This window comes from Nocardia sp. CA-135953, from assembly GCF_050955735.1.
Classification (GTDB): domain Bacteria; phylum Actinomycetota; class Actinomycetes; order Mycobacteriales; family Mycobacteriaceae; genus Nocardia.
The window spans coordinates 5,870,072-5,927,742 of sequence record NZ_CP192082.1; the positions used below are offsets into that span (position 1 = coordinate 5,870,072).

Consider the following 57,671-nt stretch of genomic DNA (forward strand, 5'->3'; position numbering starts at 1 on the left):
ACAACCGGTGGCACCAGCAACGGCGTCGCCTACACCTACGTCGCGGTACCCACCCTCACCACGATCATGCCCAATGCCGGATCGGTGACCGGCGGAACCACCGTCGTACTGACCGGAACGAACCTGACCGGCGCGACCGCGGTGAGTTTCGGTGGGACACCGGCGACTTCGTTCACCGTCGATTCCGCTACCCAGATCACGGCGGTCGCTCCGGCCGGGGCGGCAGGGACGGTGCAGGTCACCGTCACGACTGTGGGGGGAACCAGCAACGGTGTCTCGTACACCTATGTCGCGGTGCCCACACTCACCACGATCGTCCCGAACACGGGTCCGGTCGCTGGTGGGACCACGGTGGTACTGACCGGCACGGCCCTGACGGGCGCGTCTGCGGTGAGTTTCGGTGGCACACCAGCGATCTCGTTCACCGTCGACTCCGCTACCCAGATCACCGCCGTGGCTCCGGCCGGGGCGGCCGGGACCGTGCAGGTCACCGTCACCACTGTGGGGGGAACCAGCAACGGTGTCTCGTATACCTATGTTGCGGTGCCCACACTCACCACGATCGTCCCGAACACGGGTCCGGTCGCTGGTGGGACGACAGTCGTGCTGACCGGCACTGCTCTGACCGGCGCGACGGGAGTGAGTTTCGGTGGCACACCGGCGACTTCGTTCACCGTCGACTCCGCCACCCAGATCACCGCCGTCGCTCCGGCCGGGGCGGCAGGGACGGTGCAGGTCACCGTCACGACTGTGGGGGGAACCAGCAACGGTGTCTCGTACACCTATGTCGCGGTGCCCACACTCACCACGATCGTCCCGAACACGGGTCCGGTCGCCGGTGGGACCACGGTCGTGCTGACCGGCACGGCCCTGACGGGCGCGTCTGCGGTGAGTTTCGGTGGCACACCGGCGACTTCGTTCAGCGTCGACTCCGCCACCCAGATCACCGCCGTGGCTCCGGCCGGAACAGCCGGGACCGTGCAGGTCACCGTCACGACAGTGGGGGGAACCAGCAACGGTGTCTCGTACACCTATGTCGCGGTGCCCACACTCACCACGATCGTCCCGAACACGGGTCCGGTCGCTGGTGGGACGACAGTCGTGCTGACCGGCACGGCCCTGACAGGCGCGACCGGAGTGAGTTTCGGTGGGACACCGGCGACTTCGTTCACCGTCGACTCCGCTACCCAGATCACGGCGGTTACTCCGGCGGGGTCGGCTGGGACGGTGCAGGTGACCGTCACCACTGTGGGGGGAACCAGTAACGGTGTCTCGTTCACCTATGTCGCGGTGCCTACTTTGACCACGGTGGTGCCCAATGTCGGATCGGTGACCGGTGGAACCACCGTCGTACTCACCGGCACGGCCCTGACCGGTGCGTCTGCGGTGAGTTTCGGTGGCACACCGGCGACTTCGTTCACCGTCGACTCCGCCACCCAGATCACCGCCGTCGCTCCGGCCGGAACAGCCGGGACCGTGCAGGTCACCGTCACCACCGTTGGCGGCACCAGCAACGGCGTCGCGTACACCTACATCGCCGTGCCCACTTTGACCACGGTGGTGCCCAGCGCGGGTCCGGTGACCGGCGGAACCACCGTCGTGCTGACCGGCACTGCTCTGACCGGCGCGACGGGAGTGAGTTTCGGTGGCACACCGGCGGCCTCGTTCACCGTCGATTCCGCCACTCAGATCACGGCGGTTACTCCGGCCGGGGCGGCGGGGACGGTGCAGGTCACCGCCACCACCGTGGGGGGAACCAGCAACGGTGTCGCCTACACCTATGTCGCGGTGCCTACTTTGACCACGGTGGTGCCCAATGTCGGATCGGTGACCGGCGGAACCACCGTCGTACTTACCGGCACGAACCTGACGGGCGCGACGGGAGTGAGTTTCGGTGGCACACCGGCGACTTCGTTCACCGTCGACTCCGCCACCCAGATCACCGCCGTCGCTCCGGCCGGAACAGCCGGGACCGTGCAGGTCACCGTCACCACCGTTGGCGGCACCAGCAACGGCGTCGCGTACACCTACATCGCCGTGCCCACTTTGACCACGGTGGTGCCGAACGCGGGTCCGGTCGCCGGTGGGACGACAGTCGTGCTCACCGGAACGAACCTGACCGGCGCGTCGGCGGTGAGTTTCGGTGGCACACCAGCGACCTCGTTCACCGTCGACTCCGCTACCCAGATCACGGCAGTTACTCCGGCCGGGGCGGCGGGGACGGTGCAGGTCACCGCCACCACTGTGGGGGGAACCAGCAACGGTGTCGCCTACAGCTATGTCGCGGTACCCACCCTCACCACGATCGTGCCGAACGCGGGTACGGTCGCCGGTGGGACCACGGTCGTGCTGACCGGAACGAACCTGACGGCCGCCTCTGCGGTGAGTTTCGGTGGCACACCGGCGACTTCGTTCACCGTCGACTCCGCCACCCAGATCACGGCGGTCACTCCGGCGGGGTCGGCGGGGACGGTACAGGTCACCGCCACGACAGCAGGCGGAACCAGCAATGGTGTCTCCTATACCTACATCGCGGTACCGGCCCTGACTGCCATCGTTCCCAGTTCAGGACCGGTCGCCGGTGGGACGACAGTCGTGCTGACCGGCACGGCCCTGACCGGCGCGTCGGCGGTGAGTTTCGGTGGCACACCATCGGCCTCGTTCGTCGTCGATTCCGCCACCCAGATCACCGCCGTGGCTCCGGCCGGAACAGCCGGGACCGTGCAGGTCACCGTCACCACAGTGGGGGGAACCAGCAACGGCGTCGCCTACACCTACATCGCGGTACCGGCCCTGACTGCCATCGTTCCCAGTTCAGGACCGGTCGCCGGTGGGACGACAGTCGTGCTGACCGGCACGGCCCTGACCGGCGCGTCGGCGGTGAATTTCGGTGGCACACCGGCGACTTCGTTCACCGTCGACTCCGCCACCCAGATCACGGCAGTCACCCCTGCTGAGACGGCGGGGACGGTTTTGGTGACCGTCACTACCGCTGGAGGTACGGGTGATGGTGTTTCCTTCACCTTTGCCGCAGTGCCCACGCTCGCCACTGTTGTTCCCAGCTCGGGGCCGGTGACCGGCGGGACTACTGTCACCCTCACCGGAACGGCTCTCACCGGAGCCACCGGGGTCAGTTTCGGTGGTACACCGGCATCGTTCGCCGTCGACTCCGCGACCCAGATCACGGCGGTCGTCCCCGCCGGGACGGCGGGGGCCGTGCTGGTCACCGTCACGACAGCAGGTGGAACGAGCAACGGTGTCGCCTACACCTACGTCGCGGTTCCTACCCTGACCGCGGCGGCGCCGAGCACCGGCCCGGTCGCCGGTGGGACAACCGTCGTGCTGACCGGCACGAACCTGACGGGCGCGTCGGCGGTGAATTTCGGTGGCACACCGGCGACCTCGTTCAGCGTCGACTCCGCCACCCAGATCACCGCGGTGACCCCTGCGGGGTCGGCGGGGACCGTGCTGGTCACCGTCACCACCGGAGGTGGAACCGTCGATGGTGTCTCCTTCACCTACATCGCGGTTCCTACCCTGACCGCGGCGGCGCCGAACACCGGCCCGGTCGCCGGTGGGACAACCGTCGTGCTGACCGGCACGGACCTGACCGGTGCGTCGGCGGTGAATTTCGGTGGCACACCGGCGACCTCGTTCAGCGTCGACTCCGCCACCCAGATCACCGCCGTCGCCCCAGCGGAGGTTGCCGGGACGGTGCAGATCACTGCCACGACCGCAGGCGGCACCAGTAACGGTATCGCTTACATTTACGTCTGACAGCGAATGCGGCTGGGCCGTCGGCAGGCCATTGCCTGCCGGCGGCCCAGCCGCTTCGCGATCGAACCGCGGCCCGCCGCCATCATGGATGGCGTTGCGGGGCACGGGGTTCGGTGCTTTCACATGCCCCGTGCTCGAGATCGGTACGTCGGTTTCCCCCTCTCCGAGCCCACGCTGAGGCACCCCGGAGGGTGAACACCGGGTTGTGGATACAGCGACAAAGCCGGAGGCTGCGGAAGTGTTGCGAGCGTCGACATTCGCGTTGAGTGCGAGACATAATAAGCCGGGTTCCAGTACTATTAGATGAGTTCGGTGCAACGGTTTTCCATATATCGCAAGCACAGGATGTCCCTGCGTGTAGTTCCGGTGGGCGGACGTCTGAGCATCGCGTCTTTTGAAGGGGCAGGAGAATGTCTGAAGCGGCCGTCGACCGACCGGGACTGAACTTCGGGGTAGCGATTCCGAACAGAGGAATCAGCCACTTCCGCAAACTAGATCTCATTTCGATCCGGACATATCGTGCATAGCTGCGCGTGTCCGGCAAGGTCTCCATAGACTACTGTGAGCAGGGGTTTTCTATGCCTGCACGCCGACGGCCGCACACCTTGGTGTCGCCGATACGGCGAATTTTTGCACCGTTGCTCAGCAACGTCGGGGACAGGCCAATAGTGGAGTAATGCGCTACGGCCGGTGCATGACGACAGCAAGGGATGGACGCTGCCACGTTGATGAAATGCATATGTAATTGCATCGGTACGGAAAAGCGCCTACGGCAAATTCCGGGATCGAGCAGGTCGCTGCACCTGTGTCTCGGAATTTGAGGAGGGGTTAGACGATGAGTTCGAATTCAGCTACGCCTGCCGACCGAAATCCGGATCTGATCCCGCTTTCCAGGGCGCAATACGGAATGTGGCTCGCGGACAATCTGCCAGGAGGCCCGAACGTCAATATCGCGCACTACGTCGAGATCGAGGGGCCGATAGACTACGACACGTTCACCAAGGCGGTGAACGACGCCGGCCGCGAAACCGAGTCTCTTGTTGTCCGGGTGGTCGAATCCGGCGGTCAGCCGTACCAATTCGTCGACCGCAGCATCGTCTACGACGAGCCGTTGCTGGATCTCAGCGCTGAAGACGATCCGTACGCGGCGGCGATGGAGTGGATGCGCGGTGACTACAACACCAAAGCTGTCGACCTGGCCCGGGACCGGCTGGCCGCGACGCGGCTTATCCGGATCGGCGCAGAACGGTATCTGTGGTACGCGCGCGCTCATCATCTGGTGATCGATGGCTTTGGCGCGTTCAACACCGTCAACCGAGTGGCCGAGCACTACAACGCGTTGCTCGAGGGCAGGCCGCCGGCCCGGCTGGCGGCGGCCCGGCTGGCGGACATCATCGCGGCGGAGCGCGCATATCGCATAAGTCGCCGGTTCGACACCGATAAGGCGTACTGGCTCGACAAGGTCGCCGGTCTGCCACCGGCGGTGAGTCTGTCCGGTCGTACCGCCAAGTGGAGCGAAGACGACCGCTTCGCTGGTCGGCGGTTGCCGTCGCGGTTGACCGCCATGCTCGACCGTTTCGCCGACGACCTGCACGCATCGCCCGCGCAAGTGGTGGCGGCCGCGTTCGCCGCGTTTCTCGCCCGCATGACAGACACCGACGACGTCGTCTTGTCGCTGCCGGTGACCGGACGTGTGACGAGGCCCTTGCGGAACGCCGCCGCGATGTTGGCGAACATGGTGCCGATCCGATTCGCCGTCGACGCGACGACCACGGTGGAAGGGCTGGTTCGCGCATCGGTGTCCGAACTCGTCCTGGCGATGCGGCACCAGCTCTACCGGTTCGAGGATCTGCGCCGCGAGTCCAACGCGTTGGACGCGGCCGCGACCTCGTTCGGTCCGATCGTCAATATCTTGTTCTTCGACTCCCGATTTCGGCTCGGTTCGGCGGTCGGCCACTACCGCGCACTGACGTCAGGGGCCCTGGACGACCTGCAGCTCAATATGTACCGCTCCGGTGCCGACGCCCCGCTGCTCATCGAATTGCACGGCAACGCCAACCTCTACGGCCAGGACGAACTCGACGTGCACACCGGTCGATTCGTCGACTTTCTGAACCGCATGCTGGACTCGCCTGTCGACACCCGCCTGGTCGATATACCACTCGTCGATCCCGCCGAGGAGCGGCGCATGCTGGGCGTACTCGCCGGCCGCGACGGGATGGCGATCTCTGCGACGCTCGTCGATCTGCTGATGCGACAGGCCGCGTCCACCCCGTCGACGGTGGCCGTCACGTCGGGGACGACGGCCCTCACCTACCGTGAGCTCGACGAGCGCTCGAACCGGTTCGCCCGCAAGCTCATCGCCCTCGGTGCCGGGCCGGAATCGCTGGTGGCCATCGCCATGCCACGCGATGCCGATCTGATCATCGTCGCTCTCGCGGTGCTGAAGTCGGGCGCCGGATATCTGCCGCTGGATCTCACACACCCGCTCGATCGACTCGAGTACGTGCTGCACGACGCCGATCCGATCGCTGTGGTGACGAACAGGAGCATGCGCGATCGGATGCCCGGCTATGCCGGACCCGTGGTGTTGTTCGACGACGACTCGGGTGTGCAGACGGCTCGTCCGATCACCGATGCTGAACGCACCCGCCCGCTGCGTGGCGACAACGTCGCCTACGTCATCTACACCTCCGGATCGACGGGGCGGCCGAAGGGCGTGCCGATCACTCATCGCGCGGTCGCCACCTACCTGACGAATGCGTGTGCCGAAATCGGAGTCCGCGCCGCAGATGTGTGGACGTTGTTCCATTCGTTCGCATTCGACTATTCGGTGTGGGAGATCTTCGGTGCACTGGTTACCGGCGGCCGGGTGGTCGTGGTGGACGGTCCGGCTACGCGTTCGCCGGACGACGTCGTGCGCTTGGTGGCGCGCGAGCGTGTGAGCGTCTTCAGCCAAACCCCCTCGGCCTTCCATCAATTCGCGGCCGCGCGACAGCGATACGTGGAGGCCGGGGAGCCCGACGGCGAGGTTTCCTTGCGACTGGTCGTTCTCTCGGGCGAAGCTCTCGATCCGACGGGCCTGTCGCACTGGTACGAACACAATCCGACCCTGCCCGTGCTCGCCAACAGCTACGGCATCACCGAAACCACCGTCTTCGTCACCTATCTCCGGTTGTCGCCCGACATCGCCGTGCCCGGCGCACCTAGCACGATCGGTCCACCGCTGCCCGGCTTGCGCGTGTACATCCTCGACGAACGATTGCGCCCAGCACCGCTGGGCGCCTGGGGCCAGATCTATGTCGGGGGATCGCAACTCGCCCGTGGCTACCTCGGCCGTCCTGGATTGACCGCGGTACGGTTCGTCGCCGATCCGTTCGGCGAGCCGGGCGATCGGCTGTATCGCAGTGGCGACGTGGCTCGTCGAAATATCAAGGGCGAGTTGGAATATCGCGGTCGCGCCGATCAGCAGGTGCAGCTGCGCGGATTCCGGATCGAGCTGGACGAGATCCGCGGTGCGCTGGTGAGCCACAGTGCGGTCGCGGCGGCGGTGGTCATCGTGCACTTGCCGGGGACGGAAGCGGCCCGGCTGGTCGCGTATGCCGTGCCCGCCGACAACGCGGTGTGCGAGCCCGAGGTGCTGCGCGCGCACGTCGGGTCGATGCTGCCGGAGTACATGGTCCCGGCCCACATCGTCGTAATGCAGGAGTTGCCGCTGACCGTCAACGGCAAAGTCGACCTTCGGGCGTTGCCCGAGCCGACTGTCAATTCGGCCGCGGCATATGTGGCGCCGCGCACCGTGGTCGAGGAGACCATCACCGACGTCTTCGCCGAGGTCCTTGCCACTGCGAAGGTCGGCGTACTGGACAATTTCTTCGACCTGGGCGGCAATTCACTGACCGCCACCAGCGCTGCCGTGCGTATTGCCGAGCTGACCCGGCGTGAGGTGTCGGTGCGCGAACTGTTCGGCAAGCAGACCGCTGCCGAACTCGCCGCCTATATCGAAGCCGGTCGGCACTACAGCCGCCCCGCGCTGCGGGCACGGCCGCGTGTCGAGCCCATTCCGCTTGCACCGGCACAGAATCGGATCTGGTTGATCAATCAGGTCGACCCGGAGTCGGCGGCGTACAACGTTCCGCTGGTGCTGCGGCTGACCGGACGCCTCGACGCCGCGGCGTTGCGTTCGGCGCTGACCGACGTGCTCGAACGGCACGAATCCCTGCGAACCGTGTACCCGGCCGTGAATGGTCAAGGGACGCAGGTGATTCTGCCCGCCGAGCAGGTCGCCGCCGATCTCGATCCGACCCCGCAGGCCGTCGATCCCGACGAGCTGGAGCGACGAATCCGGGAGGTGGCCTCGACCGGCACCGATGTGCGCCGACGTCCGCCGATCCGGGTCGCGCTGTTCGCATCCGCGGACCGTCGACGACACACCTTGGTTGTCGTCCTGCATCACATCTGCTGCGACGGATCGTCGTTGCCACCGCTCGCGGCGGATTTCGCGGCCGCCTATCGAGCACGGTCGCAGGGACATGCGCAGGACTGGCAACCGCTGAGCGTGCAGTACGCCGACTACAGCGTCTGGCATCGCAACATGCTCGGCGACGAAAACAACCCCGACTCGCTTGCGGCATGCCAATTGCATTATTGGACAACACAATTGGCGGGATTGGCGGGACCGCTCGAACTACCCGCCGACCGTCGGCGCCCGGCTCGCCGATCCATGCTCGCCGACGTCGTCGACACCGTGATCCCGGCCGAGACACGCGCCGGGATCGAGCGGCTGGCGCGCGCGGCGAATGTCACCAGCTTCATGGTCGTGCACGCCGCGGTGGCCGCCCTGCTCGCCCGGCTGTCGGGCTCGGCGGACATTACTATCGGGACGCCGGTCGCGGGCCGCGGCGAGCGCGCGCTGGAACCGCTGATCGGCATGTTCGTCAACACGGTGCCGCTGCGCACCCAGGTGCGCGGCGCTGAATCGTTCGCCGAGTTTCTGGCCCGGGTCAAAGATATCGATATCGATGCCTTCGCCAACAGTGACCTGCCGTACGAACGCATCGTGGAGGTGGTCGATGCGATGCCGTCGGCGGCGCACGACCCGGTGTGCCCGGTGTACCTCGCCTTCGAGAACATGGAACGCCCGAGCCTGGAGCTGTCCGAGCTCACCGTAGAGGTCCTGCAGCCGGGACCACAACCGGCGAAGGTCGACCTCATCGTCACCGTCGCCGAGAATGCCAGCGCCGCAGGTGATCTCGGTCTGCGGATCAACTACACCACGGACCTGTTCGATCGGACGACGGTCGAGGAGTTCGCCGGGCGACTGAATCGGATCCTCGCATCGGTCGTATCGAATCCGCACGAGCGCGTCGGTGTGGTCGATCCGCTGTCGGCGCGTGAGCGAGCCGCGCTGGTGCCCGCGTCAGGCGGCGCTGCCGAGCAGCCACGGGTGCTGGCGAAGTTGCTGACGGTCGAGAATCCGGACGCCGTGGCGATCGTTTCCGCGGAACGCACGATGACGTATGGGGAGTTGGATGCCCGGTCGAATCAGCTCGCTCGTTTGTTGATCGAGTGGGAAATAGGTCCGGACGACCAGGTCGCGCTGGTGCTTGGGCGGTCGGTGGAACTCGTGGTCGGGATGTGGGCGACGGCGAAGGCGGGTGCGGCGTTCGTCCCCGTGGATCCGCGCAATCCCGCCGATCGAGTCGCGCTCATGGTCGCGCAGGCGCAGGTGGTGCTGACGACCGAAGCCGCCCAAGACCTGCTGCCGCCTTCGGTACCACGGTTGCTGCTGGACGATCCGGGTAGCGAGATCTGCATTGCCTCGCGATCCGCGACCGCGGTGACAGATACCGATCGGATCCGGCCCTGCCGGGTCTCGAACGCGGCCTACGTGGTGTACACGTCGGGGTCGACGGGTGAGCCGAAGGGCGTCACTGTGACGCATGCGGGTTTGGCGAATTTCGCCGCCGAACAACGGGAACGCTATCGGATCGACAGTTCCGCACGGGTATTGCAAGTGGCGGCTCCGGGCTTCGACGCACTGGTCCTCGAGCTGCTGATGGCACACCCCAACCGCGCCGCGCTGGTGGTGTCGCCGCCGGATGTCTTCGCTGGGGACCGGTTGGCGGAATTGATTCGTACGCAGCGGGTTTCGCATGCGTTCATCACGCCGAGCGTGCTCGCGACCATGTCGCCCGACGGTGCGGACTCCTTGCGGGATCTGGTGGCCGGCGGCGAGGCGGTACCGGCGGAGACGGCTGCGGTGTGGGGTCCGGGTCGTCGGTTGTTCAATGGTTACGGACCCACCGAGACCACGATCATGGTCGCGATCAGCGACCCGCTGTGCTCCGGTGCCCGTGTCACGATCGGTGGCCCGATTCGCGGTGTCGCGGCCCTGGTATTGGATGAGAATCTGCAGCCGGTGCCGGTCGGGGTGACGGGACAGCTGTACATCTGCGGCATTCACCTTGCTCGCGGCTACCTCGATCGGCCCGCGGAGACCGCTTCGGCGTTCGTGGCCGATCCGTTCGGTAAGCCGGGTGCCCGCATGTACCATAGCGGCGACCTCGCCCGCTGGACGCCAGAGCACACGCTGGAATACATCGGGCGAACCGACTTCCAGGTGAAGATCCGCGGCCAGCGCATCGAACTCGGCGAAATCGAAGCCGTTCTCGCCGGTCATCCGACCGTGGCGGCGGCGGTGGCAGTCAGTGTGACCACGGAAAGCGGCCCGAGGCTTGCCGCCTACGTCACGCCGGCGATCGATGCTGTCGACGCCGCGGAGCTGCGCGCCCACGCCGCGCAACGCCTGCCGTCGCATATGGTTCCCGACGCGCTGACGGTGCTCGACGCGCTGCCGTTGACCTCGGTCGGCAAGGTTGACCGCGCGGCATTGCCCGCGCCGGTGTTCACCGCCGAGACCGAATTCGTCGCGCCTCGAGACGCCGCCGAGCAGATCGTCGCCGATGTGTGCGCCGCTGTGCTCGGCATCGAACGCGTCGGCGTGCTCGACAACTTCTTCGACCTCGGCGGCAACTCGCTGTCGGCGACGCGGCTGGCGGCGCGGCTGAGCGCCGTATTCGGCGTCGATGTCGCGCTGCACACCGTCTTCGATGCGCCCACCCTCGCGGCATTCGCGCAGACTCTGAAGGCCATCGAGGCACCCGGGCGGGAACCGCTGGTCGCGCAGGAGCGGCCGACGCGGATTCCGCTCTCACCCGCCCAGGCCCGGATGTGGTTCCTCAATCAGTTCGACACGACCTCGGCGCTGTACAACATCGCGCTGGTCGTCGGCATGTCGGGATCACTCGACGTGGCCGCGTTGCGCGCGGCGATTGCCGATGTGCTCGACCGCCACGAAGCACTACGCACCGTCTATCCGGACAGTGACGATGGACCACACCAGCTGATCGTGCCGGTGTCGGCGGGGATGCCCACGCTGGAGCCGATCGAGGTGGCGGCCGGTGACGTAGAGGCGCGCATCGCTGCGACCGGCGCGGCCGGATTCGACGTCACCCGCGAGATACCGTTGCGAATCACATTGCTGCGCAGCGCCTGCGAGCAGCACACCCTGGTCCTCGTCGTCCATCACATCAGCTTCGACGGGTCATCGCTCGCACCGCTGGCCGCGGACCTGGTGACCGCCTACAACGCCCGCGTGCAGAAGCAAGCGCCGCAGTGGCCGCCGCTACCGGTGCAGTACGTCGATTACGCGCTGTGGCAACGGAAATGGCTCGGCACCGAGAAAGGGCCGAATTCTCCGGCCGCCACTCAGATCGAGTATTGGCGGACGGCACTGGCCGATCTGCCCGAAGTGCTCGATCTGCCCACCGATCGCCCGCGCCCGGCCCGGCAATCGTTCCGTGGTGCGACGGTGTCGGCAACGCTGCCAGCCGACCTCGGTCGCGAGATAGTCGCGCTGGCCCGCAGCCATGATGTGACGGTCTTCATGGTGCTGCACGCCGCGTATGCCGCACTGCTGGCCCGGCTCTGCGGGACCGGCGACATTGCGGTCGGCACGCCGATCGCCGGTCGCGGCGAACCGGGACTCGAGCGCCTGATCGGCATGTTCGTCAACACTTTGGTGCTGCGCACCCGCATCGAGCCCGGCGCATCCTTCGTGCAGATCCTGGAGCAGGTGCGGGCGAGGGATCTGGCCGCCTTCGACCACGCCGACATTCCGTTCGAGCGGATTGTCGAGGTGCTGAATCCGCCCCGCACGACGGCACATGCGCCGTTGACACAGGTCGGATTCTCGTTCCACAACCTCGAGATTCCCACCGTGGAATTCGAGGGACTGACGGTGTCGGCGCGGGCCGCCGATCCGAGCGTTGCCAAATACGATCTGCATCTCAATCTCATCGACACCGCGTGGCGCGATGGTGAACCAGGCGAGATGTCCGTCGAATTCGGTTATGCGACAGATCTTTTCGATGAACCAACGGTCACCCGCATGTTCGAGCGATTCGTGCTGCTGCTACGGGCGATGGTCGCCGATCCTGCCCGAGCGGTCGGTGATGTCGAGTTGCTGACCGCGCAGGAAGCACGCGAGCTGGTCGTGCGGGAGACCGGGGGGACGATCCCACTGCCGTCGACGACAGTCGCGGACCTGTTCGCCGTCCAGGCCGCGGCGACGCCGGATCGCACCGCCGTGCTCGACGCCGAAGACGGCGCGCGGCTCACCTACCACGAATTCGCGGCACGGGTGAACGCGCTGGCCCGCGCGTTGATCGGACGTGGTGTGGGCCCGGAAACCGTCGTGGCCGTGGCAATGCGGCGCTCGGTGGACCTGCTGATCACGCTGTATGCCATCCACGCGGCCGGCGCGGGGTATCTGCCCCTTGACCAAGACCATCCCCGCGATCGCGTGCGTGCCGTTCTCACCGCAGCGCGGCCGAGGGTGGTGCTCACCCGTCCCGGCGACGACGCGAATCTGCCGAGCCACGTTCCGGTATGGACGCTCGCGGACCTCGACGCCGAACACGAGGATCCATCGCCGGTGACCGACGCGGATCGGCTCGGGCCGCTGCAGCCGGAGAATCTGGCCTATGTCATCTATACCTCCGGTTCGACCGGGGTACCGAAGGGAGTGGCGATATCGCATGCCGCGGTGGTCAATCAGCTGCGCTGGCTGCGCGAGCACTACCGCCTCGGCGACGACGTCATGCTGTTGCGCACGCCGGTCACCTTCGACCTGTCGGTCTGGGAGTTGTTCTGCCCCTTGACATCTGGCTCGAAGTTGGTTGTCGCGGGTGCCAACGGGAGCGGCGATCCGGATGCGGTGGCCCGGCTGATCGCCGAACATCACATAACGACAGCGGATTTCGTGCCGTCGCTGCTTTCGGTGTTCCTGGAGACAGCCATCGGCCGCGAATTCCCGGATCTGCGGCGGGTGCTGTGTATCGGCGAAACACTGCCGACCGAAACCGTCAGGCGACTGCGGGATGTCAGCAACGCCGACATCGACAACCTGTACGGGCCGACCGAGGCCGCGGTCAGCGTCACCGTGTACCACGTCGACGGGGCGGGCGGGCTGGACGGCGCCGCCGTACCGATCGGCGTACCCGAGCCGAATGTGATTGTGCACGTGCTGGACTCGCGACTGCACCCGGTTCCGGCGGGGGTGACCGGCGAACTGTATCTGGGCGGCGTCCAGCTGGCCCGCGGGTACCACCATCGCCCGGGTCTGACCGCGGCGACCTTCGTCGCCGACCCGTTCGACCGTGCGCACGGAACCCGCCTCTACCGCACCGGCGATCTGGTGCACTGGGGCAAAGACGGCACCCTGCGCTACGTCGGCCGCGCCGACGATCAGGTGAAGATTCGCGGACTGCGAATCGAATTGGGCGATATCGAGGCCGCCCTGCTCGCGCACGACCAGGTGAGCGCGGCCGTCGCCCGGGTGCACCGCGACCGTGACGAACAACGCCTGATCGCCTATGTGGTCACCCTGCAAACCTTGGACACCAAGCAGCTGCGACGCTTTCTGCTGGAGCGACTGCCGGCTTACATGGTGCCGTCGGCGATTGTCCGGATCGACGCGGTGCCACTGACGGCCAACGGCAAGGTCGACTATCGGGCCCTGCCCGAACCGGAGCCGAGCGACCCCGAGGCCGACTACCGGGCACCGCGATCGCTGGTGGAGCAGGCCGTCGCCGGGATCTTCGCCGAACTGCTCGGCCTGCCCACGGTCGGCGCGGACGACGACTTCTTCGACCTGGGCGGGAATTCGCTGCTCGCCACGCGCGCGCTGAGCCGGATCGGGGCCGTCGTGGACGCGACCGTGCCGGTGCGGATGATCTTCGAGGCCCCCACCGTCGCCGAGCTGGCCGAACGCATCGCACAGCTGCGTGGGGTGCCTGCTCTGCCCACCCTGACGCCGAAGCCGAGACCGCAGCGCCTGCCCTTGTCGACGGCGCAGGCCAGGATGTGGTTCCTCAACCAGTTCGATCCGGACTCCCCCGGTTACGTGGTGCCGCTGGCGATTCGGCTCGACGGTCGGCTCGACGTCGATGCGCTCGCCGCGGCCGTCGGAGATGTCGTCGCCCGGCACGAGAGCTTGCGGACCATGTATCCGCCCGTCGATGGCACACCCACGCAGGTGGTGTTGGACGCGGCCGATGTCGTCGCGGGCTGGGATCTGACCCCGCTGCGGATCGAGGAGCGCGAGCTGGTCTGTCGACTGGCCGCGTTCGCTGGCACCGGGTTCGATGTGTCGAAGGGCGTGCCGCTGCGGGTAGCGCTGTATCAGCTGTCGGATACGGCCTGGGTGGTCGCGGTGGCCGTGCACCACATCAGTTGCGACGGCTATTCGGTGGCACCGCTTGCCGCCGATATCGTGACCGCCTACCGGGCCCGGACCAGTGCAAACCTTCCGGATTGGGCGCCACTCACCGTCCAATTCGCCGACTATGCTCTGTGGCAGCGTGATGTGCTCGGCTCGCCCGACACCCCGGACTCCCCCGTGTTTCGCGATATCGCCTACTGGCGAACCCGATTGGCAGGTATCCCCGAACTGCTCGAGCTGCCGACCGATCGCCCGCGTCCGGTCGAGCAGACCCACCACGGTGCGGTGCTGCGGGTCGAGATTTCGGCCGAGCTGCAGGGCCGGGTGGAGGCATTGGCCCAGCGAGCCAAAGCCACGACGTTCATGGTGGTGCACACCGCCCTCGCGGTACTGCTGTCGCGACTGTCCGGCAGTGACGACATCACGATCGGCGTGCCGCACGCTGGTCGCGGGCACCGGGCGCTCGACCATCTCGTCGGGATGTTCGTCAACACCTTGGTGCTGCGCACCCGTGTCGCGCTCGAGCAGACCTGCAACGAACTGCTGGATGCGGTGCGGCACAACGATATCGAGGCGTTCGACCACGCCACCGTGCCGTTCGAGCAACTGGTGGAGGCGCTGAATCCGGCACGGTCGACGGCACACGCGCCGTTGTTCCAGGTGATGCTCGCCTACCAGAACATGGTGCGCGCGCACGTGGAACTTCCTGGTCTCACCATCGAGACCATCGACGCGGGCGACAGCGCAGCGATCTGCGACCTGTTGCTCATGATGACCGAGGAGCATGGGCCCGGCAACGAGCCAACCGGCATGGCGCTGCGCCTGACCTACGCCACAGACCTGTTCGATGCCGACTCCGCGCAGCGTTTCGCCGATCGGTTCGTGCGTCTGCTGGACAGTCTCACGACCAACGCCGATATGCCGATCGGCGATATCGATCTGCTCGATGCCGGCGAGCGGCAGTTGGTGTTGGACCACTGGAACGATACCGGCGGTCCCGCCTCGGCGGGCAGGACTCTGGTCGACGCCTTCGCCGACCAGGTCGAACGCACCCCGGATGCCCCGGCGATTCGGCTTCCCGACGGCGAGGGGCTGACCTACCGGGAATTCGCCGCACGCGTCAACCGGTTGGCCAGGTGGCTCATCGCCCGCGGCGCGCGGCCGGAAACCATTGTGGCGGTCAGCGTTCGGCGCTCGATCGAGCTCGTTACCGCACTGTATGCGGTGGTCGAGGCGGGTGCTGCCTTCCTGCCGATCGACCCGGACCAACCGAGTACGCGCATCGCCGGTGTGCTCGGCGCGGCTCGTCCGCTGCTGGTGCTCACCACCTCGATGGACGACCACGGCCTGCCCGCGGGATTCGACTCCGTTCACATCGACCGACTGGAAATGGCCGAACTGTCCGGCGCCCCGATCACCGACGCGGAACGGCGTGCGCCGCTGCGACCGGAGAACGTGGCCTATGTGCTGTTCACTTCCGGCTCCACCGGCGTTCCCAAAGGCGTGTCCCTGACGCACGCCGCGACCATGAGTCAACTGGCGTGGGCGCAGCGGCGGTGGCCGCACACCGTCACCGATACGGTGCTGCACAAAACCCCGATTACCTTCGACATCGCCGTGTGGGAGTTGTTCTGGCCGTTGCAGGTCGGCGCGCAGATCGTGGTGGCCGAACCCGACGCGCACCGGGACCCTGCCTACCTCGCCGATCTGATCGCGAGCCGCGACATCAGCACGGCGCACTTCGTGCCGTCGATGCTCGACGTCCTACTCGAATCCGATGGCGACACCGAATTGCCGTCCATCCGAAGGCTTTTCGTCTCGGGTGAGGCGTTAGCGCAGCACACCGTCGATGCAGCTGTTCGCGTATTCCCCGAGGCCGAGGTGGTGAACTGGTACGGTCCGGCCGAGGCTGAGGTGGTCACGGCCGCCCGCTGCCTGCCCGGTGCGCAGACCCCGGCGACGGTCCCGATCGGCGCGCCCGTGGCGGGCATGCGGGTCTATGTGCTCGACAAGCGGCTGCAACCGGCACCTGTCGGTGTCGTCGGCGATCTGTACATCTCGGGTGTGCAGGTGGCGCGCGGATATCACGCTCGGGCCGACCTCACCTGCGCCGCCTTCCTCGCGCACCCGTTCGGGGTGCACGGGGAGCGGATGTATCGCACGGGTGACCTGGCGCGCTGGACGCGCGACGGGGAGCTGGAATTCCTGGGCCGCAGCGATTTCCAGGTCAAGGTGCGCGGTCAGCGAGTGGAGCCGGGCGATATCGAGGCGGCGGCATGCGCGCTGCCGGAGGTGGCTCGTGCGGTCGCCGTCGCGACCTCCGAACGCATCGTCGCCTATGTGACGCTGGTGCCCGAAGCGATGACCGACGGGCGCACGATCCGCGAGCAGCTTTCGCACGTGCTGCCGTCGTATCTGGTGCCGGCTCGCATCGAGGTGCTCGACGCCATGCCGCTCAGCTCGAACGGCAAACTCGACCGCGCCGCCTTACCGGCACCGACATTCGACGACGGCGAGGAATTCGTCCCCGCCGGCACCGAATGTGAAGCGGCACTGGCCGATATCGTCGCCGCGGTCACCGGGAGCGAGCGAGTGAGCGTGCGAGCGAACTTTTTCGAAATCGGTGTGGACTCCCTCTCGGCCGTTCGGATCGCCGCACGCGCCGAGACGGCGCTCGGTGTCGAAGTCGCCATCCGCGACATCTTCGAGGAACCGACCGTCGCCGGATTGGCGGCACGGCTGGCGCGGCGGACGCGGGCGGTGCTGATCCCGCTCGCGCCGCGCCCGCGCCCGGCGACGATCCCGCTGGCCATGGCGCAACGACGGTTGTGGTTCATCAATCAGTTCGACACCGCCTCAGCGGCCTACAACATCAGTTTCACGGCCCGGTTGACCGGCGCACTCGACGTCGACGCGCTGCGGGCGGCATTCGGCGACGTGGTGGCTCGGCACGAGCCGTTGCGGACGGTGTATCCAACAGTCGGCGACGAGCCGTGTCAGGTCGTGCGCGATGTGACGACCGTGGTCGACTCGGCTCTGGATCCGGAGCCGGTCGCCGACGACACCGTATTGGCCGAGCGGATACGGCAGACCGTCGAGACGGGCTTCGACGTCGCCCGCACCGTTCCCCTGCGAGCGCGGCTGTATCGCACCGGCCCCGACGTGCATGTTCTGGTGCTGGTCGTCCATCACATCGCCGCCGACGGCGCGTCGATGGCGCCGTTGGCGCGCGACATCTTCGCGGCCTACCGCGGGCGAGTGAAAGGCACAGCGCCGCAATGGAAACCACTACAGGTCCAGTACGCCGACTACGCGATGTGGCAGCGTGCGGTCCTCGGCACCGAGGACGATCCATCGTCGATGATCGCGCGGCAGATCCCCTATTGGACCGACACTCTCGCCGACGCCCCTGAGCTGCTCGACCTGCCGACCGACCACCCTCGGCCCGCGACCATGTCGCTGGCGGGCGCCAGCGTCCGCTTCGACATCCCGCAGCCGCTACATGACGAGGTTGTGCGGCTGGCCCGTCGCGAGGGCGCCACCGTCTTCGTGGTGCTGCACGCCGCACTCGCGATCGTGCTGGCGCGCACCGCGCATACCGACGACGTATCGGTCGGTACGCCGGTCGCCGGCCGGGGCAACCCGGCGCTGGAGGATCTCGTCGGCATGTTCGTCAACACAGTGGTGCTGCGCACGCCGGTCCGCGACGACCGGTCGTTCCGGCAACTCGTGGCCGAGGTGCGCGGCATCGACCTCGAAGCACTCGCGCATGCGGACCTCCCCTACGAGCGATTGGTCGATGTGCTCGACCGGCCCCGATCGACGGCGTATACGCCGCTGTATCAGGTGCTGTTCGGATTGCAGAACACCGCAGGCGCCCGGTTCCAGCTGCCCGACGTCGATGTCGAACTGCTCGATCCTGGTGTCGCCCAAGCCAAGACCGATCTCATGGTAATGCTGACCGAACGCCTGGACGATGCGCGACCGGCCGGGATCGAGGGCGAAATCATCTATGCGACAGATCTTTTCGTGGAATCTTCGACGTCAGCGCTGGCCGAGCGGTTCCTGCGTGTCCTGGACGCGGTCGTCGCCGATCCGAACCGGTCGATAGGTGACATCTCACTGATCGGTGTCGAGGAAGTCGAACGGCTGCTCCCGGCGCGCGGCGGCGACGCCCCCGCACCGCGGCTACTGCCCGATCTGCTGACCTCGGCCGTGGCAACGACTCCCGAGGCGATCGCCCTGATCGACGGCACCCGCGTTCTCAGCTACGGCGAACTCGACCGTCGCGCCGATCGACTTGCGGCGCAGCTGCTTTCCTGGGGTGCCGGACCCGGGATGTGCGCCGCGCTGGTCGTGCCGCGCTCGGCCGACTATCACATCGCCATGTGGGCGATCATGAAGACCGGGGCCACGTTCGTGCCGGTGGACCTGCGTTATCCACCGGAGCGGATCGCATATCTGCTGGACGATTCCGGAGCCGAAATCGGGGTCACGGTCGCGTCCGCGCGGCCGTCCCTGCCGGACGACGTCCAGTGGCTGGTGCTCGACGACCCGGGCACAGCCGCTGAAATCGCGGCGCGTCCAAGCGATACCGTATCGGACGCGAATCGCCAACGCGCTCTTCGGATCGGGGATGCGGCATATGTGATCTACACGTCGGGTTCGACCGGCACGCCGAAGGGTGTGGTGGTCACTCACGAAGGGCTGGCGGCGTTTGCGGCCGAGCAGCGTGAGCGTTATCGGGTCGAGGCCACCTCGCGCGTGTTACAAGCCGCGGCACCCGCATTCGACGCGGTACTGCTCGAAGCCTTGATGGCGCATGCCGCCGGTGCGGCGTTGGTGGTGTCCCCACCTGAGGTGCTCGGTGGCTCGCCGATGGCGGAACTGATCCGGACCCATCGGGTGACGCATGCGTTCCTGACGCCGAGTGTGCTGGCGACGATGTCGCCCGGCGAGGTGGATTCGGTACGGATGCTCGCGGTCGGCGGCGAAAAGGTGGCGCCGGATCTGATCGCCGCCTGGTCGGCGGGGCGGCGGCTGCACCACATCTACGGCCCGACCGAGACGACGATCGTGATCACGATCAGCGATCCGGTGCAGCCCGGGGAGGTGCTTACCATCGGCGGGCCGATCCGCGGTGCCGAGGCGGTGGTACTGGACGCGCGGCTGCGGCCGGTGCCGATCGGAGTACCCGGGGAACTGTACTCTTCCGGGGCCGCACTGGCCCGCGGCTATCTGAATCGTCCTGGAACAACGGCACGTTCGTTCGTGGCCAACCCGTACGGTGCGCCGGGTGCGCGGATGTATCGCACCGGCGATATCGTCCGCTGGACCGAGCAGGGCACGCTGCAGTACGTCGGCCGCCTCGATTTCCAGATCAAGATTCGCGGCCAGCGCGTCGAGCTGGGCGAGATCGACGCCGCGCTGCTGACCCATCCGGCGGTCGCCACCGCGGTAACCGTGAGTCGCCGAGGCCCCGTCGGTCACCCCGTGCTCGCCGCGTACCTCACGGCCGAACCCGAAACGGTCCTCGAACCGAGCGCGGTGCTCGATCACGTGACTGCCGCCCTGCCCGCCCACATGGTGCCGGCGACGATCACCGTACTCGACTACCTGCCACTCACCTCGTCCGGCAAGGTGGATCGAGAAGCGTTGCCCGAGCCGGTTTTCGAGACCCCCGAAGACGCCGCCGTCGCTGTGTCGACCGACCTGGAACGCGCCATCGCCGCGGCCTTTGCCGACGTCCTGGGCGTCACCACAGTGGGCGCGAGGACCTCCTTCTTCGCGCTGGGCGGCGACTCCATCATGTCGATCCAGCTGGCCGCGCGCCTGAAGTCGGCGGGGGTCACCGTGACGGCCCGGGACATCTTCGAGCACAAGACGGTTCGCGGGCTGGCGCAAGTCGCGCAGGCCACAGAACGGGCGACTCTGGTCGAGCTGTCCGGCGGTGGTGTCGGCGATATTCCGTGGATGCCGATCGTGTGCTGGTTCGCCGAGCGGCTCGGGGCGCCGGCTCGGTTCGCGCAGTCGATGCTGGTGCGGCTGCCGCGTGACGCACGCGTCGAGGATGTGGTCTCGACCGTGCGGGCGATCGTCGAACACCATGATGTGCTGCGGTCGCGGCTCGATGGGCAACGCTGGGAGGTGTTGCCACCGAGCGCCGCCGACGTCACCGGTTCGGTCTCTGTGCGCAGCTTCGGCGCCGACGAGGCTCCGGGCAGCCCCGGTTTCACCGCCGTGGTGGAAGCGGCGTCCGCCGCGGCCTACGACCGGCTCGACCCGGCGGCGGACAGGCTGGTGCACGTCGTGTGCCTGCTGCCCGAATCCGGTGTGGATGCCGAGGGCCGGGCACTGATCGTGATCCATCACTTGGCCGTCGACGCGGTGTCGTGGCGAATCCTGCTGCCCGACTTCATGACTGCCTGGCAGCAGATCACCCGGGGCCAGGCGGTCGAGCTGGCGGCGCCGGGCACCTCCATGCGTCGGTGGGCACACGCCTTGATCGCCGCGGCGGCCGAGCGCGCTGGGGAAGTCGAGCTTTGGCAGCGGATCAGTTCGGCACCGGATCCGCTGCTCGGGCGTGCGGAGATGGATCCCGCGCGGGACACCCAAGCGACTGTGCGTGAGCTGACGGTGTCACTCCCGGTCGAGGTGACCTCGCCCTTGCTCGACGAGGTGCCCCGCGCCGTGCGCGGCAGTGTCGACGATGTGCTGCTGGCCGCGCTCACCGTGGCGCTGACTCGATGGCGCAGCCGTCGCGGCGACACGTACGCGGGCATGAAGGTCATGCTGGAAGGGCACGGTCGCGAAGAGCAGATCGCCGCGGGCGCCGACATCTCCCGCACCGTCGGCTGGTTCACCACCCGGTATCCGGCTGCGCTCGAACTGAGCGGCATCGATCCAGCGGACCTGCGCGCAGCAGTGAAATCGGTCAAGGACCAGCTGCGCATCATCCCGGACAAAGGCATCGGTTACGGCCTGCTGCGCTATCTGAACCCCGACACGGCCGATCGGCTCGCCGCGCTGCCCGAACCGCAGATCAGTGTCAACTATCTCGGCCGGGTCGGTGTCGATCTCGCGACACTGTCGGATCTTGCGTGGGTACCCACCGACGAACCTTTCGACCGCCGAGCCGCCTTCGATCCGGACATGCCGGCGGCGGCGGTGCTCACGATCGATGTGAACATCGTCGACGGCGCGGCCGGACCGCGGCTATCGGCCTACGTCGGCTACGCCTCGCGGCTGCTCGACCACGACGACGTCGCCGAACTCACCGACGAATGGGTCGACGCCATGACCGCGATCGCGGCGCTGGCGACCGAGGATTGGGGGCTCTCGCGGGCCGATGTTCCGCTGGTCGACCTCACCCAACACGAGCTGGACGAGTTCGCCGACCGGTACGGACCGCTGAGCGAGGTGTGGCCACTGGCACCGCTGCAGGCGGGGCTGCTGTTCCACGCCGAGATCGCTGCGGGCGGGCTCGACGTCTACCTCGCGCAATCGGCGCTCACCCTGACCGGTGCGGTCGACGAGAACCGGCTCGAGCGCGCCGCGCGAGCCCTGCTCGCCCGCTACCCCAACCTGCGGGCCGCCTTCATTCGCACCGCGGAAGGCGTTGCGGTGCAAGTGATTCCCACCGATACGGCGGTGTCGTGGCGCAGCATCACGCTGTCCGGCGATACACCGGACCTGAACGAGGTGATCGACGCGGAGCGGGCAACCGGATTCGATCCGGCCGATCCGCCACTGCTGCGCTTCCTGCTGATCACGGTGCGCCCGCACGAGTTCCGGCTGCTGGTGACCGCACATCACCTGCTGCTCGACGGCTGGTCGTTGCCGCTGCTGTGGCGTGAGCTCATCGGGTTGTACGCCGCGGACGCGCAGGCGCAGTTGTTGCCCGCTGCCGCGTCCTACCGCGACTACCTGGATTGGCTCGCGCGCCGCGACCGCACCGCAAGCGTCGAGGTGTGGCGAGAAGCGCTACGCCATGTCACCGAGCCGGCACTGATCGCCGGTGCGCACACCGAGACATCCGCGACCATTCCTATCGATCTGACGGTCGATCTCGATCGTGATACGACAGCGGAGTTGGCGGACTTCGCCCGCACACACTCGGTCACGATGGCGACGATCGTGCAGTTCGCCTGGGCGGTGGTGTTGAGCGACTTGCTCGGCACCGACACGGTGGTGTTCGGCAGCACGGTATCCGGCCGTCCCGCCGACGTGCCCGGGGTCGAGTCGATGATCGGCCTGTTCATCAACACGATTCCGGTCGCCGCCGAAGTGCGCCGGGACCGGACCATCGCCGAAACACTGACCAGACTGCAGGCCGACAACACTCGGCTGCTCGACCATCACTACCTCGAACTGCCGCAGATCCTGGCGGCCGTGGACGCCGTCGCGCTGTTCGACACTCTCGTCGTATTCGAGTCCTACCCGGTCGACAGCGGCGGACTCGGTGACACTGACGTCGACGGGATGCGGGTGATCGCGGCGGACGGCCGTGACGCCACGCACTACCCGATCACCGTGCAGGCCCACCAGACCGATACCCTGCATGTACGCCTGCGCTATCAGCCGGGTTACATCGACGGCGAGACGGCATCCGGTCTCGCGGCCCGGCTCGGCATCGTGCTGCGCGCGACCACGACCGATCCGTACGCGCGGCTGGATTCGGTGGATCTGCTGTCGGCGGCCGAGCGGCGGGAGTTGGTGCCCGCAACCGGCGGTAGTCCGGGTGCGCCACAGCTCGCTGCCGAGTTGTTCGCTGCGGGCGTGCACGTGAATCCCGGTGCGACAGCATTGCTTTCGGGTCGACGCGCGATGTCCTACGCCGAGTTGGACGCCAGGTCGAACCAGCTGGCGCGGCAATTGATCGAGTGGGGTGTCGGCCCCGGTGATTCGGTCGCGCTGGCGCTGGGGCGGTCGACCGAGTTCGTGACAGGCCTGTGGGCGGTGACCAAAACGGGTGCGGCGTTCCTGCCGATCGATCCGCGTAATCCGGCAGAGCGCGTGGCACATATGGTCGCGGACGCCGGCGTGCGGGTCGCGCTCACCGTCACGGCGTACCGGGATCTGCTTCCCGACGCGGTGCGCCCGGTGGTCCTCGACGGTCCGGACACCGAGGCCGACATCGCGGCGAAGTCCGCAACGGCCGTCACCGATCTCGAGCGCCTGCGGACGCCACGGATCCAGGACACGGCGTATGTGATCTACACCTCGGGGTCCACCGGGCTTCCGAAGGGCGTCGAGGTTACCCATGCGGGGCTGGCGAATTTCGCCGCGGTTGTGCGCGACCGGTTCGGGGTGGACACCCGGTCGCGTGTGCTGCACGCCGCGGGTACCGGTTTCGATGTGATGTTCCTCGAAGTCCTGCTTGCGCACACCAGCGGCGCATTGCTGGTGGTCGCGGAACCGGACGCGTTCGCCGGGGACGCGTTGGCGGACCTTATTCGCACACAACAGGTTTCGCACGCGTTCCTGACCCCGAGCGTGCTGGCCACTATGGCGCCGGCAGGGATGGATTCGTTGCGCGTGCTGATGGCCGGTGGCGAGGCGGTGACACCGGAGTTGGTCTCGGTGTGGGCGCCGGGCAGGCGGTTGTTGAACGGATACGGGCCGACCGAAACCACGATTCTGGCCGGGATCAGCGATGCGTTGCTTCCCGGTGCCGGCGTGACGATCGGTGGACCGATTCGTGGTGTCGAGGCCGTCGTCCTCGATCGGTGGCTGCGGCCGGTACCGGTCGGGGTGGTGGGCGAGTTGTACCTCGCGGGTATCCAGCTGGCCCGTGGCTACCTGAACCGGTCCGGCGTCACCGCCGGGTCCTTCGTGGCGAATCCGTTCGGCGCGCCGGGCTCGCGCATGTACCGCACTGGCGATCTGGCCCGCTGGCACACCGACCACACCGTGGAGTACCTGGGCCGCCGCGATTTCCAGGTCAAGATCCGCGGTCAGCGCATCGAACTCGGCGAGATCGAAGCCGTACTGTCCGAATATCCCGGCGTCGAGCACGCGGTGGTCGTGCTGTGCACCGATGTGAGCGGCACCGACCGGCTCGTCGGCTATTTGGTCGGCGACGGCCGCATCGAGCCGAGCGCCGTCAAGGCCGCGGCCCGCAGGCACCTGCCCGCACACATGGTGCCCGACGTGCTGATGCCGCTCGCCGAGGTCCCGCTGACCGCGACCGGCAAGCTGGATCGGGCGGCACTACCCACGCCGGAATTCCTGGACGAGAAGGAATGGGTCGCCCCGAGTACCGACACCGAACAGCGCGTCGCGGACATTTTCGGCGATGTGTTGGGTGTCAGCGGACCGGGCGCAGCGGACAGCTTCTTCGAGCTCGGCGGCAATTCACTGTCGGCGACGCGCGTGGTCGCGCGTTTGCGCACGGCATTCGGCGTGAGCGTCGGGATTCGGGACCTGTTCGACGCACCGACAGTCGCCGAGCTGGCCGCGCATCTCACCACCGCCGACCGCAACGTCGCCGTACCGCCGATACCGCGCATCCGCCCAGCGCTGGTACCGCTGTCCCCAGCGCAGCAGCGGATGTGGTTCCTCAATCAATTCGCCCCCTCGGTCGGCGCGTACAACATTCCGCTGGTGATCCGGCTGCGGGGCGAGCTCGATATCGATGCGCTGCGGCACGCGTGCGAGCTGGTCATCGACCGGCACGAGTCGCTGCGAACCAAGTTCCCGATGACCAACGGAACACCCTGCCAAGTCATGGTCGGTGTCGAGGAGGTGGCACCGGCACTGGCTCCGATCCGAGTCGACGAACAACATGTGCTGCAGCGGGCGGCGGCGGTGGCCTCCGCGGGCTTCGATGTGACCCAAGCACCTCCGGTACGAGCCGAATTGTTCGCCATCGACGACCGTGATCACGTGCTGGTGATCTGCGTGCATCACATCTGCGCCGACGGACAGTCGATGATGCCGCTCGCACGGGACGTGGCGCTCGCCTATGAGGCGAGCAGGCAAGGGACACAACCGAACTGGCCGCCCCTTCCGATCCAGTACGCCGACTACGCGCTGTGGCAGCGCGAGGTGCTCGGCGACGAACACGATCCGGACTCGCTCCTCTCCCGGCAGCTACGATTCTGGACCGACAGTCTCACCGGGCTGCCCGAACTGCTCGAGCTGCCGACCGACCTGCCCCGGCCGCCGGTGCCGTCCATGCGCGCCCGCGCGGTCGATTTCGAGCTGTCCGCCGAATTGCACGCCCGCATCGATGCCCTCGCCCGCGAGGCCAACGCGACAGTCTTCATGGTCCTGCACGCGGCCTTGACCGTGCTGCTGTCCAGGCTGGCCGACGTCGACGATGTTGCGATCGGCACCCCGGTGGCCGGCCGCGGCGACCGCGAACTCGACGACCTGATCGGCATGTTCGTCAACACGCTGGTGTTGCGGTCGCGGGTGTCGTCGCGGCAGCCGTTCGCCGACCTGCTCGCTGCCACCCGCGAAACGGATCTCGCCGCGTTCTCCCATTCCGATGTCCCCTTCGAGGAGGTCGTGGAGGCGCTCAATCCGCGGCGGTCGACCGCGCACATGCCGCTCTATCAGGTGACGCTCGATGTCCAGGATCTGAGCGCGGCCGCGTTGAAGTTGGCCGGGCTCACCGTCGAACCGATCGAGAACGGGTTCGACCAGGCCCGCGCTGATCTGAACGTCAAGCTCGTCGAACGGTTCGGTGCAGGGGGCCGTCCGGACGGCATGGTCGGACGACTCACCTTCGCCACCGATCTGTACATCGACCAGACGATGTCTCGATTCGCGCACGCGTATACCCGGATCCTGGAGCAAGGGACCGGGAATCCGTCTGTCGCCGTGGGCGATATCGACATCGTGGATCCCGACCAGCGGCGCGAGGTGCTGGCCGCCGCCGGAGTCGACGGCGTCGCGGTCGCGGATGTGACCCTGGACGAACTGTTCACCGCCCGCGTCTCGGCACAGCCAGACGCGGTGGCGGTGACCGATGGTGTGTCGCAGCTGACCTACGCGGAGTTGGATCGCCGCGCCACCAGGCTCGCCGTTCGGCTCACCGAGTGCGGTGCGGGGCCGGAAACCCTGGTGGCAGTGGCGTTGTCGCGTTCGGTCGACCTGATCGTTGGCCTGCTCGCGGTCGTGCGCGCCGGCGCCGGATATCTGCCGCTGGATATGTCGAACCCACCGCAGCGATTGCGCTTCATCCTCGACGACGCACGTCCGGCCACGGTATTGACCTCTACCGAAATAGCAGCGGACGTACCCGAATACGCGGCACCGACGCTACTGATCGAAGAATCCCGGTCCCTAGTCCCGGACTGTCCGGTGCCATCGGCCGCGCGACCGGACAACCTCGCCTACGTGATCTATACCTCCGGATCGACCGGGACCCCGAAGGGAGTGGCCGTCAGCCATCACGAAGCCGTCACATTGCTGACCCACGCCGCCCAACGATTCGATTTCCACCCCGACGACGTCTGGACGATGTTCCATTCGTACGCTTTCGATTTCGCGGTGTGGGAAATGTGGGGTGCCCTGCTGACCGGAGGCAGGCTGGTCGTCGTCGACTACAACACCTCCCGGACGCCCGAGGCATTGGTGGAACTGGTGGCACGCGAGCGCGTCACAGTGTTGAGCCAAACCCCTTCGGCCTTCTACGGATTCGTCGACGCGGAGCGCCGATATCGGGAATCCGGACTCGGCTGTGGCGATCTCGTGCTCCGGTATGTCGTCTTCGGCGGCGAGGCATTGGATGCGGCGCGGTTGACCGGCTGGTTCGCCGCGTATGAACCCGGATCGCCGCAGTTGGTCAACATGTACGGGATCACCGAGACGACCGTGCATGTGACATTCGCCGAGGTCGATGACCCGGGCGCGACCGGGATCGGATCACCGCTACCAGGGCTGCGTGTGTATGTACTCGATGACCAGCTGCAGCCGGTGCCGGTCGGTGTCCGCGGCGAGATCTATATCGCCGGAGGGCAACTCGCACGGGGTTACCTGCGAGCTCCGGCGTTGACGGCGAGCCGCTTCGTGGCGAACCCGTTCGATCCCAACGGCGGCCGCTTGTATCGGACCGGCGATGTCGCCCGCTGGCGCAAGACCGACAGTGGGCTGGAGTTGACCTACGCCGGCCGCGGCGACGCACAAGTTCAGTTGCGCGGGTACCGGATCGAGCTGGGCGAGGTGGAGTCGGCGCTGTTACGCCATCCGTCGGTGTCGCGGGCCGCGGTGGCGGTGCACCGCCATGAGCGCGACGTCGATCAGCTGATCGGTTACGTTGTCGGCACCGACGGGCAACGGATCGATCCCGGCCAGGTCCGGGCGGCCGCCGCTGAGGTCCTGACGAGCTACATGGTGCCCTCGACGGTCATGGTCCTGCCCGATCTGCCGCTGACCATCAACGGAAAACTGGATCGAAAAGCGTTGCCCGCTCCCGAGTTCGACGGAGCAGCGTACCGGTTCGTCGCACCGCGGACTCATACCGAGAAAGTGATCAGCGATGTGTACGCGCAGGTCCTGGGATCCGCGCGAGTCGGGGTGACCGACGGATTCTTCGACCTGGGGGGCAACTCACTGCTGGCCACCATGGCGATAACAGAGTTGCGGACTCGTGGTGTGGCGATCGAATTGCCATGGATGTTCGAAGATGCGACTCCGCAGGCTTTGGCGCGCAGGGTCGACGACTCGGAAGGTGACTCCGGCCTGAAGGTGCTGCTGGCGCTGCGCGCGAGGGGATCCGAGCCGGCGGTCTTCGCCGTGCATCCGGCGGGCGGTCTAGCGTGGTTCTACGGCGGCATCATCGAACATCTGCATTTGGATCGGCCGGTGTACGGGTTGCAGGATCCGCACGTCGTGTCCGGCGAACCACGAGCGGCGTCCGTCGACGAGCTGGCTGCACGCTATGCGGCCGAAATTCGCCGAGTGCAGCCCAATGGTCCGTATCACCTGCTCGGCTGGTCGTTGGGCGGACAGATCGCACACGCTATGGCGGTACAACTGCAACGCGATGGTGATCAGGTCGGCACCGTGGCGCTGCTGGACAGCGCAGCAGGTGCACCCTCGCAACCGGCCACATCCCTCCCAGGTCAGCCCGCACCGGGACAGCTGATGGCCGATCTACTCGGCGGCTGGCGCGAGCTGTTCGACCTCGGCGACGAATTGCAGGCGACTACCCATGAGCAAGCGTGGAATGTCATCCGGGACCAGGTGATCGCAACCGGAATGTTCACCGCCGAACAGACGGATCGGGTGATGGAGAGTTTCCGAACCGCGAACGATATCACCACCGGTTATCGGCCGAATGTCTTCGGCGGCGACCTGGTCTTCTTCACCGCCGGAAAAGATCACACCGACCACGACGCACTCGCGCACACGTGGCGGCCCTATGTCAGCGGCGACATTCACAACGTCGTCGTCGACGCCCGCCACCTCGAGTTGAGCCATCCACATGCGCTGGCCATCGTCGGCCCTATCGTTGAAAGGTTCATGAAACAATGCTGACCACTTTGCAGCAACTTCGTCTCGACGACGGCAGAACAGTGACCTGCACAAGCCCGGCAGAGGCCCGGATGCTGTGGGGTGAGATGACCGAGCCACACGGGTTCTACCAGCGTGCCGCCGCGTGCCTTTGCCCTGGCGACGTTGCCCTCGACATCGGCGCCAACATCGGACTCTGCGCGATAATGTTCGCCGACACCTGTCCCGGAATTCAGGTTATCGCGGTCGAGCCCGTGCCGATGACCTTTCGTTGCCTGGACCGCAATATTGCCGCGCATGTTCCGAACGGGATATCCCTAGAGATCGCGATCGGCGCCACGCCAGGCACACGGCCGTTCACCTGGTATCCGAACGCATCGGCGAACTCCGGTTTCTTCGCCGATCGCGAGGCAGATGACGAAGCCACCAAGATCTATCTGCGCAACTGCGGCTTGGACGACAAGGCCATCGCGCTCATCACCACCGGCCTGCACGACGGCGTACCACTGGAGGTCGGGGTCACCACTGTTTCGGCGATATTGGACGAACACTGCCGCGATAGCGAGATCGGTTTACTCAAAGTCGATGTCGAGCGTGCCGAATTGGATGTCTTGCATGGCATCACCGAAGCGGACTGGCGCCGTATCCACGCTGTCGTCGCCGAAGTCCATGATCGCGACGGCCGCCTGCGAGAAGTCCGCGAGTTGCTCGGTCGGCAGGGCATGTATGTGCAGACTCAGCAGGACCCGCGTTTGATCGGAACCGAATTGCACGAGGTATTTGCCGTCAGGCCCGAGCCGACCGACTGACGGTGACGGATCGGTGCTGTCAGCACCTTCGACAGGCGCCGGTTCGACGGGACTGCGGGTTGATCTTGGTGGATACGCTGAGGTGGATTGATCTCACCAGCACCTTTCAAGGGCAGCACGAGACCGCCGCCGCTTCGGTGGAGACGGGCGACCGACCGGTCTTATCGAGACCGGCGCAGAATGGATGATCTTCGCCGAAGACGGCTGGCATGGATCGGCGCAGACAAGGAGCAGCGCGATGAGACACGTTGGTATCTTGGCGCACAGTATCGAAGGCGCGTCGTTATGCTTGCGGACGCTGTCGCAGGAGGGCGCCCGCGATCTCGGAAGGCACGAGCACGCCGATGTGACCCTGGATTGCATCGCGATGGGACGCAGCATGCCCGCGTGGGAGGCCGGCGACTACGGCGCGATTCGAAAGACCTTGGCCACCAGCGTCAATCGCCTAGCCAACGCCGGCGCCGAATTCTTCGTCTGCCCCGACAACACCGCGCATATGGCGCTGGAGTCCGACGGTGAAAACCTGGCTTTGCCGGGTCTGCACATCGCCGAGATCGTCGCGGAAAAGGCGGCCGCGGAAGGCTATCGGCGGGTCGGCGTGCTGGGTACCAAGTACACGATGACCGGCCCGATCTACCCGCGTGTCTTGGCGGCCAAGGGAATCGACACCGAGATCCCGGACTCCGACGAGCGCCACCTGATCGACGACATCATCTTCACCGAACTGTGCGAAGGAGTGTTCACGGCCGGATCGCGGCAGCGCTACCTCGATATCATCGATCGCTTGCACGGTCTGGGCTGTGACGCCGTCGCCCTGGTTTGTACCGAGATCCCGCTGTTGGTAACGCCGGACGTATCCCCGTTGCCCACACTGGATTCCACTCGCCTGCTTGCTGCGGCCGCCCACCAGGTCGCCATCGGGGCGCGCCCCCTTCCGACCTGGTACGGCGGCCCCACCGACTGAGGTCGCTGTCCACCAACGTCGGTAGGCCATGGCACGCACAGCAGGTCGTTCCATGTCACCCCGACATAGCTACTTCCGTAACTGTACCGAAAACTGTTACAGCTCAACAGAATACAGACACACTATCGACAATTCCATGCTATGTTCCAGCGAACCCGAATAGCCTCCACTTGAACACCAATCCGCGTCATCGATGACAGAGGTTCGTGATCAAGTCCCTCTCGCGCATCTACTCGAGCACGATCACCTCCTCTGCCCCGCGGGCATTGCACAGTCGAGTCACACGGAATGTTTGCCGGATAGCGTCGACGATCGCCGTATCTCCTGATCGAACAGCCGATCGATGATCTGCTCGGAGAGGATCCTCGAATCCACCACCGGGACCCGATGGCCGTTGGCTACCTCGTTGTCACTGCCAAGCGCGCAGGAGATCCTCGGGCCCCCAATGGGCCGCGATCGGCAGGTCGACGTCCACCCCGGCTCGTGAGACCGCCACCAGCGGCGTATCGAATCGCGTACCGGGAACAGCGAGGACGCCGCGGGTAAGTGCGTCGTAATCGTGGCGGTCGAACGGCCGGTCCTCGAGCCATTTGATCGATCCGACGAAATGTACTGCGCCCGCCACAGGTTCCCGGTCTGCACCGATCAGGTCGAGTTCCGGGTTGTTCTGCCGGTTCCACCAGCCGCCCACCGCTTCGGTCTCAGGCCAGCGGTCATCGGGCAGCAGGCGCAGCAGTGCTTCCCGGATCACTGGTTCTACCGCGCGACCGCGCCACGACGTCCATGAACGCTCGATCCGCTCCAATGCCAGATCTCCCCGGCCACGTTCGATGAGCGGAATTCCGCGTTCCAGGAACGCGAGCCAGAACCTCATGTAGGAGTCGGCGATGCGGTAGCGCTTGTTCTTGCTGTCCGGTTTCGTCGACAGCGGCAGATCCGCAGCCACTATTCGCTTGGCCTGCAAGGTGTTCAGCAGTGGCGTCAAGGTTCCGCCGGGCAGTGCGCCGGTGCTGCCCGCGGCGGCGGCGATGGCGCTGTAGCTGCGTTCGCCGCTGCCGATCGCCTCCAACACGGCTCGGGAGCGCGACGCCTCGGGGAACTCGCCGAGGAGTGACAGCTCGCCCGCAACCAGCAACGGCGAGAGCGGATTCGCCGTAGCATCGCGCAGGAAATCCTTGCGGCTCATGCCCGGTCGCCAGGACTGGACGATTTCCGGGAAACCACCGGTCATCAACAACGCGTCGATCGCTTCGGTGGCCGACAGTTCCGTCATGGCCTGCACGTCCGCCAGGTGCAGCGGCGCAACGGTCATCTTCGTTGCTCGCCCGAAGAAGGGACGACCGTGTGACTGCAACGCTTCCATCACCGAGATGTCACTGCCCACCAGCACCAGCAGGACCGGCTTGGCCGAAAGGTGCCGGTCCCACACCGTCTGCAATGCGCCTTCGAACTCGGAGTCCTGCTCCACCAGCCAGGGCACCTCGTCGATCACGACGATGCTCGCGGCATCGTCCGGCAAGGCGATGGCCAATGTTCGCAAGGCCTGGTTCCAATCCGCTGCCGATATCCCCGCGACCAGTTCCGCCTCCCGCAACGGCGAATGAGCCAAGGTGGTGACGAAGTCGTCCCGTTCCGCGACAGGGTTGCGCCCTCGTGTCGCCTGAAAGACGACATACGGTAACCCGGAGCGATCGCAGCATTCCTGAACCAGACGCGACTTCCCTACCCGTCGCCGACCGGTCATGATCACGGCGCGCCCCCGAGTCGCACCGGTCCCGCCCGTCACAAAATCCAGTTGTCGCCGCAGCCGATCGAGATCGGCCATACGCCCCTTGAACTCCATCAACCACTCTCCGACCGCAAAAGATAGGTCCCATATTACATAGATTCAATCTAAGTAAGAGCAGATCTATGTTAGCCACCTAACTGCGGAGCTTCCTGGCAGTTCCCAGGTGGTCGTCCTGTCGGCGGCGGGAATCCACCCGATAGCTACCTATTCGCTACAATTCTGCTCGTTCCCGGGTGCCCATCGACGGCACAAGTAGCGCTGTGGCCTGATGTACGTCAGGCGAGGATCGGGGGAAATAACCAACACTCGAGGCCCCAGCGATCTGAACTGATGACCGGGTCGGCAAAGACCGAGATGGCCGACCGAGAAAGCGTGTCGGCAGGATCTCGCCGCCCCAGTCCCTGCGGAGAGAGCCAGGGTCCTCAGTCGGGCAACTAGCGCTTCAACTGCTGGAAGTCTTCGTCCCGGAATTCGCCGGTCGGCCGGTTCCCCTCGACTTCGACCTCGCGCTGGCGAAGCTCGATGCGTCGAATCTTCCCTGAGATGGTCTTCGGCAGATCGAAGAACTCCACGCGACGCACGCGCAGAAACGGCGCGAGGTGTTCCCGGGCGTACGCGAGGATGGAACGCGCGGTCTCGGCCGTGGGTTCGTGTCCGGGAGCCAGTGCGATGTATGCCTTCGGGATCGCCAGGCGAACTGCATCTGGAGCAGGTACAACCGCGGCCTCCGCGACTGCCGGATGTTCGATCAGGACCGACTCGAGTTCGAATGGGCTGACCTTGTAGTCCGAAGCCTTGAAGACGTCGTCGGTGCGACCGATGAAGGTGATGTAGCCTGCTTCGTCGCGCGCGGCGACGTCGCCGGTGTGATAGACCCCGTCGGCCATAGCGGCTGCGTTGCGCTCCGGGTCGCCCTGGTAACCGGTCATCAGGCTGAGTGGACGTTCGGAGAGGTCGAGGCAGATCTCACCTTCACCCGGACCGACGACGATCGTATTGTCGGCGGGATCGACCAAGACAACAGGAATGCCGGGCAGTGGTCGTCCCATGGAGCCTGCCTTGACGGGCTGATCCGGGGTGTTGCCAATGCTGGCGGTCATCTCCGTCTGTCCGAAGCCGTCACGAATGGTCAGCCCCCAGCGCTTCTCGATCTGGCTGATGACCTCGGGATTGAGCGGTTCACCTGCCCCGATCGCCTCACGCAAAGCGCCCGGCCCACCACTGATGTCGGCCTTGATGAGCATTCGCCACACGGTTGGCGGAGCGCAGAACGTAGTTACACTCTCGGCACGGATCTGATCGAGCAGCGCCTTGGCGTCGAAGCGCGCGTAGTTGTAGACAAATACCGTTGCCTCCGCGAGCCAAGGCGCGAAGAAGTTCGACCACGCATGCTTCGCCCAGCCGGGGCTCGAGATATTGAGGTGCACATCGCCTTGCCGCAGGCCAAGCCAGTACATGGTCGATAGGTGGCCGACCGGGTACGAGACGTGGGTGTGCTCGACCAGCTTGGGCCTGCTGGTTGTTCCCGAGGTGAAATAGAGGAGAAGCCGATCCGTGCTGGCGTTCCCGGGATGGGGCACGGCCGCTCGGGCCGCGTCGCAGTCGATCTCATACGCCGCGGCATAACCGAGCCATCCGCTGGGCGCCGCCTCGCCACCCACCACAAGTCGCAGGTAGGCGCCAGGCACTTCGTCGAACTTGCCGGTGTCCCCGGGGTTGCAGATCACCGCGCGTGCGTTGCCACGCTCGAGTCGATCGACCAACTCCGCGGGTCCTACCGCCGTGGTCGTCGGCATGATCACCGCGCCGAGCCGGATCAGCGCCAGCATGCTCTCCCAGAGCTCGACCTGATTTCCGAGCATGACAACGACGCTGTCACCCCGACCGATCCCCTGGGCAGCGAGGTGCGCGGCCACCTTGTCGGATCGTCGGGCAAGTTCGTCGAAGGAATAGGACATGCGGCTGCCGTCTTCTTCGACGATCACCAGTCCTGGTTGGTCGTTGCCCCGGGCAAAGCTGTCGAACCAGTCGTGGGCGAAGTTGAAGTTCGACCCTACGTCGGGCCAGGAGAAGGCCGTCCGCGCCTCGTCGTAAGAGGTGCGCAAGGCGTGCAGTCGGTCGCGGGCGGCGCGGAGCGCGTCGGTCGGGTTGCTCATCGTTGAGGCTTTCATTCATTGGGCGAGAGAAGAACTGGCCCTGGTCGGCCATTGGCCCGTTCCCTGGAGGGCGACGGCGGGCGATGAATCGGTGATGCGGCGCACTGGTCACGAGATCATCAGGATCTCGTGACCAGTACCCGGGCCGGGATCTCAGCCGACATCCGGAACCACCGCATCGCGCATCATGCCGGTGCGCGCGTGACAGTTGACGTACTCGAACATCTGCTCCTTGCCGTCGGACACCGAAACCTCGTGATAGAGCCGCAACTTCTCCAGGCCCGCCACGACCCGGAAGAAGGTGACGAAAATTCGCAAGTGGGTGGGGTGCGATTCCGCCCAGCGCTCGAGGTGCTCCAGCGATCGCCAATGTCCGATGTTGTAGCTCTCGTCCAGCTCATTGCCATCGATGTCGATGCTGCGAACGAAACGGTTGCTGTAGCAGCCGACGGTCTCGCCGTTGTCTCGGAGGAAGTCCATGCCGTCTTCGAGGGTCGGAAGGATCTCGTCGAGGTAGAGCGCACGCTCCTGCTCTCCGGCCTCCATCCAATCCTGGCCGGATCGGATGAGTGCGATGTTGTCGTGACCACGAATGACGACTCGGCCGCCTTTGTTCGGGTCCCCCGAGACCACGGTGAGCTTGCCATTGGCCTGCATCCAATCGGTCTGGGACAGCGGAATACGTTCGCGCATGGAGCCCCAGTAGCCGTGCTCGCTGATGTCGCCGCTGGTCTCGCCCATGACGCCGCCGATGCCGGGGAAGTCCTCGGTGAACGCGTACAGAGTCTCGTACTGATCGACGCGGGGCGCGACGACCTCACGGAAGTAGCCCAGGCCCTCGGTCAGGCGCTCATCGGAATCCCACCAGCCCTTGATCTCGTCCGAACACAGCCAGCGGCAGTAGGCGGCCGGGTCGGCCCAATAGGCGACAACCATCAGGTTCTGGTGGTCCTCGTTATCGCGGTGCTGGGTGAGGTCGTGCCGGACCGGACCGTCCGCAAGATCGAAGCTGCCAATGATGTGGCGCAAAGCCGCGAGCGCGGCCGCGCGCTGCGACTCCTGCTTGTACTGAACGCCGAAGTAGGCCATGACGACCTGCTGCAGCGACGCGTCGGCGCGAGCTACGAACATCGGGAACGGCGGCTCGTAGTTATCCGGAACACGACGCGACAAGGTACGCGGGCATTTCAGGTGGGTGTCGATTGCGGATTCCATGCTGCTTCCTTTCAAGGGATGGCTAGCCGATGTGTCGAGTTGTTTCGTTGTGGTGCGGTATGCGCATCGGGTCACCATCCGCCCGAGCCGGCGCTACGGAGGCTGGCGCCGGTATGGACATCGCCGAGAGCAGCGGGGGGTTCAGCCATGCCGGGCCCGCCCCGGCGGATCCAGTCCGCGAGGGCACTCGCGCGTTCGAGCGTGTTGACGCGCGTGACCCAGGCGGGTCGGGCACCGCTTCGCCGAGACTCAGCGGCTGGATTGACGACGACGACATTCGAGTGCTCACATGCCCAGAGGCAGTCGACTCGAGCGAGTTCGGCGTTGGGACCGATCGAGCGTTCGAGGACGTCCGCGATGCCGTCGTGATCGACCTCTGGATGCTTTCGGGTGGTCCCACAGCAGCACCCACGGCACATCCGCACTCGTGGGCCGAGGGTCACGTTCCGCGCTGGTTCAGCCGCTGTGCTCACGTCCGATCAACGCCCCTGAGACGTGGAGACCGCGAGGGTCGCGCCCCGAACTTCGCTCGAGTCCGCGAGCCGACGCTCTTCCTCCCGGGAGACAAGCCAGCCAAAGGCAGCACCGAGGACGAGCCACATGAGTCCGATCTGTGCCAACGATCCGAGCCGGAAGTCCCAGATCAAACCGGCCGGCACGGTCGGCGCGATGGAGTCGGAGACGTCCGGGATGCCCAGCTTCAGAAGGGCGACGCTGACAATGGCCAGACCGGTCGCCGTGACAAGGCGCTGCCGCGCGGGGAGCCGATCGGCCCGTGAAACAGCGACGACCGCGCTGGTGAGCGCGACCGCGCAGACGATCGTGCCGATGTAGGTAAGCGTGCGAACCTCGACGGTTGCCGGGTCGCCAACCGCGGGAGGGTTCGCCGGGATGACGATGGCAGGTGCCAGGGTGAACGCAAGAAAGCCGAGCCCGGCAAGCGCCATCGAGGAGCTGGCGGCCGAATTACCAGGGATCCGGCCTCTCAGAAAGCGGTGGGTAAGCGCGAACGCGACTCCGATGAGAGTCCCGACAATTACCGCGGTCAGCAGCCCGAACGCGACCTGCTGACCGCGTGAGACGAGTTCGTCGGCCATGTGTTCATGGCCGGCTGCCTCGGCGGCGGCCGTTCCGGCTTCCTCGATCGCGATGGCGGCTCGGATCGAAGGCTCGACAAGCCAATACATGGCAGCGGCTCCGGCACCACCTGCCACGGCGCCCGCGAGGGCGCCGAGGCCGACGGTGCGACCGATAGTCGTATTTACCATCGGTGCAATCCTCGACTCAGTGACACGGCACGCCGAGGGCGTGCCGGGCGTCGTGGGTAGCCTCGTGCAGGTACCGCGCAGCCTGGGGCGAGAGCACCTGACCGTTCTCCTGCACGAGGAACAGGACACCGAGCAGCGCGAACGCGGCGAGTAAGGCGCCGAGCGCGGTGGTTGCGACGCTCTCGCTGACAGTGACTGGGATGGTGTGTGCCATTGGAGTCATTCCTTCCGGTTAGGCATGAGTGGGGCGGGCCGGGTCGATCGCGATCGGCTCGGTGTGGGCCTCGTGGTGGTTGCGGTTGGGTGGTTCGGCGAGAACTCGCTCGACCTTCTGGTCGAGCTCGTTCGACGCGAGAATCCCTCGGTCGGAGATCACCGACTCGAGCGCGGCGACCCAGTGCTCGTAGTACGACCAAGGGACTTCGCCGGTCTGGGCGTTGCCGTCCTCCCAGGCTTGGATCGAGGCGATCAGGGCGCCCTGGAACTGCGACCAGTCGAAGTCGAGCGCCTTGTGAGCCGCGATGGCCAGGGCAAACGCGCGGATCTCCCAGGGAAACTCGAAGCCAAGCTGGCTCGGGTCCGCTCCCGGCAGGTCACAGAGCAGTTCCGCGATCTCGCGGCGCGACTCCCCCAACACCTTCGGGCTCGCATACGGCTCGGGGAGCGTTGTCGTGCTGGTCACGACGCGACCGCAGTGACTGGCCCGACACCGATCATCGAGTCGCGAGTGACCAGCTCGAGCAACTGCTCCTCGCTCCAGCCGTCAGTGCCGGCTGGGCGCTGCGGGAGCACCCAGTACCGCATTTCGCTGCTGGAGTCCCAAACACGGACCTCGACGTCCAGCGGAACCGTGAAGTTGAACGCTTCGCTGAGCACCTTGCGCGGCTCGCGGGTGATGGCCGCGCGGTACTGCGGGTCCTTGTACCAGTTCGGCGGCAGCCCGAGAACCGGCCACGGGTAGCACGAGCACAGGGTGCAGACGATGACGTTGTGGACGGTGTCGGTGTTCTCGACAACCACCATGTCCTCGCCCTGCAGACCGCTGATGCCGAGTTCCTTGCATGCCTCGGAGGCGTCTTCGACGAGTCGGGCCTTGAAGTCCGGGTCGCTCCACGCCTTGGCGACAACCTTCGCGCCCAGTTGGGGGCCGACCTCGTGTTCGTAAATCTCGACCATACGGTCGATGGCCTGGGTGGTCATGATTCCCTGCTCGATGAGCATGGACTCCAGTGCCTTGACCCGTGCGGCGATCTCTTCCTGGGTGCGGATCTTCGCGCTCACGCGACTGCTCCTTCGGCGTTGGCGGATGCGGGGGCAACGAGCTCGATGTAGGGATCCCACACGTCGAAGTAGACCGAGCCGTTCGGCTCTGCGTGCGCGGCGCCCCAGAGCTCCTCATTGGTGAAGCGGAGCGTGTAGACGTGCTCGGGGTTCTCGCCGAGGCCGTTGCCGGCCGTGTCGGGGTAGATCATCGTTCCGTGGGCCATGACCACCTCGCCGACCGCGCCACGGATATAGCGGGCGCGACGGGTGTGGCCCTTGGGAGCGGAGCGGTCGACGCGGACGATGTCACCGATCTTGAAGCGGGCGACCTTGTCCGACGGGCGCTTGGCCGGCGCCCCCGCCGGGACGACAGCCTCGACGAACGCCAGCAGCTCGGGGTCGTCGGCGTGCTCGGGAAGCGGGGCTTCCGGGTTGGCGAGGTAGTACTCGGTGCGGCGGTCGAGTTCGGCCATGTCGAGCTTGCCGAGCTTCGCGCCGAAGTGCTCCACAGTGTGCACCCAGTGCTCGTAGTACGGCGACTTCAGGTAGACGGCCGGGTCGATCTGTTCGATGCCGTGGCGAAATTCGTCGACACCGAAGAAACCTGCGCGGAAGCACATGGCAAACATCGGGAAGACGGCCTTCTCCCACTCGGCGCGGAAAACCGGCTCCTCTTCGGGAACGATGACCGGACCGACACCGTCGGTGCCGGCGAGGTCGAACACTCCATTCATGCGGTGACCTTCTTCTTGTAATTGGGTGCGGTGAGCGTTCCGAGCGTCTGTTCGAAAGCGTGGGCGGCGCGCAGGACCTGGGCATCGTGGAATCGCTTACCCATGACCATCAGTCCGACGGGAAGTCCGTCGCTGAGCCCGGCGGGGATGGTGCACGCCGGGTGACCGGTGACATCCAGCGGAGCGGTGTTGGACACCATCTCGAGTGCACGACCGAGAACCTCGTCCACCGGGGCGTCAGATGGCGGGATCAGGCTTGCGGTGATCGGCAGTGTCGGCATCACCAGGACGTCGTAGGTATCCAGCGCTGTGTCATAGGCAGCTGCCAAGACACTTTCGAGGTTGCGCGCCTTGGCGTAACCGGCCCCGTAGCCGTTGCGCAGGGCGTAGCTGCCGCCGAGGGCAACGAGCTTGACGGTCTCGGAGAAGGCCGATGGGTCGCGGCGCCACTGCCCGCCGTAGAAGGCCATCTGGGCTGGGTCGTAGGCGCCCTTCCAGTTCATGCCGTATGCGTTGCCCTGGACCATCTGCCAGGTCGCGCCCTCCACCGAGATGACGTCCCACAGCGCGGCGCCGTGCTTGTGCCATGGGATCGAGACTTCCTCGGCGCGGTGGCCCGCCGCCGTCAACTTCTCGATCGCGCTCCGCACCACGGCGTTGACCGCAGGATCGGAATTGATCTGATCGAATCCCTCGACGACGACACCGATACGAAGTCCGCCATCCAGGTTCTGCAGGGCCGCGACGTAGTCCGTTCCGGCGGCGGTAGCGGGCTGCCGCGGATCCTTGCCATCTGCGCCGGCGATGACCGTCAGCATCGCGGCGGCGTCGGCGACGGTCGGCGCGATCGGACCGAGGTGGTCCAATGTCTGCTCGATCGGGAAGGCTCCGGTGTAGGGGACCAGCCCGAATGTCGGCTTGAAGCCGACGACTCCGCAGAACGACGCGGGGATGCGAATCGAGCCACCTTGGTCGCCCCCCACAGCGAGATCGACCACGCCGGAAGCAATCAGCGCCGCACTACCACTCGAGGAGCCGCCGGTCGTGCGGTCGCGATCCCACGGATTGCGCACCGGTCCCGTCTTCGAGGTGTGCGAGGCACCCGAGAAGCAGAGGTCTTCACACACCGACTTGCCGGCAATGGTCGCGCCGGCCTGGAGAAGGCGCGTCACAACCGTCGCGTCCACGCTGGGGACGAAGCCACGCACCGTGTCCGAGCCGTTCATCATCGGCACGCCCGCGACGGCGATGTTGTCCTTGATGGCAACGCTGCGACCAGACAGCGGACCGTCCGTAGCCTCCGACAGGTCGGTGGTTACGTACCAGGCACCGAGCTCGTTGTCGGTCGGCTCCGCCCACGCGCGCACCGGGGCCTTCGGGGCGACCTCACGCTCGTACAGCTCGTCGACAACGGTCCAGGAGCCGAGTAGACCCGATGCCGCTGCGTGGTAGACGTCCAGGTCCTCAGCGGGAATGCCGAGTCGCAGCTCGTCCGCCAGGTCCTCCACGGTCTTCCGCGAAGGAAGTTCCATGTCAATCCTCCTATATGTCAATGTTTGTCGACATATAGAATAATCAAGCACCGGAGCCCAGGTCTCGTCAAGGGCAAACAGCAAAAGACTTCAATGCCTAACAATGAGGCAACATTGCGGCAACCACCCAGCCTGGACGAACAATGGGTCCCGATCTGCACGACACCCTTCCGACCTGTTAATCTGTCGAGAAACACTGACATATTGTCGGCCGGAGGGGGTCACTATGAGCCGAAGCGCGGCACAGATAGCATTCGAAGCCCTGTCCGATCCCACGCGCCGACGGATCCTGCACATCCTCGCCGAACGGGACGAGACGACCGCTGGCGCCGTCGCGGACGCAATTCCCGAAGTCGGGCGTACGGCAGTCTCCAGCCACCTGCGTGTACTGCGAAGCGCTGAGCTTGTTATCGAGCGCCGCGAGGGGCGATACCGCTACTATTCACTCCACCCTCGAGGGCCAGTGCAGGATGCCCTCGGCTTCCTGCAATCGATCCTTGCTCAGGGCGTAGCGCGCACTGACACCGAGGGGGCAGCCGCGTCCGAACCAACCACGGACGCCACGCCGTCGGGGACTCGAAAAAGTTCCGTCGGCGGTCACCGCGCTTCCTAGTGGCGGAAGTCGCGTCCGAAGGAGTCGAACGATGCAGACCGTGGTACTTGTCGCCGGGGACCACTATCCGGTTCCGGCCGGTGAGCTCTACGCCTCGTTCGGGTCGGCTTCCTCAGGTGGCTGGCTGCTCGGCGCGGCGTGCGATGCGATTCGACCGGGCATCACCGTGTCCGCCCATATACCCCTCGGAACGGGCACTCCGAATGTGTTGCTCCTGGGCAGAATCAGCGAATGCGTACCCGGCAGGAAGATCACGATCACCCACGACCAGCCCTGGCGCGGACGCATTCACCTGCGTTTCGCGGACGAGCCGGGGGGCTCCCGGCTCAGGGCGAGCGCAGAGCTCGACGAGGCTGGTTTGGCGTGGTGGATGGAGCAACGAGGCTGGCGGAACGCATCGCCGTTCAACCCGGCCGACCATCGCGTCGGACTCCTCACCAGCAAGACCGGGCCGGGCGCCATCTTCGCTATCACTTGCGAGTACCTCGCCCGACTCGCTGTGGAACAGGTGAACGCGGACGGCGGAATCAACGGACGACCTGTCGAACTCCTGGTACATGACGACGCGACAGATCCCGGACGGGCGGCGCTCGAGGCGGGCGGCATGATCAAGTCGGGATGCCGGGTGATCATCGCCAGCGTCACCAGCGCGAGCTTCGAGGCTGTCCGCAAGTCCGCGGCCTCGACCGGCCTGCCCCTCATTCACCCGGTACTCAACGAGGGCGGTCGCGGCGAGTCGAACGTGTTCCGCTGGGGCGAACGGCCTCTCGCCCAGGTACGCGCGGCGGCGCCACTGATGGCGCCCGGTAGCCGTGCGGCACGCTGGTTCCATGTCGGCAATGACTACTCCTGGTCACATGGAGCACACAACGCGGGATCGCGGGCGATCGAGGAGACCGGCGGCTCCATCGTCCGTCACGCCTTCACCCCGCTCGGAACGACCGACTTCGCCACCCTGATCGAGCAGATCCGCACCAGTGCTGTCGACCGCGTCCTGTCCTCTCTGGTCGGCGCCGACGAGGTCGCTTTCGAACGCCAACTCTGGGACTCGGGGCTGCGCAACCGGTGCTCGGTGCTGTCCTTGGTCATGGACGAGTCGACGCGAGAACGGATCGGGGCCCGAGCCGCCGACGGCATCTGGACGGCATTCGGCTACTTCAACGACCTCGAGTCGGAGAAGAATCAGGACCTCCGTCGGCGCTATCGCGAGGCATACGGCCCGTGGGCGCCCCCGATTTCGTCGTTGTCCGAGTCCGTCTACGAGGCGATCCTGCTCTACGCGGCCGCAGCGCGAGGCCCCGAAGACGCCGTGCGGAGCCTTCGACGTGTAACGGCCGACCTGCCACGCGGGCGAGTCTCGCTCAACGGTCCGCAGGTCATGCACCAACCGATGATCGTCGGCCAGTCCATCGGGGACGGCTATCGCCTTGCCAACATCTGACCGCCTCTCTGGCCGCCCGTCCGAAGGGCGTGCGGGGCGCGGTCGAGGAACACCCGCGCGTTGACGGCACGGCGATGCGGTGCGAACGCGCGTCGCACCGCATCGGGTGAGATGGCGTAGGCCGGTCGAGGGTCGGTGCATCACGTGGCTCCTGAAGGTCGGGGTGGTGGACCGGTCCGCCGTGGGCGCGAGGCAGCCACGGGGACTGGTCGTGACCCCTGCGGACTGGCACCTTCACTTGCGCGCCAAGTGGACCTTACGGCTCGCCAGGCGGGGCAATAGCGTCTGTACCACACATCAACCCTAAAAAGTGAAGGTAGGCAGATGACAGACGAGACGAGCCTCTACTACCGGCTGGGTGGCCTGGACACCATCAAGTTCCTGGCCCGGACCTTGGTGCAGCGGGCCATGCTGAACCCGACGATCGGACACATCTGGAACCACAAGACCCAGGCCGAGGTGCAGGAGGAGATCGCAGGCTTCGTGGAGTTCCTCGGTGAGCACTGGGGTGGCCCCCACACCTACACCGGACCGGATATGGCCACAGCGCACCGTGGCATGGGTATCACCGAGGAGTACTGGGATGCACTCTTCGACGATATCGTGACGCCGGCGTATACCGAGTTCGACCTCCCTGCGCGAGAGGCGAAGGAGATCGACGAGTTCCTTCGCTCGTTCAAGTCGGTGGTCGTCGGAAGCCCGTCGTTCAAGGACGTTCTGATGGCTAACCCCGAGATGGACGTGATGGCGGGCATGGAGAGCGTCGGAATCCACTGGCCGGCCGCCAAGAGCGCCGGCGCAGCCTGATGACCGACGTTGCCGGCGCAGAGTCCCCGTTCGTCCAGTCGGGACCCGATCCGGGCTCTTGGGAGCCGTTTCTTGTCGGCGACGTGCCGGTGGGCGAGGTCCACTACCTTCGGCAGTCGGGGTCCGATGGAAGCCCACTCGTCGTCGCCTTCTGGCGGTCGCAGCCGCAGACCTTCTCCTACACGTTCGAGGGCGATGAGACGCTCTATCTGATCCATGGCAGGGTCGAGGTCGAGTACCCCGACGGAGCCGTGGTGGAGATCCGGCCGGGCGACGTCGTCTCCTTCAACCAGGGGGCGACAACGACCTGGCGGATCCTCGAGTACTCCCAGAAGCTCTTCGTGGTCGCCAACTGAGCCCGGTCCGGCAGCCCGCAACGTTGCGGGCTGCCGGACCGTTCGCTATCGGACCTATTCCTCGACCACACCTATTCCTCGACCACTGAGATCGCTCCTATCGGGCAGTCATCTGCGGCCTCCATGAGGAGCGCGGCGTGCTCGGCGTCGTGGACCAGGCCAGCCGTCGGCCGCGCGCGGACGCCGACGAACTCGAAGTGGTTGGGCGCGATCGCCAAACAGATCCCTGACGAGATGCATGCTTTCGACACCTCCACACGCCACTTGGGGGCGTCCTGGGTAGATTCGGTTTCAGTCATTGTCTCTCCTTCTTCAGTCATGTCTCTCCTTCGGATCACGCAGAGCTTCTGCGAGTACGCGCACCGCTCCGGTCATGTGGGACGGTCTGACGCCGGCGTAGCCCAGCAACAGCGCGGGGGCCTGCCGGTTCTCGATCGCGTGGGTCGAGAGCGCCCAGGCGTGGATGCCGCGCGCCGCAGCCGCGCGTGACGCCGCAACGTCGTCGTGGTCACTCGGGAGCCGGGCCACCACATGGAGGCCGCCGTGCGAGGGCAGGACAGTGAGCTCCGGGATGAGCTGCGCGAGCTCGGAGACCAGGAGTCCTCGCCGCTCGCCATGGGTCTTGCGCAACCGCCGCAGATGGCGGGCGAACCCCCTGCGCGCCATGAACTCGGTCATGGCGACCTGATCTACGGTGCCGCGGTGGACGTCCGTGCTGAGCCGTACTGCGACGAACGCGTTCATCAACTCCGGCGGCAGCACGAGGTAGCCCAGCCGCAGGCCCGGGAACATCGTCCTGCTGAACGTCCCCACGTAGACGACACGGTGGTTCTCGTCGACGGACTTCAATGCGGCCAACGGGCGGCCCTCGTAACGGAACTCGCAGTCCTGATCGTCCTCGACGATCCAAGCTCCGGTTCGCGCCGCCCACTCGAGGAGCGCCAGGCGACGCTCCAGCGACATCGTGACACCCATTGGGAACTGGTGGGACGGGGTCACAAACGCCATCCGGGCCGCCGGCCTGCGTGCCACTCCGGTCGCGACGTCAAGCCCGTCAGCATCGACCGGAACGGGAACGATGTCGGCACCGGCTGCCGCGAGAGCGGCACGGGCGCCGAGGTCGCCGGGGTCCTCCAACCACACCGCGTCGCCGGGGTCGAGCAGGACGCGTGCGGCCAAGTCGACGCCGTGCTGGGAGCCGCTCACGACCATCACCTGATCCGGTGAACAGTCGATCCCCCTGACGGTGGCCAGATGGGCGGCGATCTCCTCGCGCAGGCGGCGATCGCCCAGCGGATCGTGGTAGCGCATCATCCGGACCGTCGGGTACCGCGCAGCGGTGGCATGGATATCGGTCCATCCGGCGACGGGGAACTCATCCAGCGCCGGCAATCCGACCCGAAAGGCGGTTCCGCCGGCGACCTCGACCGGCAGCTCGGCGATCGACATCCGCGGCAGGTCGGACAGGAGCCGTCCCCTGTCCGAAAGACCGGTCGGGACCGGGTCGGCTCGAAGTGCGGGTTCGGAGAGCCGGGAGAGTTCGGCGTGGGTCGGGCGGGGGGTGCGGACGATCCTCCGGGGCCTGGTGATGCGGTCCGGGATGGACCGGGCCACGTAGGTTCCCGATCCCTTTCGCGTCTCGGCGTATCCCTCTGCGATCAGCTGGTCGTAGGCGGCCAGGGCGGTATTGCGCGACACGCCCCGGTCCCGAGCCAACTGTCGACTCGACGGGAGCCGGAAGCCCGGTGCCAGCTGGCCGCTGAGAATGGCCGAGCACAGCTGCTCGTAAAGCCGAACGTACTCCGGCTTGAACAGGCTCCGGTCCTGAACCTCAGTGATCTTCGTTGCCTTTCCATCGAGACCCGACGCTTCCGACTCTCAGGGAGCCGGGGCCAATGCGTCAATGTTTGTAGACGCAATGACAAGAAAATCAACCTCGAAGAAACACCACGACGTAGACCACATGGTTGACTCTTTCCATGGACGTCGACACCCGTTTCGTCCCGGCCAACGAGCGGTACGACTACTGGCACGAGAAGGTGTGTGATCACTTCGTGCCGCTGCTCGTCACGCCCGCGAACCGCAACCTGCAGGGGCGAATCCGGGCCGTCGAGTTCGCCGACACCCACGTACGTCGCGTCGCTGGCACCGAACACCGATTCCAGCGCCGGGAGCAGGACATCCTGCGAGGCGGCGATCCCGAACAGCTCAACATCGTCTTCGTCAACCGCGGGAGCACAGTGGTCGAGCAGGACGGTCGGAGCGCGGCGCTGCAGGCCGGCAACTTCGCCTTCTACGACAGCAGCCGGCCCTTCGACTTCCGCACGCATGACGACTTCGACTACACGATCGTGCTGCTGCCGAAGAACCGGCTGGACCTTCCCGAGGCCACACTCCGCGACTGCACCATCAGGCCCCGGTCGGCCCTCACCGGTGCCGGCATCGTCGCTCGACGACTGATCAGCTCCTTCGTGATGTCCGGTCGCGAGGCGCTGGGGCCGACCCAGGCGAGCGCGATCCAGGACTCGCTGCTGGCCACTGTCCGACCCCTGATCGCCGTTGACGAGCCGTCCTTCGACGCATCCATGTTCCGCGTGCTGGCACGCGCCCACATCCAGCAACACCTGGCCGATCCGGACCTTTCACCCCGGACGGTCGCCGCAGCCTGCGGGATTTCTCCGAGTTACCTGCATCGACTCTTCGATACGGAATCACGGACCGTGGCCGCGTTCATTCGCGAACAGCGACTGCGCACAGCGCTGGAGTTGCTCATCTCCCCAGCTCACCGGCGCGACTCCATCGCCGAGATCGGGGCCGCCTGCGGCATTGTCGATCCTGCGAGTTTCAGCCGGATGGTCCGCAGCCGGTTCGGTGCGTCACCGCGCGACCTGCGGCGAGGCGCTTCGGCTCACCTCATCTGAGCACTGCGCCCGGCCGCAGAGCCCGGTTCGGTTGATCCGATGGGAAGTCGTCTGCCAGCTGGTGGATGTGGGGATAGGTTCAATTCGGGCCGGTGATTCCGCGGCGGATTTCGCCGGGACTGTGTGCGATCTTGGATGGGTCGCGGGTTCGGGACGAGTGGAGTTGGTAGGGAACGCTGGTGACCATGACGCTGGGTTCGAATAGCAACCGTGCTTTGAGTCGCAGCGAACTCTGGTTGTGGAGCAGGTTTTCCCACCAGTGTCCGACGACGTATTCGGGGATGTAGACGCTGACGACGTCGCGGGGGCGGGATTGGCGTTCCCTTTTGATGTATTCGATGACGGGGCGGGTGATTTCGCGGTAGGGCGATTCGATCACCTTGAGCGAGATGGCGACGTCCTGGCGTTCCCAATCCTGGGCCAGGGCACGGGTTTCAGGGTCGTCGACATTGACGGTGATGGCGGTGATGGTGTCGGGACGGGTGGCGCGCGCGAACTGCACGGCGCGCTGGGTTGCTTTGTGCCAGCCGGAGACCAGCACGATGGCGTGGACCCGGCCCGGCAGGGTGGGGGTGTCGTCGGGGTCGATGTCGAGTTCGGCGCGCACGTTCGTGTAGTGGCGATGGATGAGGTACATCACCAGCACCAGCAGCGGCATGGCGATGACGACAAGGTAGGCGCCGTGGCTGAACTTGGTGATCATGACGACGACCAGGACGACGCCGGTGAAACAGGCTCCGAACGCGTTGATCAGTCTGCCGCGGTGGATGCGTAGTCGCTGCGCCGATGTTGTGGCACTGCGTAGTTCGCGATTCCAGTGCCGGACCATGCCGGTCTGGCACAGCGTGAACGAGGTGAACACGCCCACGATGTAGAGCTGGATGAGGCGGGTGGTCTGCCCGTCGAATGCGTAGATGAGCGCGGCCGCGACGACCGCGAGCAGGATGATGCCGTTGGAGTAGGCCAAGCGGTCGCCGCGGGTGTGGAGTTGGCGGGGCATGTACCGGTGTTGAGCCAGAATCGAATTCAGCAGCGGGAACCCGTTGTAGGCGGTGTTGGCGGCCAGGATCAAGATCAGTGCCGTGGTCACCATCAGGTAGTAGAAGGCGACGCTGTTGTTGCCGAAAACGGCTGCGGCGACCTGCGCGATCACGGTCTTTTGGGCATCGGTGTGGCAGTCGCCTGGGAAGCCGATGAGGTCGCAGGTGTTCTCGGTGACCCTGGTGTGGGAGATCATCGCCAGTGCCGTCACTCCGGAGAACATGGCGATGGCGAGGACACCCATCGCGGTCATGGTGCGGGCCGCGTTCAGGGCCTTGGGTTTCCGGAAGGCGGGTACCCCGTTGGAGATCGCCTCCGCACCCGTCAGCGCGGTGCAACCGGACGAGAATGCCCGCAGCGCGAGGAACGCCACCGCGGCCGCACTCAAACCGACATGCTCGGCATGGATCTGGTAATGCGCGCTTTCGGCGACCGGCGCGTGCCCGAGCAACGCCTGGCCCAATCCGAAGGCGACCATTGCCATCACACCGACCACGAATCCGTAGGTCGGCACCGCGAACGCCCGGCCGGATTCGCGGACCCCGCGCAGATTCATCGCGGTCAGCGCCACGATGAACCCGATATCGATCAGCACCCGGTGCGGATTCAGGTCGGGGACCGCGGAAATGATGTTGTCCACGCCCGCCGCGACCGACACCGCCACGGTCATCACATAATCGACCAGCAGCGCCGCCGCGACCACCAAACCGGGGATGGGACCGAGGTTCGCGGCGACCACCTCATAGGAGCCGCCACCGGACGGATATGCCTGCACCACTTGGCGATACGACAGCGCGACCACGGCGAGCAGCACCACGACACCACCGGCCACCCACGGCGTCAAATACAGATAGCTGAGCCCGCCGAGGGTGAGGATGAGCAGGATCTCCTGCGTCGCATACGCGACAGAGGACAGCGGGTCGCTGGCGAAGATCGGTAGCGCCAGTCGCTTCGGCAGCAACGTCTCACCGAGCCGATCGCTGCGAAACGGGCGCCCCAGCACAACTCGCTTAGCGATGTCGATCGGTGAAACCACGATGAATCAGCGTAAGTGCCGAGCGACACGCCGAGTCCGGACAGACCGTAGGAATATCGTAAAAAATTGCCGACATACCGGAAGAAGCCCATCAAGAGGGTCTTACCTGGCCATTCAACCGAGTTAGCTTCGTTTGCTGCCCGCTGCCCTGGAAGGGAATACCACTGCTGATGCTCGACCGGCCCGATGACCTCGACACCTTGCGCGCGCTGGTCAGCCACCGCTTCGTCGTGGAGGTCCTCGACGCCCTCACCCATCGACCGCAGTCGGTGAGCGAGCTGACCGCAGCTGTCACCGGCGCACGTCGCGCCCCGGCGGCGGCGCTGCGCGTGCTCGCGTCCCACGGGTTGATCCTGGCCGATCCGGAAGGCAGCTGGGACCAGCCACCGGCGGACACCTCCGTCATACGACTCACCGGACGCGGTCAGGCGGCGGTCGCGGCATTGTCGAGCCTGCAGGTTTGGACGGTGCTCTACGAACAATCCGACCCGGTACGACATCGGTGAACACGTCCCGCCGGATTCGAGCGATATCGACACCGCCCGAGCATGGTGAGCTGTCGGAGATCGAAACGGATCCGAACTGCCGAGAGGATGCGCACGTCACGCAGCCCAGCCGGAAATGTCGCGCTCGGCGAGCAATAACCCATCGATCACGAGTTCGGGAATGCGGACGCGGCGCTGGATCTCCTCCGTACAAGGTGCCGGGGCAGGCCGCACAAGGCTTCGACACAGTGTCGGCGGGAATGGACGGCTTGCGAAGCGATGGTCGGCCGGTAGTGTCCGCCACGATGCGCGAGCATCCGATCAGCAGCCCGCGCCGAGGAGGACTACCGTGGCCGACACCTCATCCGTCACCACACCGAGTGCTGGTCCCGCACCGGATCATGGTGCGGGCGTCCACGATTCGACGCGGCCGGCATTGGTGGTCGGAGCACTCGGCGTGGTGTTCGGCGATATCGGGACCAGCCCGATCTACACGTTGCAAACGGTGTTCAACCCAGAAGATCCGCATCCGGTCCCGGTCAGCCGGGACAATGTGTACGGGGTGGTGTCACTGATCTTCTGGTCGGTGATGATCATCGTCACCGTCACCTACGTCCTGCTCGCCATGCGTGCCGATAACGAGGGTGAGGGCGGCATCATGGCGCTGATCACGCTGCTGCGCCGGTGGAGTGCCCCGCAGGGGCGACGGGTGGCCCTTATGCTCTCGGCGCTCGGAATCTTCGGCGCCTCCCTGTTCTTCGGCGACAGCATGATCACCCCCGCGATCTCGGTGCTGTCCGCAGTCGAGGGTCTCGAGGTCGTGCGCCCCTCGCTCGGCGAATTCATCGTGCCGATCACGGCCGTGATCATCGTGGCACTGTTCATGGTGCAGCGCCATGGCACCGCTGCCGTCGGTCGACTGTTCGGCCCGGTGATGATCGTCTGGTTCGTCACCATCGGCGCGTGCGGGATAACCGGAATCATCGATCACCCGGAGATCCTGAAAGCGCTGTCCCCCACCTATGCGCTCGGTTTCCTGTTCGGCCACTTCGGCACCGCGTTCTTCGCCCTTGCCGCGGTCGTGCTCGCCGTCACCGGCGCCGAAGCGCTCTATGCCGACATGGGACACTTCGGCCGACGATCGATCACCCGCGCCTGGCTGATCCTGGTATTCCCCGCCTGCATCCTGAGCTACCTCGGACAGGGCGCATCGATCCTGGCCGACGCCGGCAGTATCAGCAGCCCGTTCTTCCTACTCGCGCCCGGCTGGGGACGACTACTGTTGGTCATTCTGGCGACCGCCGCGACGGTGATCGCCTCGCAAGCGGTGATCACCGGTGCGTACTCGGTCGCCTCCCAGGCTGCCCAGCTCGGCTACCTGCCGCGGCTGCGCGTCGCGCACACCTCCGAATCCACCATCGGACAGATCTATGTGCCGTGGATCAACTGGCTGCTGATGGTCTCGGTACTCACCCTGGTCTTCGCCTTCCGCAGCTCGACCGCCCTGGCCTTCGCGTTCGGTATGGCGGTCACCGGGACGATCACCATCACCACCCTGCTGTTCTTCTATGTCGCCCATGTGAAATGGGGCACCCCGTGGTGGTTGATCGGTATCGGCGCGGCCCCGCTGTTACTGGTGGATCTATTGTTCCTCGCGGCCAACATGACCAAGTTCGTGCACGGGGCTTGGCTGCCGGTGCTGATCGGTGTCACGGCCTACACCGTCATGACGACCTGGCAGCGGGGCAGGCGGATCGTCACCGCCGAGCGGGAACGCCGGGAAGGATCACTGCGCGAGTTCATCGACAAAATCCAAAGCGGGAAACCGGAGTTGCTGACGGTGCCCGGCACGGCCATCTTCCTCAATCGCGGCAAACAGACCACACCGCTGGCCATGCGCGCCAATGTCGAGCACAACCACGTCCGGCACGAACATGTGGTGATCGTGGCGATCCAGACCGAACCGGTACCCCGCATACCGGCCGCGGAATGCGTCAGCGTCGATCACCTCGGCTACGCCGACGACGGCATCATCCACGTCACCGCCCGCTTCGGCTACATGCAGACTCCAGATGTGCCACGAGCGCTGGCCGGCGTCGATCCCGCCGAGACCGAGGGACGGTTGGATCTGGACCAGGCGTCGTACTTTCTCTCGAAGATCGAACTGCGACGCGGCACCGCGCCCACCATGGCCATGTGGCGCAAACGATTGTTCATCGCCACCTCCTACATCACCGCCGACGCCGCCGAATACTTCGGCCTGCCCCGCGACAGCACCGTCATCATGGGCTCCCAAATCGAGGTGTAATCCCCGAGCGGTATCCGACACGTGCACAGTTCGAGCCCGCTGTCCGCAGCCGCCTCGACCACATTGCCGCGCAACGGGTCTCGGCGGCATCGTCGGGGATTCCGCGGACCGAAATCACGTAGCGATCAGCCGCCGGAAAGGATGCCACCCGGAAGGTCGGATCAAGCTCGCCGCCGATGCTCGATAAGGGCGATCTCCACGACCGTCGCAAGCCCCGCCGCTCCTCCGCCGCGATCCACGGCCGCTCCGCGACGACCGCCTCCGAGTCGGGAGAGGTAGCCCCAAAGACTACTCTGTGATACAGTCTACTAGTACTCAGCAGTACTGAGTAGCGTATTTCTATCGAAAAGAGGGGTTGCTACGGACAATTTGACTGAGATGCTGAAAGGTACGCTCGAAGGCTGCGTCCTCGAAATTATCGATACCGAGGAGACATATGGTTACGCCATCACACGCCGACTGAATGAACTCGGTTTCGCGGATGTCATCGAAGGGACGGTCTACGCCATCCTGCTGCGGTTGGAGAAAAACGGACTGGTCGATGTTTCAAAGCAAGCTTCCGAGGTCGGTCCGCCACGCAAATTTTACGCACTCAACGACGCGGGACGCAAAGAGCTCGCGACATTCTGGGCGAAATGGGAATACGTCTCATCACGCATCAATGAGCTCAAGGAAAATGATAAATGAACTTCTGGGAGACAATCACAGGCAGCGATCTCACCAGGGAATACCAAGCGTTCGATGCTCGGGCCAAGGCCCTCCCGGCCGAGTATCAAGCGGCGTGGGAAGAGATCCAGATCCATCTCTTCCCCTACTCGGGCTTCACGGGTCGCAACTTGATGCCGATTCTCGACGGAACTCTAGGGTTCATAGAGGTGACGGCGTCAGAGGGACAAAGTGTCCACGAGGCACTGGGCGATGACATCAAAGGCTTCTGTGCGGCAATTGCTGGAGCAGAAGGGGCCAAGAGTTATCACGACAAGTGGCGCGACCAGTTGAACAAGAACGTTGCCAGGAAACTGGGCCGGCTAGGAGGATAAGGTGGGCATCCGCGACATCATCGATGGTAAGAGAGAGTGGCGAGCGCACATGGCGCGGGTCAAGGCGCTCCCACCCGACTATCAGATTGTCTACAAGGAGATTCAAAAATACTTTTTCAAGATCGGGCCGGTCGAGCTGGTCGACGGGAACTTGCTCTCGGGGATTGTCGATTTCTTCGAGGAAGGGGTCGCAGCCGACAAAGGAGTCATGGAACTCATCGGCGATGATGTCGCAGCTTTCTGCGATGACCTGATAAAAGACTCACGGACCTATGCCGACATCTACCAGGAGTCTGTCGCGGCAAGGAAGTCGGTGGGGGAATGAAATGATCTGCGCTGTTCCGCTGTACGCCTGTGCTCGAGTATTGGGTAGGAGAAAGCTCTGTACCTGACCGGGGACTTTTCGTTGGTGCCGTGGGCGTCATTCCTTGTGGTCCAGCTGTCGGTGGGGGTCGGTCCAGGTGCTCGCCGAACCGGAAACGGTCACCGACGTGGCCGAACTCGCTGGATAACCTACAGGGGGTGGGCGGCGAGGGAATCCCGCCCGCTCACCCACCGCCTGGCCGCGGGGCGGCAACCTCGGCTACGAGTGTCACCATCTCATCGAGATGAGCCGGGGTGGTCAGGTGCCCCATGCCAGCGATGATGCGTAGATCGACATTCATGGTGCGCTGGACTGCCGGCGCCAGTCGGCGAGGTGGCAGGAACCGGTCGTGCTCGCCGACAGCGACCACGCAGGGCCGATCGGCGCGATCGGCCAGCAAATCCGCCGGCAGCGGCGGTGGGGCCAAAGTGGTGCGACAGCTGGCAGCCATGAGAGTCATCCATTCCACCTCGGTCTCAGGTGGTTCCTGGCCGGGAGCGACGAACCACCGCAACATGTCGCGCGTGTGTCGGGTGCTGGGACGTAGCATCCAAATGGCTGAAGCCACCACGACTTTCGGGTCTACGGTGAGTCGGATAAAACCGGCAGGGGAAATCAATGCTCGTGCCGTGATGCGAGCCGAGCCGGCGGCGAGAACCACTGCCGCGCCCAGCGAATTACCCACCAGCACAACATCATCCAGCTGCGCGACGGCCAGGACCTCATCGAGCACCCGGCCGTACCAGGGCAGCCGGGCTCTGCTTGGTCGGCGCGGGTCGCTGAGACCGGGTTGACCGGGAAGATCCACGATCACGGTCCGCCAATGGGCCGAAAACGTCTGGAGCCAAGGCAAGGCCGCCGCGGCATTGAATCCGGTGCCCGGCACCACCACGATTCGTGGCGTTCCGGCTCCCGCAGAGGTGAGCTGAATCCGTCCGACGCTGGTGTCGACGGCCGTAGTGGTCAGCGGAAAGTTCGCTCGCGATATGACCTCCGCGCACCACTGCTGGACCGCGCGCTGACCACGCGCGCTCTTGTAGGCAGCCTGCATAGCGCCAGTGTGCACGCCGCGCTCGTGATACGTCCAGCGAAACGCCAGACGCCCACTGCCCTCGAGTGCACCGTATTGCCGCTGATCGCGCAGTCGAGGGACCGGAACAGTAGTTCAGTGAAGCCGGCGCCTCCGGTCACGTAGTTGGGCAGGTGGTAAGTCCTCGGTGATGTCCTACCCGGCCTCCTTCTTCGCTGTCCCGGGTTCGTTCTTGGTGCCGGGCCGTTTGTTGAGTCGGTAGGACGGTCCGTTCATGAACACTTGGTGGCCGGTGTCGATGAGCCGGTCCAGAAGCGAGTCGGCGACAACGGGATTCGGGAACAGCGGATACCAGTCCACCGGGGCTCCGGTTCGAGGTCAGGATCATCGAGACCCGGCCGCGGCGCGTTCGCCGACACACCGATTGCCGGATCTGTCCGAGGCAGTGATATCGGTGTTGTGGCCGAGTGCCGATCCATTGTGACGCAAGGTGTTTATTCGGGATCTGTCCCATAGATCGAGCGGTACTCCTTGGCGAAGGCGCGACTGCCGAGCAGACGCCAGGCGAGTCTGGCGGCGAACGGCATGTCGGCGAGGAACTTTCGGCGTTCGGCGTGCGGTACCCCCTGCAGCATGAAGCCGAGGAAGACCAACTGCCGGTCCTTGGGCACGGCGGCGCGTCCTCGTTCGCCGAGCGCAGCCCATTCGCGGGCGGTCATGACACGTCCGACGAGCGGCAGGATATGTGCCTCCTCCTCGGCCATGTGCTCGTCGAGAGCAGCGGCGAGCGAGGACAGCGTGGCCACGAGATGCCCGCGCGCCTCAGGATGCGGCGAGGCGGCGAATTCCTCGGCCTGCCTATTCGCGCGGGCGATCAGTTCGGCGATCCGCTCATGCTGTTCCTCCATGCGCAGAATCAGTGCGCCATCGGTCTGCGCCCGCCCGAGCAGCAGTGGCCACATCAGCTCGTCCTCGGCGCTGTGGTGGTGATGCAGGCCGGTGTCGAGTTCGGTGAGGAACTCGACGAGGCGGCCCGCGCGGGCGGTATCGCCGTCGGCGACGTCGCCGACGAGGCCGGGCAGCGCGTCGAAATGGCGGCGGAAGGCATTGTGGACAAGCACCATGTCAGCCGTATCGGGGCGTTCGGTGGTCTGGGTCGCGGTGTTCATGCTCTCACTATGTGTCGATCCGCTTGTAGCGCACTTGCAATAGACTTGGCCGGTCATGGTGCGGATTCAGGTGCTCGGCTCACTGGCCGCGCAGACGGAGCGCGGCAGCGTCGATCTCGGCGGCCCACGCCAGCGCGGTGTGCTCGCCCTTCTGGTCGTGGCCCGCGGCGCGGTCGTACCGATCGACCGGCTGATCGACGATCTCTGGCGCGGTGAGCCGCCGCCGCGCGCACTCGGCGCGTTGCAGGCCTATATTTCGCACTTGCGCAAGCTCCTCGAGCCGGACCGGCTGCCCCGCTCGCCGGCCACCGTGCTGGTGAGCCAGGCGCCGGGATACGCGTTGCGGCTCGACCCCGAGGCGGTGGACGCCTGGCGGTTCGAGGCCGAACTACGCAACGCGCCAACGGATCCCGCCGAACGACGACGCGGCCTCGAACAGGCACTCAGCCGATGGCACGGCCCGGCATTCGCCGAGTTCAGCGACGAATCGTGGGCACAGCCCGAAGCGAACCGACTCGAGGAACTACGCTTGGCCGCGCGCGAGCGACTGGCCGCGACACTGGTCGAACTCGGTGACCCGACCGCCGCTGCCGCGGAAGCGGATGCGTTGACGAGTACGCATCCGCTGCGCGAGGAGGCGTGGCGCATTTCGGCGCTGGCGCGGTTTCATGCCGGACGACAAGCGGACGCGCTCGCCGCGCTACGTGCCGCACGTGACGTACTCGCGGACCAACTCGGCATCGACCCGGGCCCTGCCCTGGTCCAACTCGAGGCCGATTTGCTGGCGCAACGCATCCCCGTCGATCTACCCGCACCGGTTTCGTTTCCGTCCCCGACACCCGAGCCCGCGGCGGTGCATTCCGAATTCATCGGCCGGACAAGGGAACTGGATGAGCTGCGGCGAGCGGCGCGGGCGAGCGGCGCACCTCGTGTCGCGGCCGTGATCGGGGAAGCAGGCAGCGGCAAATCCCGGTTGCTGCAGCGGTTTCGGGCCGAACTGGCGGCCGGCGGCTGGCGCGTGGTCACGGGCCGCTGTCCCGAGGAGGACGGCGCACCACCGGCGTGGGCCTGGGTGGAGGCGCTGCGTGAGCTCGCGGGCACGGTCGATCCCGGCCGATACGCCGAGCCGCTCGAGCCGTTGCTCGCCGACCGGCGCCGCAAGTTCGGCGTCGATGCCTCGGTCGGGCGATTCCTACTGCATCGCGCCGTGGGCGCGTACCTGGACGAGGCGGCACGGCAGCAACCGCTCGCGGTATTTCTCGACGACCTGCACCGCGGCGACTCCGAGACGGTAACCCTGCTCGGCAGCGTGGCGAAATCAGCCTCCATCCTGATCGTGATCACCTACCGTCCCGACGAGATCGGGATGCCTCTGGAAGACGCGCTCGCCTCGCTCGCCACCGCGACCGCAGCGCGGATACGCCTGCGCGGCTTGGGTTTCGACGATGCGGCGGTTCTCATCCGGTCGGTATCGGGACACGATCCCGATCGGGCAACGATCGAGGCATTGACCGAACGCACCGACGGAAATCCGTTCTACCTCACTGAAAGTGCTCGTCTGCTCGCCAGTGAGGGCGCGCTCGTGGCGACGTCGGAGGTACCGGAAGGCGTCCGCGACGTGCTGCGCCGGCGCTTTGCACGGCTACCCGAGGTCAGCGTGTCGATCCTGCGCCTCGCCGCGGTGATCGGGCGCGAATTCGACATCGACGTGCTGATCGGCGCGGCCGAAATCGACGAGGATATGGTCCTCGATGCCGTGGAGGCAGGCGTGCTCGCCGGACTGCTCGAGGAACCGGGTCCCGACCACGCGCGCTTCACGCACGCGCTTGTCCGCGACACCTTGCTCGGTGACCTGTCCCGCATACGACGACGCCGCTGGCATCTGCGCATCGCCGAGTCGATCGAGCGGGCCCGGCCGGACGACTTGTCGGCGCTCGCGCACCATTTCGGAGAGGCGCTCACCGCGACGACGGCAAGGCGGGCCGCCGACTACGCTCGCGCGGCGGGTGAGCAGGCCGAACGCCGATTCGCCCACGATGTCGCGGCCGAAAGTTACGGTCGCGCCGTCATCGCGCTGGAACGGATCACCGGCGCGGACACGACGGCCGAGCGGGTCGCCGCGCTTTCGCGTATGAGCAGGAGCCACCTCGCCGCAGGCGCCGGCCTGCCGGCTCGCGATGCACGCGACCGCGCGGTGTCGGCGGCCGATACCCCCGAATTACTCATCGGGGCGCTCACCGCATGGGACACGCCGACTCCCTGGCTGAACCGCGCATACGGGTCCGTCGACCAGCGAATGGT

At 66.0% G+C, this 57,671-nt stretch carries 29 protein-coding genes and 2 pseudogenes (2 of these 31 running past the window's edge); 15 read left to right on the forward strand and 16 right to left on the reverse strand.

Annotation, left to right across the window (positions count from 1 at the left end; translation table 11 throughout):
• The 4 genes from ACQPXH_RS26920 to ACQPXH_RS26935 all read left to right on the forward strand — a co-directional run.
• Positions 1-3,777 carry the 3' portion of an IPT/TIG domain-containing protein gene (locus tag ACQPXH_RS26920; protein ID WP_433599264.1) on the forward strand. The gene continues 1,938 nt to the left of window position 1, outside the view, so only the last 3,777 of its 5,715 coding nucleotides appear in the window; its start codon lies beyond the left edge, outside the window; the stop codon is at positions 3,775-3,777.
• A gap of 835 nt (positions 3,778-4,612) precedes the next feature.
• Entirely contained in the window at positions 4,613-29,053 is a 24,441-nt protein-coding gene (locus tag ACQPXH_RS26925; RefSeq protein WP_433599265.1) for a non-ribosomal peptide synthase/polyketide synthase, read from the forward strand.
• On the forward strand, positions 29,047-29,838 hold the full coding sequence (locus ACQPXH_RS26930; protein WP_433599266.1) for an FkbM family methyltransferase: 792 nt from the start codon (positions 29,047-29,049) through the stop codon (positions 29,836-29,838). The genes ACQPXH_RS26925 and ACQPXH_RS26930 overlap by 7 nt, the downstream gene beginning before the upstream one ends.
• A 238-nt stretch (positions 29,839-30,076) precedes the next feature.
• On the forward strand, positions 30,077-30,802 hold the full coding sequence (locus tag ACQPXH_RS26935) for an aspartate/glutamate racemase family protein (protein ID WP_433599267.1): 726 nt from the start codon (positions 30,077-30,079) through the stop codon (positions 30,800-30,802).
• A gap of 409 nt (positions 30,803-31,211) precedes the next feature.
• Here the strand turns inward: ACQPXH_RS26935 and ACQPXH_RS26940 are convergent, their stop codons facing one another.
• From ACQPXH_RS26940 to ACQPXH_RS26980, 9 genes are all read right to left on the reverse strand, one after another.
• Entirely contained in the window at positions 31,212-32,645 is a 1,434-nt protein-coding gene (locus ACQPXH_RS26940) for an ATP-binding protein (RefSeq protein WP_433599268.1), read from the reverse strand.
• A gap of 380 nt (positions 32,646-33,025) precedes the next feature.
• A complete protein-coding gene (locus ACQPXH_RS26945; RefSeq protein ID WP_433599269.1) occupies positions 33,026-34,747 on the reverse strand; it encodes an AMP-binding protein in 1,722 nt (573 codons plus the stop codon).
• A 153-nt stretch (positions 34,748-34,900) separates the two neighbouring features.
• A complete protein-coding gene (gene oxdA, locus ACQPXH_RS26950) occupies positions 34,901-35,962 on the reverse strand; it encodes an aliphatic aldoxime dehydratase (protein WP_433599270.1) in 1,062 nt (353 codons plus the stop codon).
• Positions 35,963-36,441: 479 nt separating this feature from the next.
• A complete protein-coding gene (locus ACQPXH_RS26955; RefSeq protein ID WP_433599271.1) occupies positions 36,442-37,230 on the reverse strand; it encodes a CbtA family protein in 789 nt (262 codons plus the stop codon).
• Between the two features lie 16 nt (positions 37,231-37,246).
• On the reverse strand, positions 37,247-37,444 hold the full coding sequence (locus tag ACQPXH_RS26960) for a CbtB domain-containing protein (protein WP_433599272.1): 198 nt from the start codon (positions 37,442-37,444) through the stop codon (positions 37,247-37,249).
• Between the two features lie 18 nt (positions 37,445-37,462).
• On the reverse strand, positions 37,463-37,912 hold the full coding sequence (locus ACQPXH_RS26965; protein WP_433599273.1) for a nitrile hydratase accessory protein: 450 nt from the start codon (positions 37,910-37,912) through the stop codon (positions 37,463-37,465).
• Positions 37,909-38,511 (reverse strand): nitrile hydratase subunit alpha, encoded by a 603-nt coding sequence (gene nthA / locus ACQPXH_RS26970; protein ID WP_433599274.1) that lies wholly within the window; start codon positions 38,509-38,511, stop codon positions 37,909-37,911. The genes ACQPXH_RS26965 and nthA overlap by 4 nt, the downstream gene beginning before the upstream one ends.
• On the reverse strand, positions 38,508-39,227 hold the full coding sequence (nthB, locus tag ACQPXH_RS26975; protein WP_433599275.1) for a nitrile hydratase subunit beta: 720 nt from the start codon (positions 39,225-39,227) through the stop codon (positions 38,508-38,510). Before nthB ends, nthA begins: the two co-directional genes overlap by 4 nt.
• Positions 39,224-40,759, reverse strand: coding sequence for an amidase (locus tag ACQPXH_RS26980; RefSeq protein ID WP_433599276.1), 1,536 nt, complete (start codon positions 40,757-40,759; stop codon positions 39,224-39,226). The genes nthB and ACQPXH_RS26980 overlap by 4 nt, the downstream gene beginning before the upstream one ends.
• 226 nt (positions 40,760-40,985) lie before the next feature.
• Here ACQPXH_RS26980 and ACQPXH_RS26985 point away from each other — a divergent pair, with 226 nt between their 5' ends.
• The 4 genes from ACQPXH_RS26985 (at position 40,986) to ACQPXH_RS27000 (ending at position 43,976) form a co-directional block, all read left to right on the forward strand.
• Positions 40,986-41,372: a metalloregulator ArsR/SmtB family transcription factor gene (locus tag ACQPXH_RS26985; RefSeq protein ID WP_433599277.1), complete on the forward strand. Its 387-nt coding sequence runs from the start codon at positions 40,986-40,988 to the stop codon at positions 41,370-41,372.
• A 31-nt stretch (positions 41,373-41,403) separates the two neighbouring features.
• Positions 41,404-42,813, forward strand: a complete 1,410-nt coding sequence (locus ACQPXH_RS26990) for a substrate-binding protein (RefSeq protein WP_433599278.1) — start codon at positions 41,404-41,406, stop codon at positions 42,811-42,813.
• A gap of 324 nt (positions 42,814-43,137) precedes the next feature.
• Positions 43,138-43,620 (forward strand): group I truncated hemoglobin, encoded by a 483-nt coding sequence (locus tag ACQPXH_RS26995; RefSeq protein ID WP_433599279.1) that lies wholly within the window; start codon positions 43,138-43,140, stop codon positions 43,618-43,620.
• Positions 43,620-43,976: a cupin domain-containing protein gene (locus ACQPXH_RS27000; protein ID WP_433599280.1), complete on the forward strand. Its 357-nt coding sequence runs from the start codon at positions 43,620-43,622 to the stop codon at positions 43,974-43,976. Before ACQPXH_RS26995 ends, ACQPXH_RS27000 begins: the two co-directional genes overlap by 1 nt.
• A gap of 71 nt (positions 43,977-44,047) precedes the next feature.
• On the opposite strand, the gene ACQPXH_RS27005 is transcribed toward ACQPXH_RS27000, so the two are convergent.
• The 3 genes and pseudogenes from ACQPXH_RS27005 to ACQPXH_RS27015 all read right to left on the reverse strand — a co-directional run.
• Positions 44,048-44,275 (reverse strand): ferredoxin, encoded by a 228-nt coding sequence (locus ACQPXH_RS27005; protein WP_433599281.1) that lies wholly within the window; start codon positions 44,273-44,275, stop codon positions 44,048-44,050.
• Positions 44,276-44,288: 13 nt separating this feature from the next.
• Positions 44,289-45,425, reverse strand: coding sequence for a PLP-dependent aminotransferase family protein (locus tag ACQPXH_RS27010; RefSeq protein WP_433599282.1), 1,137 nt, complete (start codon positions 45,423-45,425; stop codon positions 44,289-44,291).
• A 174-nt stretch (positions 45,426-45,599) separates the two neighbouring features.
• A pseudogene (locus ACQPXH_RS27015) lies at positions 45,600-45,815 on the reverse strand (GntR family transcriptional regulator); the annotation flags it as partial.
• Positions 45,816-45,955: 140 nt separating this feature from the next.
• On the opposite strand from ACQPXH_RS27015, the gene ACQPXH_RS27020 reads away from it, so the two are divergent.
• Complete coding sequence (locus ACQPXH_RS27020; RefSeq protein WP_433599283.1) at positions 45,956-46,897, forward strand: helix-turn-helix domain-containing protein; 942 nt, start codon at positions 45,956-45,958, stop codon at positions 46,895-46,897.
• Positions 46,898-46,976: 79 nt separating this feature from the next.
• Here the strand turns inward: ACQPXH_RS27020 and ACQPXH_RS27025 are convergent, their stop codons facing one another.
• Complete coding sequence (locus ACQPXH_RS27025; protein ID WP_433599284.1) at positions 46,977-48,974, reverse strand: APC family permease; 1,998 nt, start codon at positions 48,972-48,974, stop codon at positions 46,977-46,979.
• A gap of 170 nt (positions 48,975-49,144) precedes the next feature.
• Between ACQPXH_RS27025 and ACQPXH_RS27030 the strand changes: the two genes are divergently transcribed.
• The 5 genes from ACQPXH_RS27030 to ACQPXH_RS27050 all read left to right on the forward strand — a co-directional run bounded on the left by ACQPXH_RS27030 (position 49,145) and on the right by ACQPXH_RS27050 (position 53,132).
• Positions 49,145-49,480: a winged helix-turn-helix transcriptional regulator gene (locus ACQPXH_RS27030; protein ID WP_433599285.1), complete on the forward strand. Its 336-nt coding sequence runs from the start codon at positions 49,145-49,147 to the stop codon at positions 49,478-49,480.
• A 418-nt stretch (positions 49,481-49,898) separates the two neighbouring features.
• Positions 49,899-51,767, forward strand: a complete 1,869-nt coding sequence (locus tag ACQPXH_RS27035; protein WP_433603593.1) for a potassium transporter Kup — start codon at positions 49,899-49,901, stop codon at positions 51,765-51,767.
• A gap of 378 nt (positions 51,768-52,145) precedes the next feature.
• A complete protein-coding gene (locus tag ACQPXH_RS27040; RefSeq protein ID WP_433599286.1) occupies positions 52,146-52,454 on the forward strand; it encodes a PadR family transcriptional regulator in 309 nt (102 codons plus the stop codon).
• The gene (locus ACQPXH_RS27045; RefSeq protein ID WP_433599287.1) at positions 52,451-52,807 is read left to right on the forward strand and encodes a DUF1048 domain-containing protein; all 357 of its coding nucleotides are present in this window, start codon (positions 52,451-52,453) and stop codon (positions 52,805-52,807) included. Before ACQPXH_RS27040 ends, ACQPXH_RS27045 begins: the two co-directional genes overlap by 4 nt.
• 1 nt (position 52,808) lies before the next feature.
• On the forward strand, positions 52,809-53,132 hold the full coding sequence (locus ACQPXH_RS27050) for a DUF1048 domain-containing protein (RefSeq protein WP_433599288.1): 324 nt from the start codon (positions 52,809-52,811) through the stop codon (positions 53,130-53,132).
• Between the two features lie 223 nt (positions 53,133-53,355).
• On the opposite strand, the gene ACQPXH_RS27055 is transcribed toward ACQPXH_RS27050, so the two are convergent.
• The 3 genes and pseudogenes from ACQPXH_RS27055 to ACQPXH_RS27065 all read right to left on the reverse strand — a co-directional run bounded on the left by ACQPXH_RS27055 (position 53,356) and on the right by ACQPXH_RS27065 (position 55,370).
• Positions 53,356-54,237 (reverse strand): alpha/beta fold hydrolase, encoded by an 882-nt coding sequence (locus ACQPXH_RS27055; RefSeq protein WP_433599289.1) that lies wholly within the window; start codon positions 54,235-54,237, stop codon positions 53,356-53,358.
• 159 nt (positions 54,238-54,396) lie between these two features.
• Positions 54,397-54,589: pseudogene (locus ACQPXH_RS27060) on the reverse strand (ATP-binding protein); the annotation flags it as partial.
• A 106-nt stretch (positions 54,590-54,695) separates the two neighbouring features.
• Positions 54,696-55,370, reverse strand: a complete 675-nt coding sequence (locus ACQPXH_RS27065; protein ID WP_433599290.1) for a hemerythrin domain-containing protein — start codon at positions 55,368-55,370, stop codon at positions 54,696-54,698.
• A 55-nt stretch (positions 55,371-55,425) separates the two neighbouring features.
• Between ACQPXH_RS27065 and ACQPXH_RS27070 the strand changes: the two genes are divergently transcribed.
• Positions 55,426-57,671: the 5' portion of a BTAD domain-containing putative transcriptional regulator gene (locus ACQPXH_RS27070; protein ID WP_433599291.1), read on the forward strand. It continues 1,039 nt past the right edge of the window; the window shows 2,246 of its 3,285 coding nt (coding positions 1-2,246); its start codon is at positions 55,426-55,428; its stop codon lies beyond the right edge, outside the window.

Coding starts and splice junctions, on each gene's coding strand:
- ACQPXH_RS26925 (WP_433599265.1), top strand. CDS start 4,613: ATGAGTTCGAATTCAGCTACGCCTGCCGACCGAAATCCGGATCTGATC.
- ACQPXH_RS26930 (WP_433599266.1), top strand. CDS start 29,047: ATGCTGACCACTTTGCAGCAACTTCGTCTCGACGACGGCAGAACAGTG.
- ACQPXH_RS26935 (WP_433599267.1), top strand. CDS start 30,077: ATGAGACACGTTGGTATCTTGGCGCACAGTATCGAAGGCGCGTCGTTA.
- ACQPXH_RS26940 (WP_433599268.1), bottom strand. CDS start 32,645: ATGGAGTTCAAGGGGCGTATGGCCGATCTCGATCGGCTGCGGCGACAA.
- ACQPXH_RS26945 (WP_433599269.1), bottom strand. CDS start 34,747: ATGAGCAACCCGACCGACGCGCTCCGCGCCGCCCGCGACCGACTGCAC.
- oxdA (WP_433599270.1), bottom strand. CDS start 35,962: ATGGAATCCGCAATCGACACCCACCTGAAATGCCCGCGTACCTTGTCG.
- ACQPXH_RS26955 (WP_433599271.1), bottom strand. CDS start 37,230: ATGGTAAATACGACTATCGGTCGCACCGTCGGCCTCGGCGCCCTCGCG.
- ACQPXH_RS26960 (WP_433599272.1), bottom strand. CDS start 37,444: ATGGCACACACCATCCCAGTCACTGTCAGCGAGAGCGTCGCAACCACC.
- nthB (WP_433599275.1), bottom strand. CDS start 39,227: ATGAATGGAGTGTTCGACCTCGCCGGCACCGACGGTGTCGGTCCGGTC.
- ACQPXH_RS26980 (WP_433599276.1), bottom strand. CDS start 40,759: ATGGAACTTCCTTCGCGGAAGACCGTGGAGGACCTGGCGGACGAGCTG.
- ACQPXH_RS26985 (WP_433599277.1), top strand. CDS start 40,986: ATGAGCCGAAGCGCGGCACAGATAGCATTCGAAGCCCTGTCCGATCCC.
- ACQPXH_RS26990 (WP_433599278.1), top strand. CDS start 41,404: ATGCAGACCGTGGTACTTGTCGCCGGGGACCACTATCCGGTTCCGGCC.
- ACQPXH_RS26995 (WP_433599279.1), top strand. CDS start 43,138: ATGACAGACGAGACGAGCCTCTACTACCGGCTGGGTGGCCTGGACACC.
- ACQPXH_RS27000 (WP_433599280.1), top strand. CDS start 43,620: ATGACCGACGTTGCCGGCGCAGAGTCCCCGTTCGTCCAGTCGGGACCC.
- ACQPXH_RS27005 (WP_433599281.1), bottom strand. CDS start 44,275: ATGACTGAAACCGAATCTACCCAGGACGCCCCCAAGTGGCGTGTGGAG.
- ACQPXH_RS27010 (WP_433599282.1), bottom strand. CDS start 45,425: ATGTCGATCGCCGAGCTGCCGGTCGAGGTCGCCGGCGGAACCGCCTTT.
- ACQPXH_RS27020 (WP_433599283.1), top strand. CDS start 45,956: ATGGACGTCGACACCCGTTTCGTCCCGGCCAACGAGCGGTACGACTAC.
- ACQPXH_RS27030 (WP_433599285.1), top strand. CDS start 49,145: ATGCTCGACCGGCCCGATGACCTCGACACCTTGCGCGCGCTGGTCAGC.
- ACQPXH_RS27040 (WP_433599286.1), top strand. CDS start 52,146: ATGCTGAAAGGTACGCTCGAAGGCTGCGTCCTCGAAATTATCGATACC.
- ACQPXH_RS27045 (WP_433599287.1), top strand. CDS start 52,451: ATGAACTTCTGGGAGACAATCACAGGCAGCGATCTCACCAGGGAATAC.
- ACQPXH_RS27065 (WP_433599290.1), bottom strand. CDS start 55,370: ATGAACACCGCGACCCAGACCACCGAACGCCCCGATACGGCTGACATG.